This is a genomic window from Streptomyces sp. NBC_00873 (assembly GCF_045207415.1).
GTDB lineage: Bacteria > Actinomycetota > Actinomycetes > Streptomycetales > Streptomycetaceae > Streptomyces.
This window is the reverse complement of record NZ_CP108803.1, coordinates 8,017,379-8,074,321: the sequence shown is the minus strand read 5'-3', so window position 1 is coordinate 8,074,321 and position 56,943 is coordinate 8,017,379. Positions and strand designations below refer to the sequence as shown.

Genomic DNA, 56,943 nt, shown 5'->3' with positions numbered 1-56,943 from the left:
GACCGCGGCGGCCCAGACCGGCCACCAGGCGAGCCGGGACACGGCGGCGATCCCGATGCAGCCCACGGCGACGAACAGCCCTTCGGCGGCGGCGAGCGCCAGCCACGGCACCGGACCGACCTCCTCGCCCGTCCAGTGCAGCAGCGGCAGCATGAAGCCGAGCCCGGCGAGCAGGCCGAGGCCGAATCCGGCGCGCAGCCGACGGCCGTGCAGAACCCAGCCGAGCAGTGCGAAACCGGGCAGAACCAGCCACCACAGCGGTCGGGGCGGGAAGCTCAGATACAGCAGCACACCCGACAGCACGGCCGCGGCCGGCCGTGCGAGCCGCGGCAGGAACCGTCTCCCCCGCGGCTGAGTGGCGGAGGACTGCGGGTCGTCGACTGGGCTGATGGTGGCGCTCACCCGGCGGAGTCTACGGTGGTGACGCGAGCGCGGAGCAGACCTGGGGCGGTACCGGAATGCATTCGGAATACTTGCTGCCGGATCGTTCCCGCGCATTTCCTCCACAAACCCGCACCACTCCCGTTACCGTGTGCGCCAGTCCCCCGCCGACCGGCCGGATCCGGCCGTCGTGGACGGGACGGTCACAGTTCGGGGGGTCGGACACGATGACTGCACGGGCGGGCCGGTACGGGGCTCGGGAGGGCGGCAACGCGTCCGATGCCGCCGGAGCCGTGATCCTCGCCGCCTGCGCGATCTGGTCCTTGATCAGCGCGGCCGGACGGGAGACCAGGCCGGAGGGTGTGCTGCTGGCGCTGCTGGCCGTCGCCGCAGGGTTCACCTGCGGCCGGATCTGCGGCACGCTGCTGCCGGTGGCCACCGCGGCGGTCGCCGCCGTCGCCGCCCTCGTCCTGGCGCTCGCCTCGCGCGGTGGTGTGCCGGGCGCCACCGCCGCTGCCGATGTCGCGCCCGGTCACACCGGGGCGGCGGCCGCGCTGCTGGTGCTGGGCGCGGGCGCCGCCTGCTGCGCGGCCGCAGCGGCCCGCCGGGCACCGGTGCGTCTCACGCTGCGGCTGCTCGCACTCGGCATCGCCTGCGCCGCGCCGGCCCTGCACTCGGTGGCCGGATTCGTCACGGCGTTCGGGGTGCTGCTCAGTTCGTTGGCCGCGGTCAGGATGCGCCGCAGACTGCTCGGTCTGACCGGGCTGGCGCTGGTCACGGCACTGGTCGTCGGTGCGTCATGGGCGGTGGCCGAGGATGCGCTGCCCGACGGGCTGATGGTCTCCCTGGAGGGGCAGCTCACCCGGAACCGGGTGCTGCTCTGGCAGGACGCGGTGGATCTCGCCGAGGAGCATCCGCTGCTGGGTATCGGACCCGACCGGTTCGCCGAGCTCAGCCCCACCGCCCAGCAGACCGTGCGGTCGGACGGGAAGCCCCACTCGGCGCCGCTGCAGCAGGCCGCCGAGCAGGGGATCGTGGGGGTGGCGCTGCTGGGGGCGGCGTTCGGCTGGCTGCTGTACGTGCTGTGGCGCTCCCCCCGCACCACGGCGGTCGTCCTGACGGCGGGCGCCGCGCTCACCGCATTGGCGGCGTTGGCGAGTGTCGGGAACGCGCTGAGCTTCACGCCGGTGACGGCGGGCGTGGGGCTGCTCGCGGGGCTGGCCTCGGCCCGGCAGCCGATCGGGGACGGCACGCCGGGCACATCCCGTACGGAGAGTGACGAGGATGCGGGCCGTGCCGCGCACGGGGCGGGAACCGCGGCCGGACGCCGTCCGCAGGCCGGTCGCACTCCCCTCTGACGGGTGCGGCAATGCTGACCTCTCAGGCCCCGGCAGGCGCGTCGGCCGCGGACAGGCGGAGCCGTTCGCGGATGAACCGTACGCCCTCTTCCGCATCGTCCACCGTCACGGTGAACGTCCTGCCGTCGCCGAGCTCGAGCACCAGGCCCTCTCCCCTGCGGACCACCACGGCCGTCCCCTGCTCGGGGCGCCACCGGTAGCCCCAGCCGCCCCATTGGCGGGGGGTGACCCGGGGGGCGAACTCCGCGCCGACCACTTGGGTGAGCAGGATCCGTCGGCGCGGCAGACCCATGTGGCCACAGCGAACTTCCAGGGCGTCTCCGTCGACCCGGACGGCCACGTTCACAAAGGCGAGCGTCCCGAACAGCATGAGCAGTCCGGCCGCCACGCAGCCGATCACCGACATCAGCAGAGGGGCGATGCCGGAGGTCCAGTTGGAGCTCACGGCGAGCTCGATACCCAGTGCCAGGCACGCCGCACCAGCTGCGGCGAGCACCCACTGCGCCTTGTTCGTGGCCCGGCCGGTCCAGACGGCGGGAGCCACCTCGGCGCCGGTCTCGCTCGGTTTCCGGGGGTGGTCCCTCATGCCAGCAGCGTACTCAGAATCCGGGCAGCCGGGATGGTTCCGAACGGCCCTCGCCGAGTCGACGACGGCTCAGCGGACGGGGCTGACGGCTGCCAGCAGCCGCCCCTCGGCGTAGGTCAGGGCGGCTTCCGGCAGCTCGGCGTCACGGCCGCTCAGGAGCACGGTGAGGGAGGTGGCCGGTTCCGCCGACGGGGCGGGTGCGACGCCAATCCGGCGCAGCGCCTGGGCGGCGACGGCCCCGGCGGAGCCGTGCAGTGCCACGGGCGGCAGGCCGGGCTGCTGTACGGCGGCACGGATCCGTTCGGCGACCAGTTCGTAATGGGTGCAGCCGAGAACGACGGCCCGTACGCCCGGTGGAGTGAGCGCGGCGGCTGCGGCGACGGCACGGTCGATCGCGGCTTCGTCCGCGTTCTGCACGGCGTCGGCGAGACCGGGGCAGGGAACCTCGGTGACGTCGACGGAGCCGGCGAATTCGCGAATGAGTCCGCGCTGGTAGGGACTGCCCGTCGTGGCGGGGGTCGCCCAGACGGCAACGGGTCCGCCGCCGGCCGCGGCCGGCTTGATCGCGGGGACGGTGCCGATGACGGGCAGCGTGGGTTCCAGCGCGGCACGGAGCGCCGGCAGGGCGTGTACGGAGGCGGTGTTGCAGGCGACGATCAGTGCGTCGGGCCGGTGGACGGCGGCCGCGCGGGCCACGGCCAGCGCGTGCGCGGTCAGGTCCTGCGGCGTCCGCGGACCCCACGGCATGCCGTCGGGGTCGGAGGAGAGCACCAGATCGGCGTCGGGCCTCAGCCGACGTACCGCGGCGGCCGCCGGGAGCAGGCCGATTCCTGAGTCCATGAGCGCGATCTTCACCCGGTCACCATAGTCGACCGCCCTTGCGGTCTCGTCGGAGTGGGGCAGACTGCGGCGAATGAGCGCCGTTGCCTGGATCGCCGTGGGTTCGCTGGCCGCATGGGTGTGGCTGCTGCTGGGACAGGGGTTCTTCTGGCGGACCGACCAGCGGCTGCCTCGGCGTGCGGGGCCGGACCGCTGGCCGTCGGTCGCGATCGTCGTGCCCGCGCGTGACGAAGCCGACATGCTGCCGGTGAGCCTGCCGTCGCTGCAGGCGCAGGACTATCCGGGGGCAGCGGAGATCTTCCTGGTCGACGACTGCAGCAAGGACGGCACCGGTGATCTCGCCCGTGCGCTGTCCGTGCGGTACGGCGGGCTGCCGGTGACGGTGGTCTCTCCCGGGGAGCCGGAGTCCGGCTGGACGGGCAAGCTCTGGGCTGTACGGCACGGGATCGCGCTCGCGCGGGCCCGGGAGCCGGCGCCGGAATTCCTGCTGCTCACGGACGCGGACATCGCGCATGAGCCGGACAGTCTGCGGGAACTGGTCGCCGCCGCCTGTTCCGGCGGGTTCGATCTGGTCTCGCAGATGGCCCGGCTGCGGGTGGCAAGCGTCTGGGAGCGCCTTGTCGTGCCGGCGTTCGTGTACTTCTTCGCGCAGCTCTATCCGTTCCGGTGGGTGAACCGGGCGAAGGCACGGACCGCGGCCGCGGCGGGCGGCTGTGTTCTGCTGCGGACCGGGGCCGCCGAGCGGGCACGGGTTCCGGAGTCCATCCGGCAGGCGGTCATCGACGACGTGTCGCTGGCACGTGCGGTGAAGCGCAGCGGCGGGCGGATCTGGCTGGGTCTCGCGGAGCGGGTGGACAGTGTGCGGCCGTATCCCCGGCTGGCGGATCTGTGGCGGATGGTCTCGCGCAGCGCGTACACACAGTTGCGGCACAGCCCGGTTCTGCTCATCGGTACCGTGCTGGGTCTCGCGCTCGTCTATCTCGCCCCGCCGGTCACACTGGCGGCAGGACTGCTGGGCGGCGATCGGCCGGCGGCGTGGGCGGGTGGCGCGGCGTGGGCGGTGATGGCGGGGACGTACATGCCGATGCTCGGCTACTACCGGCAGTCGATGTGGCTCGCGCCGTTGCTGCCGTTCACCGCCGTGCTGTATCTGCTGATGACGGTGGATTCGGCGGTGCAGCACCACCGCGGCCGCGGCGCGGCCTGGAAGGGACGCACCTACGCCCGTCCCGGGGCCGCACCGGACCGATGAGCGGAGGGACCCCCGGTCCGTCCGCGGTGGCGGGCCCCGGACGGACCGGGGGTCATTTACGGCCGGGTGTCCAGTTCATCCCCCACCCATAGGCGTAGTCGATGGTGCGCTGCGGACTCACCCCGCGATCGGGTACGAGATAGCGGGCTTCGCGCTGCACGGTGAGGTCTCCCCCGTTGTTGGTGATGAGTGCGAGTGCGCAGACGGTGGAGGGAACGGTGCATTCGTCGAGCGAGAAGTCGATCGCGGCGCCGTGCTGCGGCTGCAGGGTGACGGTCGCGTGCAGATCGGCGAAACTCCGGGCGCCTTCATAGATGGTGACGAAGATCAGGACTCGGCGGAGCCGGTCCCTGTGGTCGAGGTCGATGGTCAGGTTCTCGCCGGTGGAGACGGCGCCGGTGCGGTCGTCCCCGTCGAGATGGATATAAGGGGGCTGCCCGAGAGCGCCGAAGGCGTTTCCGAGTGCCTGCACAACTCCCTTCCTGCCGTCGGTCAGTTCGTAGAGGGCGCAGAGATCAAGATCGAGATCCGCGTGGTTGGCGACGGCCCTGCCGAGTTTGCTGCCCCAGCTCTTGAACTGTTTGCGCACTTCCCAGTTGAGATTGACGCGCATGGCTCCCGACGTGCCGCCCTGTTTGGCGAGGGAGACGGACGGCGCGTCCTTGGTGAGCGTCACCTTGGAGAGCCGGACGGGCTGGGGGGACGGCGATACGGGCGGCGCGGCAGGGGGCGCCGGGGGTGCCATCGGAGCGGCAGCCGGGGGCTGGGCGTGCGGGGGGAGCCGGGGCGGGGGTGGCAGGTCAACCCGCGTTGCCGCTCGGGGTTGTTGGGATTGAAAAAGCTGGTGCGATTGCTGAGGCTGTTGGGGTTGCTGGGGCTCGTCGACGGAAATACCGAAGTCCGTGGCGAGACCTTCGAGGCCGCTGCTGTACCCCTGCCCCACGGCGCGGAATTTCCAGGCGCCCTGCCGACGGTAGAGCTCACCGAGAATGAACGCGGTCTCCACCGTCGCGTCGGCACTGTCGAAGCGCGCGATCTCCGAGCCGTTCGCCATGTCCGTGATCCGTACGTACAGGGCTGACACCTGCCCGAAGCTGCCACCGTCCGCGGAGGCGGCCAGGACGATGCGCTCGATGACGGGCTCCACCCGCGCCAGATCCACCGCAAGGCTGTCCGTGAGACCGCCGGCGGCGTTCCGTTTGCCCTCATGACGTACCGCGCCGGAGCCATGCACCGGCTGGTTGTAAAAGACGAAGTCCGCGTCGCTGCGCACCTTTCCCGACACGAGAAGGAGCGCCGATGCATCCACGTCCGGCGTCCCCGGGGCGGTACGCCACCCCAATTCGACCCGCACGGCCTGGGCCGCCACTGGAACATTGGTTCCTTTTTGCATGGTCATGCTCGCCCCCATCACGAGTCCGGCTACCCGAAGACTTTTCCGTGCCAACCTAATCCGCACCCTGCCACGGGGCCCACAGTCGCGCCGGGCCCCGTCCGGCGATCCGCCGGTAACCCACCCCCGTGAGCTGGCCCTACACACCATTTCAACGCGTCTCGGCGCCCTTTTTCCCAAGTTCGCTCGCATTGGGGATCGCGGTTCACTCACATCTCGTAAACCAACCTCGAGGGGGCCGCAACGCCTGGGGCCGTTGCACGGGACCGTTGCGTGAACGTTGCGCGCCAACCCGCACTGACCTGCTCAAACGCAGCGGAGGGGGTTCTGAAAGAGGGCTGGATCGGCCCCTTCGGCCGATGAAGAGCAGACGGAAGGGGTTCTGCCGGGCGCGCTGCCGCAGCTAGCTTGTGGCTCCGCCAAGGGCGGCATCGAAGCCGGTCGCCGTGTTGCCCGGAGACCCGCCAACTGCCGTTGGAAACACGGACCTTGAGGAGCTCGCATGCCGCGTTATGGCCGGTTTGATCACGTGATGCCGAGGGTGGTCAGCGGCCGGGTGGTGTCGCGGGAGTGTCTGTGCAGTCCGGCGGCAGCTTGCGCCGGGAGGGAACCACGGCCCTGGGCGGGCTCGTGTCCTGATACGGGTGGAAGGAAAACCGGGCGAGGTTCGTGGGGGAATCATGCAGATCATCGAGGTGACCGGGTATGCTGTCCGATCTGCTGTGATCACCATGAGGCGGACAGGGACACCACTTGAATTCGTGATCTTCCCGATGCTGCATGTGGCTTCGCCGACGTTCTACTCCCAGGTCCGCATCAGACTCAGGGAATGCGACCTCATAGTCATCGAGGGAATCCGAGGGAAATCAGTCGGAGTGAGTGCCCTCACGCTTGCCTACCGGTTCACCCCACGCCGGCGGCGCAACGGCCTGCAGGAGCAGCGCGAAGAGCTGCTGCTTCCCGAGGCCGTGCAGGTTATCAACCCGGATGTGACCGCGGCGGAGGCGATCGCGGACCTGAAGACACTGCCGCGGTGGATGTACTTGCTGCTCATGGTCGCGGCTCCCGTGATGGGCCTGGTGTTCGCGCTGCGCGGGCCGCGCGCCTTCCTCGATGAAGACCTGGTAGTCGAGGATCTGCCGTCGACGCTGCGGGCGGAGATGATGGCCGACGATCCTGTGGAGCACGCGATGACCGGTCGGCGCGACCAGCGGTTGCTCGACGCGCTCGGCAAGATCCACGCGGAGCGCGGGGACGAGCCGATCCGGGTGGCCATCGTCTACGGAGCCGGCCATGTCCCGGCGATCGTGTCGGGGCTGAGGGATCGTTACGGGTACCGGCCACGTGAAGCGGAATGGCTTACCGTCCTTATCCCGGCGTAGATCGCCGGGCGAAACCGGTTCTGCGCGGCCCGGCAGACGGCGGCGTTACGGCTGGTTTGATCACGTGATGCCGAGGGTGGTCAGCGGCCGGGTGGTGTCGCGGGAGTGTCTGCGCAGTCCGGCGGCGATGTTGTCGCAGCCGGTCAGGCGGAGGGCGCCGATGGCCAGGTTGCGCAGGATCGCCATGGCACGGGGTGCGGTCGCGGTCCGGACGCGGGAGGCGTCCTCGGCGAAGGTTGCGGAAACTTCGTCGACTCACGGGACTTCTGGAACGCGGAGGCCCGACGGCATACGTGCGGTCATAGTGCAGCGGCACCGGGTGAGAATGGCCAGATGCGTGGGGTGGATGAGGTACTTGAGCAGGCTGGTGCGGAAGAGGTCGTGGTGCGGGAGTGGCTGCGGGGGCTGACGTGCAATCCGGCTTTGCCTGGGGCGGTGCTTGAGCGGCTGCTGGGGTTCGAGGAGCTGCCGGCGCACCGGCTGTGGCTCACCTGGCGCCAGCTCGATGAGGAGGCGACTGCCATCGCGGTGGCGTCGTCGCGGACTCAGCACCGGCTGGACGTCGCGGAGAAACCGCCTGCGGATGTCGACGGGCTGGCGCGGCTTGCGTACGACGTGGAGCCTCGGGTCCGGTTCGTGTATGCGGCCCTGCTCTCCCAGTTCGGGCGACCGAGCCCCCCAGAGGCGTTGGTGGCACTGGCCGGGGATACGAAACCGAAGGTCCGGCGGATGATCACCAGAGCTCCGGGGATACCCGCTGCCGTCCAGCATCGGCTTGTTGAGGACGAGGACCCTGGTGTTCGGGCCGGGGTGCTAACTCGGGAGCTGTGGGAACGGCTCCCGGAGCCTGTGGGGCTCGAAAAGTCGTCGTTGCAGGTCACGCGGCGTATCGATACTCGTTGATGATGCCCCCGAGGACCCTGGTGCGGAGCAGGCTTCGGCCGTCGATGTCGTGCACGATTGCGGGCTGCTCGGTCGCGCTGGGCGATAGCTGCTGCCGAGATCGGTGCCGCCGGTGTCCGTTGTAGTGGTCCTGATAATCAGTCAGGACCTTCCTGGCGTGGCTCTCGCCCAGGATCAGGACGTGGTCGAGGGCCCGGACGCTTGCTTCTGGCCAGAGTTGACTACTCGGCACGACGATTTGAGAGCCGCCCGAGTCTTTGTCGTCGGTTCGTCCGCCATCCACGGTTTGCTCGCGGAATGTCCGCATAACGGCGACTGGTGAGTAGCCGCGTACGCCCCTCGCCCTGCGCCAGTGTGTGACCAAGCCGATGTTTGAGACGCCTCGCCTTTGCAAGATCACTACCATCACGGCCTGCGCAATCCGAAGCCCTCCCTACGGCCGGAACCGTACTACTGCCCTCCGCTTGGCGCGCATACCGTCCTTTGGACTGTGCGCTATACACATACGATCGAATTCCCAAGAGAAAGGCATCACTTCGTGTCTCCTGACACACAGTTCTCCGGGCCGAAACGGGGCAGACGGATGTCCCGTAGGGCGGCGGCGGCAGCAGCGCTGCTGCTGGTCGCGGAGGCCGCTTTCGTCGCCGGCGGTACGGCCGTCGCGGCAACCCCCGAGCCGAAGTCGGCCCCGGCGAAGGCCCAGCAGCGGGCTGTAAAGGCGCATCGGGAGCGAAGAACTTAGACTTCTTCAATGACCTGAGCTGGAAGGGCGGCGGTGAGCACGATCCGACAGACGGGCACATGGCCACCGGCACCGCCGACCACAAGTGGAATGGCAGCGTCAATAGCGCCGGGGGTGCACGCGACATCGATCTGTCGAAGAAGCCCCCGGTGTGGTTCGTGGGCCACTTCGTCACCGAGTCGGGGCCGCCGGACGGCAAGGGCGACAAGGACCAGGACAGCGGACCGTGGCGATCCCCCGCCATCGATGTGCGGTGCGACAAGGTCGCGGCGAACGGTGCGGATGCCGGCTGCGTACTGCCGCAGTACTTCCCCGAGTACAAGTTCAACACCGCCAAGTACCCGTCGGCTGCGGCGCATGCCTGGCTGATCCAGAACAAGTCGAAGGCCAAGGGGAGCGGTAAGACCCGCTCTGATGCGCTGCAGTACCTTCCGAAGAAGGAGCGCAACGAGTCGTTGCATGAGCGAATAGACAACCGGGACAAGGTGATGTGTCCCAAGTCGCGCTCCAAGCGGACCGACGGCTGGGTCCCGAACAAGCCGTTCCTCAAGCACCCGTGGACGGCTCTGCACCCGGAGATCGCCGAAGGGCCCTCCGAGTCGGTGTCCTGTGACGAGTTCCCGTTCTCCTCCACCTACCAGTCCCCAGGAGTTCCGGCGGCGAACGACGGACAGAACCCAGCCGGTGCAAACGGCGGCGGCGAGTGTATCCAGACCGTTGCGGCCAAGACCGACGACGGCAGCGAACACCTTCTGGACGATACTCGATACGACGCACCGACGTTCAACGAGAACTGCGGTCGGTCGTCCATGTCGCTGAAGGTCAACTCCGGTTCGATGAGCCTGAACAACTTCTACGAAGCGTTCCTGAAGAAGTTCCGGATCATCGACGAGGACAGGTACACCCTCGACCCGGGCGATGCCTGGTTCAAGGGCTGCGACACCACCAAGGCTGACCTCGTCTGCACGATGGCCAAGCCCTAAGCACTACGCGCTGGTCGGCACCGGGCCCTGGCCCGGTGCCGACCAGCTGCATTCAGTGAAGCGGCGCCCAGTCTTCGGCGGCATCCGTCAGCCACGAGCTCTGCGGGTCATCCCAGATCAGGCAGCGATAGACGATGCCTGGCACGCCGGACGAGCCCGTCAAATCAGCGGGCCCCGCCGTCAGGGTGCGGTGAACGGCCTCCAGGTAGGCGGCGATCGACGGATACCGCGGATCGTCGATCCCCTCAGGGAGCTCCCAGGAGCCAACACCGTCAGGGCCTGCGTAGTGGCCGGACTCAGGCCCGGCTTCGTCCCGTGTGAGCCAGGGAACAACCGGTGCGCCCCACCCGCTGCTGCCGCCGAGAAGCACCGCGGACATGGCCTGCTCCGGAGTGAACATGATTCCGCCGGGCAGGAAGGCCCCCGAGCCGACCTCCCCCTCCTCGTCGCCTTCGATCTCCTGGTGCTCCACCCCACCGCAAAGCCGCCACAGCGCCTTCAACTCGGCAGGCAGCCCGTACCCGAGGCGTTGCCTTAGCTGATCATCCGCCGCGGCGATGTCCTCCTCCGGCGCCGGCGGTAGCAGGGAGGCATATGACGTAGGAGCATGTTCCGCCAACCAATGGGTGAGAGCCTCCCATGCCTCAGCAAGGGCTTCGTCCTCATGTCTTCGTATCGGCATTCGCCCACCGTAGCAACGGCTGAAACCCTGAGGCTCAGCACTCCCGACTGCCCTCCCGGGGAGAGGAGTTGCGCTCCGAGAGGGCATTCGATCTAGGCAAATTGCCCTTTCTGTCCTAGTGACCTGAGTCGGAGACTCGCTGGCAGTAGGTGGCGACCTTGGCGAGGATCTCGTCGGCGGTCTTGGTCCAGATGAAGGGCCGCGGGTGGTCGTTCCAGTCTGCGACCCAGGCTCGGATGTCGCGTTCAGAGCGGGATCAGCTACGCCAAGACGCCAGCGCTTAGGGCGTGGGCGAACCCGAGGTGCTGCCTCAGCGCCGCGTCCGCGTTCGCCATCTCTGTCTCCGGCGCGGGGGGCAGCAGTGAGGCGTACGAGGTGGGGGCATGCTGCTCCAGCCACGCCACGATGCGGCCCCACGCCGCCTCGACCTGGGCCGCCTGGCCTTCTACATTCAGTTGATCGCTCATCCCGCCAACCTGACCGGCGGGCAGAAAGGGGATCTCTGTGAGAAGCATCCTGCTCGCCATCAGCGCCGCCACCATCAGCTTGTAGACGGGGACGCCTTGGGGTCCTCGGCCTCGCCGCAGACGGTGTAGTTGGCGGCGTCGACGAGGGCCTGCATGTGAGGCGGCAGCGGCTCGCTGGCGTCCCATGAGCGCGCGGACTTCCGGGACAGTGATACCCAAGTCCTCGGCTCGGGACCAGGTGGGGGCGGGCAGGTCCACGGCCATGGCCTGGGCGCGCATGACGCCGCTGATGTCCGGCATGAGGAAGTAGCCGATGCGGTGGTAGTCCGGTTCGCCGTCGCACGGCTGGGCGATGTACAGGTCGAATGCCCTGAGGAGGGCTCCAAGAGGTCGGGGGCCCGGCGCACTGCGGCACCGCGCCGGGCCGGCCGGGTGGGGTCAGGGGTGCGTGGCGTCGTGCGCGTACTGCCGCGGACCTGGGAAACAGCGAGAGTCGAGAAGCTCGGCAACCGCTCGCTGTTCCCGGGCTCTGGCAAGTCAGCCCGCCGGGGTCACGCTCGCCTCGTACGTCAAGATCTCGGTGCCGTTGCCCTCCTCGCCGTTGTCGGGGGCAGCCCACATCGTGATCTTGTCACCGTCGGCTGCCAGCTTGAGGGGGTTGCGGGTGACTACGTGGCCGGCGGTCGACCACTGCTGGAAGGGCACCTCGTGCAGAACCTCGTGGCTGCGCAGGTCGATCAGGGCCATGCCACCGAGTTCGTAGACGGCGCCGGCTCCGCCCGCGGCCGGCGTCTGGGGCAGGTTCGTGACACCGCCGCAGAGCATCTTGCGGTCCGGGACGTACTGGCAGTCCTGGTAGTCGACGAAGTACTGGGGGTTGCCCCAGCCGGCGATCTGCCGCCCCTGCCCGTTCCACTCGTAGAAGCGGCGCGAGCCCCAGTTGTTGCCGATGAGGTGACCGGTGACCTCGTCGCGGACAATGCCGCCGATGTGGTCCTTCACCTCGAACTCCTTGTGGACATCGAGGGTCTTGAGATCGATGCGGTAGATGATGGAGCTGCTGTTGGGACGGTACTGGGCCACGGGCACCCACACCGAGCTCCCGTCGGAGTCGATGCCACCGGGGTGGTACATGTCCCCCTCGCCCAGGATGATGTCCCGCTGCAGGTGTCCCTCGCGGTCCATCACGAACACGTGGCCGATCCCGCGACCGGGAGTGCGGTCGTACCCACCCTGCGGGGTGGGGTACTTCTGCGTGGGCTCGATGATCTGGACCGCGGACAGGAAGATGTGGCCTCCTGCCTGAACCATCCCCTCGGTGTGGTATGTCGGGAAGTCGATCTTCAGCTTGCCGGTGAGCTGCCAGTTGGTGTTGCGATCGACCGCGTCGAAGGCACGTACCAGGGCGCTGTCCTGCGCACCCGCAGCCGCGACTGCGCGCGTCGCGGGCGAGGTGGTGTTGTGGGCCGCGTTGGCCGCGACTGCCACGCCCCCGGCTGCGAGCAATGCGGACAGCGCTGCGGTGGCAGTAATACGGCCCGTCATCGTGTTCTTCATGTCCACCCTTGATGTTTTGTGTGCCCCCGAGAACGCAGTGACCATATGGGGCCCAAGTGAACCCGCAAGATAAGTGCGGATAACGGGTGCCGAAATGACGGGCCGCCTGACGCGCGCCACCGAGGATTGTCAAGGTGGAGCGGTGCGGAGGTGTCCGCAGGCCCTGACGGCGATCTTGCGTGGGGCTCGCCGCGTCGCTCGCTGAGTGACACGGCGACGAACTGCCGGTACGCCGCGGACGCGGTCTTGGCCGCGCCGACCGCCAACTGGTCCGCCCCGGAGGTGGGGACGACGGGCGGCGCGTCAACGAACCGGCCGCCCGCCTGGAGCTCGCGCGGACAACAGTGGGCCTGTGATCGTGGGCGAGTTGAGCCGCAAGGGAGTCCTGGGCGTGCGGCGGCTTGGTGCCGACGTAGGGGCGAGGAGATTCGCATGCGTCGGCGTTTTCAGCGGTCGGTGGTGACGCGGTCTTCGAGTCGGTGGCGAGGTTCGGGTTGGGCTGCGGTCTGGCGTCGAAGCCGTCGATACGGTCGACGACGAAGTCCTCAACCGCGGTGCGAACCGCTTCTCTGATCTTCAGCATCCGCGGCAGGTACTCCGGCCGAATCGCGGCCGCGTCCTGAACGTCGCCGTAGACGAAGTACTCGTCTGGGAGCACCATGCACGGCAGAGCCGCTCTCCTGACCGCCGCCCTTCTCGCCGGCGCACTCACCGCCTGCGCGGACGACAGCAACAGCCAGGGCCGTGCCGAACGCTGGCCGGGCTGCTGATGTCCACCGAGGGGAGGGGTACCGCACCACGCGGACCGACCGCGTCGTCCTGACCCCCGAAGACGAGCAGCGACTCACCGACTGGATACCACCTGGAGCGAGCGCCCCGGCCCCGTCCCGCTGGAGACGGTGATGATCTCACGGCTGCACCCGCCGCTCAACGTCGACGGCACCGAGCACGGCACCACCCGCGACCGCGTCAAGCAAGCACGGGCCCTCTACTACGCCAGCGCCGGGCCGCGCCCGGACAAGTAGCCCGCCCACCGGCGGGAAACAGCCTGGGCGCCCCGCTGCTGGCCTACTCGGGTCCGGGCGGTCCCGCGAAATCGAAGCCTTGCGACCACTGCATCACCGGCCTGTTCTGGCGCAGCGGCACTCACCGCCGCCGGTTGACCGAGGCGGTCGTGGCACGGCTGGGCGTGCGGGTGAACTACGGACGAATTCTGACTTTTCCTCTGGTCAAGAGTCGGTCAGGAACGCGGCTGCGGCCCTGCGGCCTGCCTAGGATCATCTGCGCCGCCTCGTTCGTACGACTCCCAGGAGGCCCGGCGTGCCCGAAGCCGCAGTCGGCGCCGAATCCGGTCCCATACTGCCCCCGCCCTCGCCCGGTCCCGCCCGGCGGCGCACCGCGCTGCTCGCAGCCGGCGCCCTGGCCGCCGCGGCAGCGGTGACAGCGGGGGTGCTGGCCGCCGGTGACTCCGGCGGGGGCCGACCTCAGGCGAGTACGGCCGACGGCCTGCGGCACACCACCGTCGAGGTCACGCCCGCCGGCTGCGGCCGCGGCTGGACCCGCCCCGAACCCGGCCGCCAGATCTTCGACCTCCGCAACACCTCCAGTACACCGGCCGAGGTGTACTTGACCGATCCGAAGACGGGCGCGGTCTACGGCGAGGTCGAAGGACTCGCCCCGGGCACCGTCCGCCCGCTCCGGGTGAGCCTCGGCAACGGCACGTACGCCTTCAAGTGCCTGCCCGACGACGCGGACGCCGTCACCGGCCCCACCGTCCGGATCACCGGCGGGACCGTGCACAGCGGCCCGGCCGCCGTGCCGGTGACCGAGCAGGACCTCATCCCTCCCACGCTCGCCTACCAGAAGTGGATCCAGGCCCGCACCGTCGAACTGGTCAAGAAGACCGACGTACTGCGTGACGCCGTCGACCGCGGCGACCTCGCAGCCGCCCGCGCCGCCTGGCTGCCCGCACACCTGGTGTACGAGCGGATGGGCGCCGCCTACGGCACCTTCGGCGACGCCGACAAGGTGATCAACGGCACCAACGCCGGGCTGTCCAGCGGCGTGCACGATGCAGACTTTGCCGGTTTCCACCGGGTCGAGTACGGACTGTGGCACGGCGAGTCGGCGAGCAGTCTGCGTGGCCCGGCCGACCGGCTCGCCAAGGCCGTACACGCGCTGCGCGACAGCTGGCCCACCCAGCGGATGGATCCGGCCGACGTCGGCCTGCGGGCGCACGAAATCCTGGAGAACACCGTGCAGTTCGAGCTGACCGGCCGTACCGACTACGGCAGCGGCACCAACCTGGCCACCGCCCGCGCCAACCTCGACGGCACCCGGGTGCTGCTCGGGTATCTGCGTCCGCTGCTGAAAACCCGCCAGACGGACCTTGCCGACCTCGGCTCGTGGCTGGACCGCACACAGCACACCCTCGACCGTTTCGACCAGGACGGCCGCTGGACGCCACCGGATCAACTGCCCCGCGCCCAGCGGGAGAAGGTCGACGCCGACCTGGGCGATCTGGTCGAGCGGCTCGCCGACGTGGCCGCCCTCACGGACGTACGGAGGACGGCGTGAAGCGCGTGAACGAGGTCGGGCGCCGGGGCTTCCTGGCGAGCGTCGCGGCCGTGGCCAGCGCGGGACTCGTGGCCGCCGACCACGGTGCCGCCTCCGCTGCACCGTCCCGCGAGGACGCGCGCGTGCGCTTCCAGGGCCGCCACCAGGCCGGCATCACCACTGCGGCGCAGCGCGCCACGGCGTTCGTGTCCTTCGACACCACCGCCGAGAACCGCAGCGAACTCGCCGACCTGCTGCGCACGCTCACCGACCGGGCCCGCTTCCTCACCGACGGCGGCAGCCCGGACGAGCTGGGCATCACCGCCCCGCCCACCGACTCCGGCACCCTCGGCCCCACCGTCCCCGCCGACGCGCTGACCGTCACGGTCGGCGTCGGCGCCTCCCTCTTCGACGACCGCTACGGCCTCGCCAGCCGCAGCCCCCGCCGGCTCACCACCATGCCGTCCTTCCCCGACGACGACCTCGACGCCGCCTGGTGCCACGGCGACGTGAGCGTGCAGTTCTGCGCCGACAGCCCGGACACCGTGCTGCACGCTCTGCGGGATGTCACCCGGCACACCCGCGGCGGCATGCAGGTGCGCTGGCGGATGGACGGCTTCATCAGCCCGCCCCGCCCCTCCGGCGCCCCGCGCAACCACATGGGCTTCAAGGACGGCATCGCCAACCCGGACGTCCGCGACACCCGAGCGATGGACCGTCTGGTGTGGGTGGGCAAGGGCGGTGGCGAGCCCGACTGGGCGACCGGCGGCAGCTACCAGGTCGTACGCCTCATCCGGATGCTGGTGGAGTTCTGGGACCGGGTCTCCATCACCGAGCAGGAACGGATACTCGGCCGCGCCCGCGACACCGGCGCACCCCTGGACGGACGCCACGAGACCGACGCCCCCAACTACCCTCAGGACCCCAAGGGCGACGTCATCCCACTGGACAGCCACATCCGCCTCGCCAACCCGCGCACCATCGCCACCGACGAGCAACGCATCCTGCGCCGCGGCTACAACTACGACCGGGGCATGGACAGCAACGGCAACCTCGACATGGGCCTGCTGTTCTGCAGCTACCAGCAGGACGTGGCACGGCAGTTCGAGGCCGTGCAGAAACGGCTGGCGGGCGAACCGCTGGTCGACTACATCACCCCGTTCGGCGGCGGCTACTTCTTCGCCCTGCCCGGCGTAGGGGAGACATCCGACTGGCTGGGACGCGGCCTGCTGACCTGATCCCGCCCGCCGACGCCGGTCAAGAGCAGGCCAAAAGACCATGAGAATCTCCTGACCGAACATTCGCTCGCCCGTCATTGCCGATGCCCCGCCCCGCCGACACCATGGCCAAAAATCGAGCCGTAGATGCCATGACCACCGATGTCGTGGCAGCGGAACTCAGTGCTCCCGGAAGGCATAACAGCATGATCGGCACAGAAAAAACCCCAGGCGCGCTGCGCCGGTTGACCCACGTGGGCGCCCTGCTCGGCGCCGCCGCCCTAGCAACGGCGAGCGCCGCCGTCCCCGCAGTGGCGTCCTCCGCGCACGACAGCACCGGCACCGCGACGCCGATCAAGCACGTGGTGGTGATCTACGACGAGAACGTCTCGTTCGACCACTACTTCGCCACCTACCCCCAAGCCTCCAACACCGACGGCACCACTTTCAAGGCCGCCAAGGACACCCCGAAGGCCGACAACCTGCTCAACGCCGGGCTGCTGACGAAGAACCCGAACCTGTACGCGCCCAAGCGGCTGGCCAGTTCGCAGGCCATGACCTGCGACCAGAACCACTCCTACGGCCCCGAGCAGTACGCGGCGAACGGTGGCAAGGCCGACAAATACGTCGAGAACACCGAAGTCAACAAGTGCAGCGGGCTCTTCGGCGAGCCCGGCCTGGTGATGGACTACTACGACGGCAACACCGTCACCGGCCTGTGGAACTACGCCCAGCAGTACGCGCTCAACGACACGTCGTACAGCTCGGTCTTCGGCCCCTCCACGCCCGGCGCGCTCAACCTCATATCCGGCCAGACCCACGGCGTCATCTCCGTCGACCCGGCCTCCGGCACCGAGAACCCGAAGCAGACGACGACCCCGGACCCGTCCACCGTGCTCTCCCCCGACGCCAAGGGCGTGGGCACGGTGATCAACGACCCGGACCCGGCCTACGACGACTGCTCGGACAAGGACCACACCAGCACCAGCGCGCTCGCGGCCATGCAGGGCAAGAACATCGGTGACCTGCTCAACGCCAAGGACGTGAGCTGGGGCTGGTTCCAGGGCGGCTTCCGCCCCAGCACCGCCTGGACGGGCAAGAGCGGCGACTACGCCAAATGCGGCGGCACCACCCACACCAACGTCGGCGGCGCGGCGGTGGAGGACTACAGCCCGCACCACTCGCCGTTCGAGTACTACAAGTCGACGTCCAACCCGCACCACCTGGCCCCGAAGAGCATCAGCGAGATCGGCCACAACGGGCAGGCCAACCACAACTACGACCTCACCGACTTCGACGCCGCCCTCAAGACCGGGAACCTCCCGGCCGTGAGCTTCCTGAAGGCCGCCGAGTACCAGGACGGCCACGCCGCGTACTCCGACCCGATCGACGAGCAGCACTTCCTGGTCAAGGAGATCAACGCGCTGCAGCAGTCACCGCAGTGGAAGTCCACCGCGGTCGTGGTCGCCTACGACGACTCCGACGGCTGGTACGACCACGCCACCTCGAAGGTGCTGAACGGCTCCACGGACTCCACCCTCGGCTCCAACGGCAAGGCCCTCGACAGCGCCGCCTGCCAGTCCGGCCCGGCCGCCGCGGGCGGCTACGCGGACCGCTGCGGCCCCGGCACCCGGCAGCCGCTGCTGGTCATCTCCCCCTACAGCAAGGTCAACAAGGTCGACCACACCGCCACCGAGCAGGCATCCATCACCCAGTTCATCGAGAACAACTGGCACACCGGCCGCATCGGCGACGCTTCCTTCGACCAGCGCTCCGGCACGCTGACCAACATGTTCGACTTCCAGCACCCCAACAACAAGCAGGTACTGCTGAATTCGGACGGCTCGGTCAAGTCGGTCAAGAAGATCCCGCATTACGCCCGCACGGCCACGTCCGCGTCCGACCTGGCCGCGTACACCCAGGACCTCGCCGCGCAGAACGTCGCCTACACCGGTTCCAGCTCCACGAGCCTGCCGATCGCCATCGCCGTCGGCATCCTCACCGCCGGCGCGGCAACCACCGCGTTCGCCCTGCACCGACGCAGGACGCGCACGGCAGCATGAGCGCGGCCGGGTAGCGCCCGGCTGATTCCCGGCAATCGCTCACCCTGATGGCAGCGCCCTGGCACGAGGAGGTTCGTCAGGTTGGGTTGGCGCTGTGGTGGCGTGCACGGCCGGCGGAGCAGAACATCGACCGTGCACGCCGCCCGCGTTTCAAACGCTCCCGCCGCGCTCCGCTCAGAGCACAGGATCCTGCGCCTGAACGCCTGCGAGCTTGCTGCCGGATCCGGTGAACGCGAAGGACTGGCCCTTGGCGATGATGTTGTCGGGCGTGCACGGTGTGGTGTTGGGCCAGGTGACGGTCCGGTCCGCCCGCATCACCGCCGGAACCGGCGGATCGGTGGATCAGTCAGTGGTGCGCGCCACGACCTCGGAGATCACCGGGGCCGGGCTCCCGGTCTTCCACAGCAAGCGCACCGTGTCGGCCTTGATGCCGTGCGCGGGCAGGCGCGTGTACGGCCCTGACAGCGCCCCGATGGTCCGTCACACATCGCCGTCCTGAACCTGTACCAGGACCTGGGCGCGACCGTCGCCGGGCTGGAGGACCAGCACCGAGTCCAGTGACTTCGCCGACGGCAGCTTCACGACGAGTGCATCTCCGTCGGCCGGCGGACCGTCGGCGCGGTAGGCGGTGGCCAGGTCCCCGTCCACCGCGGGCCAGCGACGAGCCCTGCGCGGGAGCCGGCGAGGTCCTGGCCCTTCTGGAGTCCGTGTGTGGATCGGCGGTGCCCCTGCCGAAGTCGCGGGCCACACTGGATAGATGCGTGAAGCTGCGTGAAAATGCTAGGTTAGGAGCATCTTCGCGCATGACACTCCAAGACTTGGGCAGGCAGGAGGAACCCATGACCCATGTATCCGAAGAGATCGCGAGCCAGCCAGAGTGCTGGCGCCGCGCGCTGGAGCTGAGCCCCAAGGACCTGCCCGAACCGGGCGAGCGCGTAGCCGTCATCGGCTGCGGGACCTCGCTCTACATCGCGCAGGCCTACGCGTCGCTGCGCGAGTCGGCCGGCCTCGGCGAGACCGACGCCTTCGCGGCCTCCGACTTCCCCACCTCACGTCGCTACGACCGGGTCCTCGCGATCAGCCGTTCCGGCACCACGACCGAGGTGCTGGCCGCGCTCGAACAGATACAACAGATACAAGGGACACCCACGGTCGCCGTCACTGGCGATCTCGCGACGCCGATCACCACAGCTGCCGGCAGCGTCGTCGACCTCGCCTTCGCAAACGAGAAGTCGGTCGTGCAGACCCGCTTTGCGACAACGTGCCTGGCGCTGCTGCGCGGACACCTCGGCCTCGCCCCGGCGGACCTGCCCGAGCAGGCGAAGCAGGCGCTCCTCGCACCGCTGCCCGAAGGCGCCACCACGGCACAGCAGTTCACCTTCCTCGGCACCGGCTGGACCACCGGCATCGCCAACGAGGCAGCGCTCAAGCTGCGGGAGGCCTCCGGGTCCTGGACCGAGTCGTACCCTGCCATGGAGTACCGGCACGGCCCGATCAGTGTCACTGCACCCGGCAGCGTGGTGTGGTTCTTCGGCGAGCCTCCCACCGGCCTCCTCGACCAGGTCCGCGCCACCGGCGCCGTCGCCTCGCTCTCCCCGCTGGACCCGCTCGCCGACCTGATCCGCGCGCAGCGGCTCGCGGTGGAGCTGGCCGAGAGCCGGGGGCTCGACCCCGACCAGCCGCGTAACCTCACCCGCTCGATCATCCTGACCCGGCCATGAGCGAGCACATCGCGAGACTGGTCGACCGATTCGTGATCGCACTCGATGTCGGTGGCACCCAGATCAAGGGCGGCGTGTGCGCAGGGGACGGCACCGTCCTGCACTCCAAACGATGGCTCACCAGGGCCGAACTCGGGCCGAACTCGTTGATCAACACGATCCTCCACTGCGCCGACGAACTAGCGGCCCTCGCCAAGCGCTCGGGCCGGCCCGCGGAAGCGGCATGCACCGTGGTTCCTGGAATCATTGACGAAACATCAGGTACCGCGGTCTACTCCGCCAGCCTCGGCTGGCAGAAGGTGCCGGTGCGGCAGTGGCTCGCCAAGCACCTGGGCCTTCGGGTCGCCTTCGGACACGACGTCCGGGCCGGCGGCCTCGCCGAGGCGCGCCTGGGTGCTGGGCGCGGCTGCGGCAGTTTCCTCTTCGTCCCGCTCGGCACCGGGATCGCCGCCGCCATCATGGCCGACGACCGGGCCCTGCCCGGCGCCCACGGGTCCGCCGGAGAACTCGGCCACCTGGTGGTGCGCCCCGGAGGCGACCCCTGCTCCTGCGGCAACCATGGCTGCCTGGAGACCCTCGCCTCCGCCTCCGCCATCGCCCGCCGTTACACCCAGGCGACGGGAGAACGAGAAGTCATCGCCGAGGAGATCCACCGCCGCGCAGAGGCCGGCGACGCGGACGCCGCGAGGATCTGGGGCGACGGCATCGAGGCACTCGCCGACGGGCTGGCCGCCACCGTCACCCTCCTCGACCCCGAGCGCATCGTCCTCGGCGGCGGCCTGGCCAAGGCCGGCGAGGCGCTTTTCGCCCCGCTCCGCACCGCGCTGGCCCGGCGGCTCACCTTCCAGCGGGCGCCGCAGCTGCTAGCCGCCGAACTCGGCCACGAAGCCGGCTGCCTCGGCGCCGCCCTGCTCGCCCAGGAGCTCCTGCACAGCCGGAGCCATCGGCGAGGCGGTGCCGAATGATCCTCACCGTCACCCTCAACGCCGCCGTCGACGTCACGTACCACCTCGACCGAGTCCACCGGCACGGCAGCAACCGCGTGCACGAGGTCGCCCAGCGCGCCGGCGGCAAGGGCATCAACGTCGCCCGGGTACTCACCGCGCTCGGCCACGCCACCGTGGTCACCGGCCTGGCCGGCGGCGCGACCGGCGAGGCCGTCCGGACCGACCTGGCGGCATCCGGGCTGCACGACGAACTGATGGCCATCGAGGGGCAGACCCGCCGCACCGTCGCCGTCGTCGAGGACCAGGACGGCGACGCCACGATGTACCTGGAACCCGGACCCACCGTTACCCTCGCGGAGTGGTCGCGCTTCCTGGCCCGTTACGAGCAACTGCTCTCCGACGCGGCGGCCGTGGTTCTCTGCGGCAGTCTGCCTGTCGGCCTGCCACAGAACGCCTACCGGCTCCTCGTCAGTCTCGCGGCCTCACGTCGGGTACCCGCGATTCTCGATGCCGACGGCGACGCTCTGCGTGCCGGACTCTCCGCAGGGCCGGCTCTGGTCAAACCCAACGCCCACGAACTCGCCACCGCCACGGGCACGGCCGACCCGCGAGCAGGAGCCCAGGCACTGCGCGCCGCCGGGGCCCACGCCGCGGTCGTCTCACTCGGTCCGGGAGGGCTGCTCGCCACCACCCCCGAGGGGAGTTGGCAAGCCCGCCCGCCCGGGAAGGTTCGTGGCAATCCGACCGGCGCGGGCGACTCCGCCGTCGCCGCTCTCGCCGTCGGCCTCGTGGAAGCTACCCCTTGGCCCGAACGCCTCACTCACGCGGTCGCCCTGTCCGCGGCCACCGTGCTCGCCCCGCTGGCGGGAAGCTTCGACCCCGCCGACTACCGCCGCCTGCTGCCCCTCGTCCGGGTGCAGCCGCTCAACCCCACGTCCCCTCAAGGAGAGTCATGACCCTCGTAGGCACGGGCGACATAGTCTCCCCCGCGGTCCTCGCCGGTTGCGGCGTCGGCGCCTTCAACGTCATCCAACTCGAGCACGCCGAGGCCATCGTCGCGGGCGCCGAACGCGCCGGGGCACCGGTGATCCTCCAGATCAGCGAGAACGCCGTCCGCTACCACGGCGCGCTGGCTCCGGTCGGCGCGGCCACCCTGGCGGTCGCCCGGGCCGCGAATGTGCCGGTCGCCGTCCACCTCGACCACGCGACCTCGCCCGAGCTGGTCCGCGAAAGCGTGGAACTCGGCTTCACTTCGGTCATGTTCGACGCCTCCGCGCTCGACTACGCGGACAACGTACGCGCCACCGCCGAAGTCGTCGCCCACTGCCACGCGGAGGGCGTCTGGGTCGAGGCCGAACTCGGCGAGGTGGGCGGCAAGGACGGCGTCCACGCACCCGGTGCCCGCACCGACCCGGCCGAGGCTGCCGCCTTCACCGAGAGCACCGGCGTGGACTCGCTCGCGGTGGCCGTTGGCACCTCGCACGCCATGCTGACCCGCGACGCCGTCCTCGACTTCGAGCTGATAGCCGCCCTCAGCAAGGCCGTTCCGGTGCCGCTGGTGCTGCACGGATCCTCCGGCGTGGCCGACGAGCACCTGACCGCGGCCGTTGAGCACGGTATGACCAAAATCAACATCGCGACCTACCTCAACCATGCGTTCACCGCCGCGGTACGCGAACGGCTCGCCGCCGACGTCGAGTTGGTCGACACCCGGCGCTACCTCGGCGCCGGCCGAACCGCCGTGGCCGACGAGGTGGCCCGCCTGCTCGGCGTGCTACGCGCCCGCCGTCCCTGATGTCGGGGCCCGGTCCCGGTGCCCGGCCTTCGTGTGAACCATCACGAGTCGGCTGCCCGTCACGGCGCCGACTCGATTTTCCGCATGCGATTCCCCATCACCGTTCTCCGGTTGGCAGCCGGCCCGTACGAAAACCCAGGTGAACGGGAATCGGATGCCGGACGTATTCTCACCGAGCTCGCCCACGCATTCCAGAAGCCGCTGAGCAACCTTTCTGCCATTCCCGTGAACGGTGCCCGCAGAATCGGCTGTGGGCTGGGAAAACAAGCGCCGGTACCTGCAGGGAGGTCACTTCGGGCTGCCCTGGAATAGCTCGAATCGAAATTTTTTCAGCCCGCATCCGTTACCTCGAATTCACTCACCGCGCGTTCCCTGCGTAATGTCGGCGCACCTAGGCTGCCACTCGGTCGAAATTGACCTCAGCCAACCGCAGGGGAATTCCTTCATTGGGTCCGGCTGATTCCACTTGACGGAAAAGGAGCTTCCAGGTGACGGGTACAAGCCGTCGGAACTTTCTCGGTATGGCTGGCGCATCGCTGGCCGGTGCCGTGGCGACTCAACTGCTTCCAGGCGCGATCGGCAAGGCGCTGGCGATCGAACCCACCCGCAGGACAGGGACGGTCGAGGACGTCGAGCACGTGGTGATCCTGATGCAGGAGAACCGCTCGTTCGATCACTATTTCGGCACGATGCGGGGTGTGCGCGGGTACGCGGACCCTCGGCCACACATCCTGCCGAACGGCCGGCCGGTGTGGTATCAGCCGCCGGCCCGTGTACACGCCGGAAACTACAACGCCCGGGGCCTGCCGGCCGATGCGGAGTACGTGTTGCCGTTCCCGGTGGATGCGCTGCGTACCAGCGAGCACATCGTCGGGACCAATCATGGTTGGGGCAGCGGGGAACTGCTGTGGAACCAGGGCCGGTACGACGGGTGGGTGAACGAGAAGCAGGACGTGTTCACCATGGCTCACCTGAAGCGGTCGGAGTTGCCTTATCACTTCGCCCTGGCGGAGGCGTTCACAGTGTGCGACGCGTACCACTGCTCGATGCCTGCCGACACCGCCCCTAACCGCATCATGCTGTGGAGCGGCACGATCGACCCGCAAAACCGGCTGGGCCGCAAGCCGAATGGCCCCGGTATCGGGGAGCGTGGTGGCGTCAACGGCTATACGTGGACCACCTACCCGGAGCGGTTGCAGGCCGAGGGAGTCAGCTGGAAGCTGTATCAGGGCGGCACCGGGATTCCTGGCCAGCCGACGGACAACTTCACCGACAACTCACTGGAGTTCTTCTCCCGTTACCAGGTCCGGGAGGGTGCATCGGGACCGCTGGTGGAGCAGGGCGTGTCCACCCATACGCTGAAGGAATTCCGCAGCGATGTGGTGAGCGGGAAACTGCCGCAGGTGACATGGGTCGTACCGCCGTACCAGTACAGCGAACATTCCTCCGCCTCCCCCGCCGACGGGGCGTACTACATCGACCACGTCCTGGAAGCACTCGTGGCCAACCCCGAGGTGTGGAGCAAGACCGTCCTGATCATCAACTACGACGAGAACGACGGTCTGTTCGACCACGTCGTTCCCCCCATGCTGCCTGTGACCAACAAGGTCGGCACCGACGGGCTCGTATCGCAGAGCCTGGCAGCCAGCCTGGCCGACGAAATCCTGGACTTTGACGTCTGGCGCGCGGGCGAATCGCCGTCGGGCGACAGTGCTCGCGGGAAGCAACCCGCCGGGTTGGGTTCCCGAGTGCCGATGATCGTTGTGTCGCCGTTTTCGAAGGGCGGCTGGGTCTGTTCCGAGACGTTCGACCACACCTCGGTGCTGCGGTTTCTCGAGACCCGATTCGGTGTCGCCGAGCCGAACATCAGCGCCTGGCGGCGCTCGGTGTGCGGTGACCTCACCTCCGCGTTCGACTTCGCCCGGCCCGACAGCGAGCCCGTCACCCCTGCGGTACCGAAGGCGATGCAGAGTCAGCACCAGCCGTTCTCCGTCAGGCTGCCGCAGGCGATGCCTGAGCAGGAGCCCGGTGTCCGCCCAGCACGGCCGCTGCCGTACCGGTTCGCCGTCGGACTCAGCGACAAGCGGGATGCGCGGTCGCTCTCGCTGCAGTTCGTCAACAGCGGAGAGGTGGGCACGTACTTCTACGTATACACACACAACGACTCGCCGCGCCGCTACACCGTGGCTGCTCACGACACCATCAGCGACGTCTGGGACAGCGCCCTGGCAACCGATGCGCAGGGCCACTACGACCTGCGCGTGACCGGGGCCAACGGATACCTCGGCCACTTCACCGGCACCACCGCGAACACCGCGGAACCGCGGGTATCGGTACGCCTCGACGACACCGGAAGTCCCCAGCTGGTCCTCGACGTCAGCAACCCTGGTACCGCCCCCCGGACGCTCCACATCCGTAACGACTACAGTCACGCCGCCCAGCGCGCCGTCAATCTCAAGCCGGGCGAAACCACCAAGGTCACGTGGGAAACCGAGTCTGCGCACGGCTGGTATGACATCTCGGTGACCGACAAGGCCGACCCGAGCTACCTCCGCCGGTTCGCCGGCCACCAGGAGACCGGACGTCCCAGCTTCAGTGATCCCGGGCCGATACGTGCCATGCCGTCGGTCGCCCTCCAGGTGCCCGAATTGGTCAAGGGCGGCCAGTCCTTCACCGCAACCACGACGGTCAGCGTGCCTGCCGACGAGCTCCCGGCCACCAATGTGACCGCCGCGCTCGCGGCGCCCGACGGCTGGACCGTCACCCCGCACACCGCAGCGGCCGACCCCGTCCGGGTCCTGGGCGGAACATCGGCCACCTTCACCTGGGACGTCACCGCGCCGGCCGCCGTCGGCAAGGTGAACCCGCTCACCACCACCGTGCGGTTCGATCAGGGCGGCGAGTCGCAGATCGTCAGCGACGAGCGGATCGTCGAGGGGCTCATCCGCCTCGTCCCGCAGTCGAAGATGTCGGTGGCCTACGTGGACAGCCAGGAGACCGTCGGCGAGAAGGCCCCGGCCACCAACGTCCTCGACGGCAACCCGGGCACCATCTGGCACACCCAGTGGTCCCCCACCTCCGCACCGATGCCGCACGAGATCCAGCTCAACCTCGGCGGCGATTACACCGTGAACTGTCTGAACTACCTGCCACGCCAGGACAATTCCAACGGCCGCATCGCCAAGTACGAGGTGTACACCAGCAAGGACGGCACCAACTGGGGCAACCCGGTCGCCACCGGAACCTGGACCGACACCAACGCGGAGAAGCAGGCCAGCTTCACCCCGGTCAGCGCGCACTACATCCGGCTGCGCGCGCTCAGCGAAGTACACGGCAACCCGTTTACCACGGCCGCCGAGATCAACGTCCGCCTGGCCGACTGACGACCGCCCCATCCCGGCAGGGCGCGCAGGCATCACGCCCGCCCTGCCGGGCCTTCACTCCAACGAACAACTCGGTCGCCTGTATCCGGATGTCCTCGCGAAGCCCTCCGTCCTGGCGAGTGCCACGCGGGTGTCGGCCTTTGCAGCCCATCCGCCACTTCTCGTTAGCCATGAGGCCCTCCAACGGAAAAGCCCCCACTGGTTACGGTAGCTTTAACGATGTTTTAGCAGGTCAGGCGGACAGAAGCAGCGTAAAACGGATGACCCTAGGATTGGGACTCCCCAACCAGCACATCGTGGGCTTAACTTAGGTGTCATGACCTCCCCCCGCTCCACCTACGGCGGCGGCTACTACGCCGCACCGTCGTACCCCGACACTCCGATCTACGACTCCCTGGTCGCGGAGCGGGGTACACCTCAGATTGCCCCGATCCGAGTGCCGGCCTCGTACGACACCGGAAACAGCTACCTGCCGGCGCTCCCGTCGGCGCTGCCGGCGCTTCCCGCGGCGCCTTCCCAGCCGAACCCGTCGTACGGCTACCCGCAGCAGATGGCCGCACCGCAGCAGAACTACGCGCCGATGCAGCCGGCTCATCTGGAGCACGCTCCCGCGCCGTACATCCCGCAGCAGCCGACCGGCATGCGGGGCGGCTACCAGACGCCTCAGCCCCAGCAGCAGCGCCCGGCGCCGGGCACGGGGTACGAGTCGATGCGTCCGGCGTCGCCGCGGCCCGTACCCGCGCCCTCTCCGTACGAGGACCCGCACAACCGCCCGTACCAGGGCCGGGGGTACTGAGGCCGGCCGGCCTGAGCCGCCGCAGAACCAGCTGCACACGGCCGCGGTCCGTCCCGGGGCCCGATCCGAAGGACGGGCCCCGGGGGGACTGGCAGGATGGGGGCATGCGTCCTCCCGCACTGCGCGCCGTACACATCCATCCGGTCAAGTCGCTGGTCGGATGCGCGCCCGGCGAGGCCGCCGTCGAGCCATGGGGACTCGACGGCGACCGCCGGTGGATGCTGGTCGATACCACGGGCCGGGCCGTCACACAGCGGCAGCAGCCGCGCATGGCGCTGGTCTCCGCCGTGCCGCTGCCCGGGGGCGGCATCGGTCTGTCGGCGCCGGGGAGCGCGCCGCTGGCCGTCGAGGTGCCCGAGCCCGGACGCACGGTCCCCGTGGCGCTGCACCGGTCCACCATCGAGGTGGTGGAGGCTGCGGCCGCCGCCCACACCTGGTTCAGCGACCGCCTGGCCACGGAGGTCCGGCTCGTCCATCTCGACGCGCCCGGGACCCGCCGTCTCATCAATCCCGCGTACGCGCGCCCCGGTGAGACCGTCGGATTCGCCGACGGCTACCCGCTGCTCCTGACCTCCAGCGCCTCGCTGGACGCCTTGAACTCACTCATCGCGCAGGGCGACCACGCAGACGAGGGGCCGCTGCCGATGAACCGTTTCCGGCCGAATGTCGTCGTGGACGGCACGGCGCCGTGGGCGGAGGACGGATGGGACAGGATCGCCATCGGCGATGTCCCGTTCCGCGTGGTCAAACCCTGTGACCGCTGTGTCATCACCACCACCGACCAGGTCACGGCGGAGCGCGGCAAGGAGCCGCTGCATACCCTCGCGCGCCACCGCCGTGCCCGGCAGGACCTGCTGTTCGGCCAGTATCTGATTCCGGACGGGACCGGAGTGATCCGGATCGGGGACCCGGTTCGGATTCTCGGCTGACGGCCCGGCCGGGAGGGGAACTCGCGGGACCGGACCGCGCGTTGGACGGGGTGAGGTAGCTCTCTCTTCGTCTGCTCGGCGCGCGGGCTGTGCCGTATCGGGATATGACGGATGCGGAAGGGGGTGCAGGACTGTGCGAGCGGTATCGGGAGTATGGCGTTGGCGACACAATCCCCTGCGCCGCGCCACTGACCGGCGCGAGGCGTGGGTGGCTCTGGTGGCGCTGCTGTTGATGGCGGTGGCGGCGCCTGCGCTCGGGGGGCTGTGCGGGTCGCTCATGGACGACGTCCTGCAGGAGTCGGTACGGATCCAGCAGGCGCAGCGGCATGCCACGACGGCGGTTGTGGTGCGCCCGGCGTCGGCGGCGCCGCGTCTGGTCTCCGACCCCGAGGTCTCCTCGGAGCGCACGACGCAGACGTCGGTGGTGGCGCGCTGGAAGGCCCCGGACGGCACAGCCCGCAGCGGAAGGGTCGCGACCTCTTCGAAGGTCACCGATCCCGGCTCCCGGGTGCGGATCTGGACCGACCTGGACGGCCGCCCGGCGGCGGGCCCGATGGATGTGCCGACGGCCCACACCCATGCGGCACTGGCCGGATTCGGGGTGATGCTGCTGGGCATCGCACTGATTGAGGGCGGGCGGCGCCTGATCGTATGGCACATGGTGCAACGGCGGTATGCGCGGCTCGACCGGGCGTGGGCCGAGGCCGGTCCGGACTGGGGCAGGACGGGCACCGGCAGCTGATGAGCTGGGATCCCGTCAACTCCCGCCCTCCGCGCGCGCTACGGTGGACCGGTCCGCTCACCTCTTCGGCGGACGGATCCGTGACGACCCCTGCCGCAAGGCCGGCCGCACGGGCATCGGACACGCACGAGGTGGGGGCACAACAGCGCCATGGCACAGGGCACGGTCCAGGTGACGCACACCGGCACATCGCGGTGGCGGCGCCGCACTGGCGAATACGCCTCCCTCACCGCAGCCCTTGACGCCGCGGCGGACGGTGATGTCCTCACCGTCGCGCCGGGCACCTACCGGGAGAATCTCGTCCTGCACCGCGCGGTGACCCTGCGCGGTCCGGAGGGCTCCGTCGGCTCCGTCCGGATCGCGCCGGTCGACGGCGTACCGCTGACGGTGCGTGCCTCCGCCGTCGTCCAGGATCTGCATGTGGAGGGCCAGGACTCGGCGGCCCCCGCACTGCTCATCGAGGACGGCGCCCCCGAGCTGGCGGATCTGCGGATCGTGACGCGGTCGGCCGCCGGGATAGAGGTGCGCGGTACGGCCCGGCCGAACGTGCGCCGCTGCACGGTCGACAATCCGGCCGGGGTCGGCATTGCCGTGCTCGACGGTGCGGGCGGGGTGTTCGAGGAGTGCGAGATCGTGTCGGCCGGGCAGTCCGGGGTCTCGGTGCGCGACGGTGCGCATCCGCGGCTGGAACGCTGCCGGGTCCATCACTCCTCGGGTGCCGGACTGAGCATCACCGGTGAGGGCAGCGCGCTGGAGGCCGTCGGCTGCGAGGTGTACGAGATCAAGGGCAGCGGTATACAGGTCACCGCCCGCGCCTCCGCGCACCTCACCGACTGCACGGTGCACCGCACTTCGGCGGACGGGGTCACGCTCGACACGGACGCGGTGCTGACTCTCGCCGACTGCGACATCCATGACATCCCGGAGAACGCGGTGGATCTGCGCTCCCGTTCGGTCCTCACCCTGACGCGTTCCACGGTCCGCCGCTTCGGGCGCAACGGCCTGTCGGTGTGGGACCCGGGCACCCGGGTCGACGCCAACCAGTGCGAGATCCACGACAGTACGGGCGACTACCCGGCGGTCTGGGTGAGCGACGGCGCGACCGTGATACTGGACTCGTGCCGGGTCCATGACGTGCCGGACGCGATCTTCGTCCTCGACCGGGGCTCGCGCGCCGATGTCGTCGACAGCGATCTCACCCAGGTCCGCAACACGGCGGTGTCGGTGAGCGACGGGGCGACCGCACAGCTCGACGACTGCCGGATCCGGGAGGCGTCCACCGGCGCCTGGTTCCGCGACCACGGCAGCGGCGGCACGCTGAACAACTGCACCATCGACACGGCACAGACCGGGGTCATCGTCACCAAGGGCGCCGACCCGACCATCGAGCGCTGCACGGTCACCTCGCCCGCCGAGGCCGGTTTCTACGTCTCCGCCGAGGGACGCGGCACCTTCGACAGCTGCCGGGTCACCGGCAGTGACGGATATGGCTTCCACGTGATGGACGGCTGCCGTTCGACGCTGACCCGGTGCCGTACCGAGCGGTGCGCGCGCGGCGGCTACGAGTTCGCCGAGGGCGGCTCGCACGGCGACGGGCAGGGGACGGGCCCAGTCGTCGAGGACTGCACCAGCGACGAGAGCGCACTGCGCACCGCCACTCCCCCGCCGCCCACGGTGCTGACGGCCGCCCAGTCGGCCCCCGGGCTGCTCGATGCGGTGCCCACGCAGCGCCCGGCCGTGCCCGCCGCCGTCGAGGCACCCGCCGAGCCGGTACGTACCTCGGGCGCCGTTCTCGGTGAACTGGACGCGCTGGTCGGCCTGGACAGCGTCAAGCGCGAGGTACGTGCACTCACCGACATGATCGAGGTGGGCCGCCGCCGCCTGGAGGCGGGGCTGAAGGCCGCGTCGGTGCGACGCCATCTCGTCTTCACCGGCTCCCCCGGCACCGGCAAGACGACCGTAGCCCGACTGTACGGCGAGATCCTGGCCTCGCTCGGGGTGCTGGAGCGGGGGCATCTCGTCGAGGTGTCCCGGGTCGATCTGGTCGGCGAGCACATCGGCTCGACCGCCATCCGTACCCAGGAGGCGTTCGAGCGGGCGCGCGGCGGGGTGCTGTTCGTCGACGAGGCGTACGCGCTGTCGCCGGAGGACTCCGGCCGGGACTTCGGCCGCGAGGCGATCGACACGCTCGTGAAACTGATGGAGGACCACCGGGACGCGGTGGTCGTGATCGTCGCCGGTTACACCCACGAGATGGAGCGGTTCCTCACCGTCAACCCAGGCGTGGCGTCCCGTTTCTCACGGACCATCACCTTCAGCGACTACGAGCCCGCCGAACTGCTGCGGATCGTCGAGCAGCAGGCCGAGGAGCACGAGTACAGCCTCGCCGAGGGCACCGGAGAGGCGCTGCTGAAGTACTTCACCGAGCTGCCCAAGGGTCCGGCGTTCGGCAATGGCCGGACCGCCCGCCAGACCTTCGAGTCGATGGTCGAGCGGCATGCCGGCCGGGTCGCCCAGCTCGCCGAGCCGAGCACGGACGACCTCACCCTGCTCTACCCGGAGGACCTGCCGGAACTCCCCTGAGTCTCCTCGGAGCCCGCGTCGGCCTGGCGGGGCAGCGCCGGCCCGAGCCGGACGAGCAGCGCCGCCCGTTCCTCGGCGAAGACCGGGTCGGCCTGGTAGTCCGAGTGGCCCAGCACCGGTTCGGGCAGCGGGTGCTCCGGCGTACGCCCGTAGACCAGCGGGTCCCGCAGAGGCCCCCGGTCCACTTCGGGGCCGGCCCCCACGTCGAGCCGGACCTGACCGCCGATCGGGTCGGTGGCCCGCCACAGGTTGCGCCAGCAGTGCACGGACCGGTGCAGTCCATGCAGCGGTCCGGGACCGAAGTAGGCCGGGAACCAGCGCCCGTACAACCGCTCGATCGGCGAACCGTAGGTGAGGAGCGCGACCCGTTTGCGGGCCCCGGCCGACAGCTGCCAGACGGCGGACGCCGCGAGAACGCTGCCCTGGGAGTGCCCGGAGATGACGAGCCTGCCGCGGGTGCGGCCTGTCCAGCCGGACATCCGGGATGCCAGATCGGGGACGGCGCGCTCGGCGTAACAGGGGGGCGCGAAGGGGTGGGCGGCGCGCGGCCAGAACGTACCGACGTCCCAGAGGATGCCGATGGTGCGCCGGGTGGAGGCGTCCCGGTAGGCGCGTCGACCGCAGGTCACAAAGACGATGAAACCGAAGCCGATCAGCCAGGAGCCGGTCGACTGGGCGGCTTCCGCGACCGACTCGATGAACGGACCGGCACCGTCCAGCGCCAGCCCCGGCACCTCCCCGCTCACCCATGCCCCGGCGACCGCTCCCGCGCCGAGCAGCAGGGTGGCGCCGGAGACCAGCCCGAGGAGCCAGGGCGCGGAGTCGGTGAGCGCGGCCAGGGCCCGGGTCCTGGCGATCTGCCGGGTACGGGCGGCGTCCGGCCGCTTCTCCCTGTACTCCTTGTCGACCTCGGGTTCCATGGCGCGGGCGGCGAGCCAGGTGCGTACGCCCAGCACGACGACGGGAATCAGCAGCAGGACCAGGAGCACCGGGATGACCGAGGCCTGCCAGCTCAGCAGGACCGGGGGCCCGTCGATGAGGGAGCTCCGGCCCATGCCGGGAGTGCCCGGTCCGTCGAGCCAGTCGGCGACGCGCTGGGCGACCCCGCCGGACATGACGCCGCCGAGGGCGCAGGCGAGCATCGCGACCGCGGGGCCGCCGAGTCCGTACATGACCGTACGCGGCTCGGGCGTCCGGCGGTACAGGCCGAGCGCGACCGCCGCGAGGGCGACCACGAGCATGCCCTGGCCGACGGTGAGGACGTGGAAGGTGACGTCTCCGGGAAGCGTGCCGGCGGAGACCCAGCCGGGACGGGACCAGGCCGCGTGCACCGCGGTGACGACGAGCAGGGCGAGGGCGGTGCCGGGCAGCCAGGTGATGACGGCGCCGTCGAGCCGGTTGTCGAGCCGCCGCTCGCTGCGACCGCGGCTGCAGACCACCCAGAGCACGACGAGCGTGCCCAGCACGAGCATCGCCTCGATCAGCTGCCCCAGGAACTCGGGTACGGGGCCGGTGACGGCGCGGTCGTGACGGGCCGCGGCACCCGCGACGGAGTCCGCCACGGTCAGGAACCCGGCGGCGGTGTGCGCGGCCCGCAAGCGGGCGACGAGCCGCCGGCCGTACCAGAAGCCGGGGCGGCCGAGGGCGGGGCGGCCGACGGGGGTTTCGGCGGCGGGGGTTTCGGTGGTGGAGGCGGCCTCGGTCCCGTTGTCGAGGACGTCGTCGTCCGGTTCCGCGCCGGTGAGCGGGCGCTGCGACTCGTAGGCGCTCCAGGTCCGGTTGGACAGGAACCAGAGCAGCCCCACCAGTACGGTGGGCACCAGAGCCGCCAGCGCGAGCCGCCGCCCCGGCTGCGCCCACCAGCCGTCCTGCGCCGTCGACAGGAAGCCGAGCCAGGACCGTTGGTTCGAGCACTCCGGTACACCCGCGCACTGCCAGGCCACCAGATCCAGCGCGACCTCGCACGCCGCAGCCGTCAGCAGGACGGTCAGGCTGAGGGCGACGAGGCGCACGAGTACGCCGTACAGCCGGACCGCGCGGGTGCGGCCCTTGGCCGTGGGCCGCATCCAGTGGGCCAGGTTGACGACCATGAACGGGAGCAGCAGCAGCCACAGCGCGCGCGAGCCGTTGCCGGAGGTGAGATTGGACCAGCAGTACGCCTCCTCGATGGGCCGGTCCCGGTACCGCTCCGGGTGCTCTTCGGCGTCGACGTCCCCCGAGCGCCGGAAAATGGCAGCCGTCGCATCACCGGTGACCCGGGCGATGCGCGGATCCCGGAGCATCGACTGGGGGGTGGCTCCGCCGACGCCATGGACCAGGAGTTCCAGCGCGGCCCCCGTGCTGTGCGGGGCCTCGGTGACAGGGGGCACGTGGATGACTCGCTCTCTTGCTGTCGCGGCGTTCCGGCCCGCGTACTGATGCGTCGTCACCAGAATCCCGGAACCCGGGCCAGGCCGGTACCCGGATCACCGAATCTCCCCAGTGGAGCGCTTGACGGAGCTGCGTGGCAGGATGAGCCTGTCCGAAGACTGCTGAACCGACGGACTGCTGTACGGAAACCAGAGGGAAGGACCGGACCCGGCGTTGAGCGAGAATCAGAATCTCCTCGCGGAGCAGCGGCGTGCACTGATTCTCGACGAGGTGCGCAGGCGCGGCGGGGTCAGGGTCAATGAGCTGACCCGCAAGCTGAGCGTCTCCGACATGACCGTGCGCCGCGACCTGGACGCGCTGGCCCGTCAGGGAGTCATCGAGAAGGTGCACGGCGGCGCTGTGCCGGTCGTCGAGGCGAGTACGCACGAGCCCGGTTTCGAGGCCAAGTCGACGCTGGAGCTGACCGCCAAGGAGGACATCGCGCGGGCCGCCGCCGCGATGGCCGTTCCCGGCAGCGCGATCGCGCTCTCCGGTGGTACGACGACGTATGCGCTGGCCCAGCACCTGCTGGACGTACCGGAGTTGACGGTGGTGACGAACTCGGTGCGGGTCGCCGATGTGTTCCATGCCGCGCAGCGGCTGACGGGCGGCCCGCGGGCCGGGGCCGCCACGGTGGTGCTCACCGGTGGGGTGCGGACTCCGTCGGACTCGCTGGTCGGCCCGGTCGCCGATCAGGCGATCGGTTCGCTCCACTTCGATGTGCTGTTCCTCGGGGTGCACGGGATCTCGGTCGAGGCCGGGCTCTCCACACCGAATCTGGCGGAGGCCGAGACCAATCGGCGCTTCGTGCACTCGGCGCGGCGGGTGGTGGTGGTCGCCGATCACACCAAGTGGGGCACGGTGGGCCTGAGTTCGTTCGCGACGCTGGAGCAGGTGGACACCTTCATCACGGATTCCGGTCTGTCCGCGGGTGCCCGCGAGGAGATCGAGGAGCACATGCCGGGCCTGGTGGTGGCGGGCGAGACGGCGGCCGGCGACCTCTCCGAGCGCTGAGGGAACGGGGATCCCGGGGGCAAGCCGGAGGTTCCGCTCAGCTCGCGCCGTGGCCGGGACGTCCTAGGATCCTGCTGTGGCCGTATTCCGCATCGAACGCTTCACGTCTCTCCCCGCCGCCGAGTCCTGGCGTCGGGTGACCGACTGGGAACGGCACTGCGCGCACGTCCCGCTGACCCGGATCACCGTCCCGACCGGACTGCCCACCGGGATCGGGACCGTCTTCGTGGCCCGCACGGGTGTGGGTCCGCTGGCGTTCGACGATCCGATGGAAGTGGTGCGCTGGATGCCGCCGGTGACCGGGCGAGCCGGGCTCTGCCGGCTGGAGAAGCGCGGTTCGGTGGTACTGGGCCGGGCGTCGATCGATGTGTATCCGACGGCGTCCGGGTCCCACGTGGTGTGGGTGGAGGAACTCCGTATCCGGCTGCTGCCGCAGTGGGGCGATCCGCTGATCGTGGGAACGGGCCGCCGGCTGTTCGGCCGAGTGCTGGACGGCCTCCTCGACGGCCCGGTGCGCCCGTAACTCCCGCGGTGCGCGGCGGCCGCCTCGGCCATGCAGCCGACGCCGCAGCCGGGCAGCCGTGCATCCGGACCTGCGCCCTGTGTGACCGTCACACGATCGATTCGTTTGTCGGTACGACGGTTATCGCCAACGGCTCGGAAGGCACCGATCCCATGCCGATCCACCCATCCCGGCAGCGCTCCACCCGCAGCAGCGAACGTCCCGGCGTCCAGCAGGCCGAAGCCGCGCTCGTGGAACACTACCCACGTCTCGTCCGGCTCGCCTACCTCGTTCTGCCGCCGTCGCTCGGCCGGCACCGACGGGTCCTCGCCGCCCATGCGGCCGTCCAGCGCGCCCTGCCCGGCCGGCGCACCGCCACCGCGGGACCTCCCGAACCGCTCCGGACCCGGGTCCCGGCACAGGGGCGGAGCGTACCGTCCCCGAGGCATCCCGCCGCGGCGCACGGCGCTTCCTCCGCATACGCCTGGGTGCGGCTGCGGGTGCTGCGTACCGCGCTGGCGTACGAGCGGCGGCCCCGCTGGTGGCCCGCGCGGATCCCGGCACCGGCCTCGCTGCGCCCCGCGCTCCCCTTCGTCCGGGGGCTACGGCTCTTCCCGCGTGCCGGTGGCGCGGAGGAACTGGCCCTGAACCGGACACTGTCCACGGTGTCCGCTGCCGTGCGGGCGGCGTTCACGCTGCGGCTACTGGAGGAACTGACCGACCTCGAGGCGACGGTGCTGCTCGCCCGGGCGGGGGCGAGCGATGCGGCGGGCGCGGTACGTGCGGCCGGACGGCTGGGGTCCGCCGACCGGCCGCGGACCGAATCGCTGCTGCGCTCCGCCGAGTTCGACCCGTGCACGCTCCAGACCCGCCCCAGCGATCTGTTGCGGCGCAGGCACAGGCTGCGGGCGGTGGCCTCCGCCGCCGCGCTGTGCGTGATGGCGGGCGGTCTGGTCGCCCTGGCCGCGGAGGACGGTCCGGACGGCCCGCAGGACGGTCCCGCGCGGGCCGGAGCCGCCGCCGTCGATCCGGCAGCGCTGCTGCGTACGGCTGCCACGGAATGGGCGGACACCTCGCGCGTCGACTTCACCGCGTGGCCGGCCCGCGGGGACCGTACCCAGGACCGGGATCTGCTCGGCCGGGCGCTGCGTACCTGGGGGCACACGCCGCGCACCGTCCACGTCTCCACGTCGCCCGGGACGCTCTCCGTACCGCCCGCCCAGCCGCCCCGGCTGCTGTACGCGGGCGAGGTGGACGGTGCGGCCGTGGTGCTGTTCCACGACGGCGGCGTTCGCGTGGTGCGTTACGCGGAGCCGCTGACCAGAGCCGGGGCGGCCGCGCTCGACTTCGCCCGGACCGATGACGCGGACGTGACGACGGGGGCGGCCGTCGTGGTCAGCCGCAGGGGGGACGGGGCCCGGTTCCTGCTCGCCCCGTGGGTCTCGGGGACCACCACGCGCGATCTGCTGGCGCCGAGAGCTCCGGCGCGGTCGCTGAAGGTGGGCCGCGACGGTGTCACCGCACCCGTATCGCGCCCCTCGCCGAACGGCAGTTGTGGCTCCTGGCCAGTGATGCAGCTGCGCTCTTCGGAGCGCATCGCCGAGAACCACTCATTCCTCCTCACCGATCTGGGCGATCTCGCTCCGGTCCATCTCACGTACACACCGCTGCCCGGCAAGGGCGCGCCGCCACGCGGGCCGCGCGAGGCGACGGGTGGTCCGGCCCTGCTGAGCTGGGCACGTACGGTGTGCTCGCTGCGGGCGCTGCGGGGCAGCGGGGTCCGTGCGGTCAACAACTGGGCCTTTGCCCGGCAGCCTCTCCCGGAGGGCGGGACACTGGCGGACTGGGTGTGCACCCGGGCCGACACCTGGCAGGGTCCCGGGCGGGTTCTGGTCCAGTTCCTGCAGCCCGCCGCGTCGCTCACCGCCCCTGGTGCGGTGGTGGCCGACCGGCCCGATACGGCGCTGTGCGGCCGGTTCGGGCAGCACGTCCTGGCGGGCACGCACTGGAGGGCACCGTCCGGCCGGTGGTACGTGCTGGCGGCGGGCAGCCGGGCCGTGAACCGGATCGAGGTGACGGGCGGCGTGCGCGGGTCGGCGGGCGGTACGACGCTGGCGGTACGGGCACCGCAGGACGCGCAGCTGGAGCTGAAGGCCCGGCTGCGGGAGGGCGGGACGCTGTCGGCGGTGCGCTGAGAGGGGCGGAACGAGGAAGGAGCGGGGGGCCGGGCGAGGCCGTTCGGCGCCTTCCGCCAGGCCGGTGCGGCGGTCCGGTGGGGCATGACCGTGGTGCCGGCCGGGCTTCAGCAGGGCCAGTTGCCGGTGGCCAGGAAGCGTCGGATCGTCGCGGTGTACGGGGCGATGTCCAGGCCCTGTTCGGCGAGCCAGTTGTCGGAGTAGTACTTGTCGAGATAGCGGTCTCCGGGGTCGCAGAGCAGTGTGACGATGCTGCCGGTGCGGCCCTGGTCCACCATTTCGGCGACGAGTTTGAACGCGCTCCACAGCCCGGTGCCGGTGGAGCCGCCCGCCTTGCGGCCGATGGCCTGTTCCAGGGCGCGGACAGCGGCGACGCTGGCCGCGTCCGGCACCTTCATCATCCGGTCGATGGCGCCGGGTACGAAGCTCGGTTCCATCCGGGGCCGGCCGATCCCCTCGATGCGTGAACCGCAGTCGCTGGTGGCGAGGGCGTTGTGGTCGGTCCAGCCGTCGAAGAAACAGGAGTTCTCCGGGTCGGGCACACAGATCCGGGTGTCGTACTGCATGTAGTGCACATAGCGGGCGATGGTCGCCGAGGTGCCGCCCGTCCCCGCGGTGGCGACGATCCAGGTGGGCTCCGGATAGCGCTCCAGCCGCAGCTGCTGGTAGATCGACTCGGCGATATTGTTGTTGCCGCGCCAGTCGGTGGCCCGCTCGGCGTAGGTGAACTGGTCCATGTAGTGGCCCCCGGAGTCGGCGGCGAGCCTGGCGGACTCCTCGTACAGCTGCTGGGCGTCGTCGACGAAGTGGCACTGACCGCCGTGGAATTCGATCAGCCGGCACTTCTCGGAGCTGGTGGTGCGGGGCATCACCGCGATGAACGGCACCCCGATCAGCTTCGCGAAATACGCCTCCGAGACGGCCGTCGAACCGCTGGACGCCTCGATCACCGGCCTCCCCGGCCGGATCCAGCCGTTGCAGAGCCCATAGAGGAAGAGCGAACGGGCCAGCCGGTGCTTCAGGCTGCCCGTGGGGTGCGTCGACTCGTCCTTGAGGTAGAGATCGATCCCCCAGGCCTCGGGCAGCGGGAAGCGCAGCAGATGCGTGTCGGCGGAGCGGTTGGCGTCGGCCTGGACCTTGCGGACGGCCTCCTTCAGCCAGGCCCTGTAGTCATGGTCGGTGCGGTCGATGTCGACGGTCGCCGTGACCTCGCCGTCGGGCCTGCGCTCACTGGTGTTCATCAGCACGCTCCTGCTCGTCGTGACCGGACTTGCGGGCCACCGGCCCCCCGGACTCCGCCTCCCACGATAGGCCCCCTACCTGCACAAACTTTGACTTTGGGGATCCATAGCACTGGCTTGGCGCCGAGGAGCCGGACGACTGCGGGACACCATGGCGCATTCACGACATGCCGCCTCGCTGCGACCTGGTGCGCCCGTGACCGTGCGGGCAGGCTGACCGTCAGAAGCGTGACGAAGGGGGTGAACCAGCCAGGAAGGAAACTGAGTTCAGCGCGACGGGGGTACGTATCGAGCGGTGGGCCCGATCGCTCACCAGGGCCGGTCAAGTGATCGTCAAGGACGGCCGGGTGGCACTGCTGACCAGCTCACGGGCGGGAGATCGACAGCGCCCCGGCGGGGGCGGTTCGTGCGCGCAGACCATGGTTCGCCGGAGTCGACTCGACGATGGCGCGGGTCAACGGGACGCGGTACCGGCTGACCATGGGGCAGCAGACCGCGGGCCGGCCCGTGCGGGGCCGTCGCGACGTTTCCTGGAGGCACTGCGCAGCGCGGGCGGCAGGCCGGGCCGAGGAGCGGGGCCGGCCGGGCGGTGCTGACGGTGCGCCACGACCGGGTCACCGCGAGTTGCGGAGCCCTGACCCCTGAGCGACATTGGAATCGCGTCACTCATGGTTTACCGGCGGTGACACTGTGATCCAGCCCGCCGGACCAGGAACGACAGACGGCCACCCGCCGGCTCCGTTCCGTCGTCTTCTTCCGGACCTAATTTCGGGGAGTCGCAGCCGTGATCAGCGAGCCAAGCAGGCACTGCACGGTGGAGCTCCAGGCCCTGCCGTCGCGGATCGGTCAGGTCCGCAGAATCATCTCGGCGCAATTGCGCTACTGGCATCTCGACCCTCTGATCGACCAGGCAGCGCTCGGCGTCACGGAGCTTCTGACCAATGTCCACCGGCATGCGCAGCCGGACAAGACGTGCACCGTCGACATAGAGCTGCTGCTCGAACGTCTGACGGTCTCCGTCCACGACCACGACCCGCGGCTGCCGACCGTGCGCGCGGCCGACGCCTCCAGCACTTCGGGGCGCGGACTCGCGATGATCGCCGCGGTCAGCGAGAGCTGGGGGTTCCGGCCGTGGGGCCGGGCCGGGAAGGTCGTCTGGTTCACGCTGCCGGCTCCTTCTCCGACGGTGTCTCTGCCGCCGAACTCGCTGTACGGGGCGACGACCGACGGCCCGTTCGGCGCCGTGACCACCACGTCTCCCCTGGAGGCCGTGGCGCACACCGACGCCCGGTCCGCCGTGGTCGGTTAGGGCCTGATCCAAAAGACACGCTCTGGACGCGGTGAGGAGCGGGGCGCCCGCGGGCGCCCCGCTCCTCACTGTCTGTGTTCAGTCGGCGGCGATGGCGCGGAGCACGTCCAGGCGCGCCGCACGCCGAGCCGGTCGCCAGCCGGCCGGCGCCCCGGCGGTGATCCCCACCAGGGCGACCACCAGCAGCCGTGCGGGCGGCAGCGCGAAAGCGAACGAGGTGTCGCCCGCATTTTCGGACGCCTTCACGAGCACCCAGCCGAGGAAGCCGCCGAGCAGCAGACCGCCTGCTGTGCCGAACGCGGCGACCAGGACGGATTCCCAGCGGACCATGGTCCGCAGCTGACTCCTGGTCTGTCCGACGGCCCGCAACAGGCCCAGTTCCCTGGTGCGTTCATGGATGGACAGGGTGAGGGTGTTGGCGATGCCGAGCAGGGCGATCAGTACGGCGAGTGCCAGCAGCGCGTAGACCAGCGTGAGCATCATGTCGATGGGGCCGGCCGAGGACTGCGCGTACTCGCCGCGCGTCTGTACGTCCGGACTGCCGTACGCCGCAGCGGCCTTCCGGACTGCCGCCTTTCCGTCGGCGGTCGACACCCCGTCCTTGAACGACACGGCGATGAGCGTGTCGGAGTCCTGTGCGCGGTGCGGCGCCCAGGCCTGCCGGGTGATGACGTAGGTGCCCGCCAGTTCCGACCGGTCGTAGACCGCGCGGACCGTGAAGGTCTGCTGCTTGCCGTCGGTGAAGGTGAGCCGGGCGGTGGAGCCGGTGTGCAGACCGCGCTCGGCTGCCTCCGCGTCGGAGACGGCGATGCCGTTCGGGCCCAGTGCGTTCATGGATCCGCGGACAGGGCCGAGGTCGAAGACCCTGGCGAGCGCGGCAGGGTCGGTGACGGTCAGGGCGCGTCCCGCGCCGTTGACCTCCGCAACGCCCTTGCCGAGGCCGACCGCGGTGGACACTTCGGGCAGCCTGCCGACGGCGGGCGCGAGTGCGGGGCTGAGACCGCTGCCACCGGCGCCGAACGCGGGTGCGCTGATGGCGACATCACCGGCGAAGGAGCGGTCCACGGTCTGGTTCATGGTGGCCTTCAGCGAGGCGCCGAAGACGGTGAAGAGCGAGATGACCGCGACGCCGATCATCAGCGCGGTCGCGGTGGCGGCGGTCCGCTTGGGGCTGCGCAGCGCGTTGCGCCTGGCCAGTGCGCCGGTGACACCGCGCAGCCGGTCGAGCGGAGCGCCGAGGATCCGTACGGCGTATGTGGAGGCGGCCGGGCCGAGCACCACGAAGGCGGCGAGCGCCAGGACCGCACCGGCGGCCGACGGCCAGACGGACGGATGGGCAAGGACGCCGGTCAGGATGGCACCGACCGCCGCGAGCAGCAACATGACACCGGTGACGGCTCGGGTCCGGGAGGCCGCCGAGTCGTCGACGGCGGTCTCGCGCAAGGCCGCGAGCGGTGCGGTGCGTCCCGCGCGGACGGCGGGCAGGAGGGCCGAGCCGAGACAGACGAGTACGCCGACGGCGAGCGGAAGCAGCAGCGAGATCCCGCTGATCACCAGCGCGCCGTCGGGGAACGGGAAGCCGACGGCGGGGAAGAGCGCCTGCAGTCCGGCGGCGATCCCGATGCCCCCGGCCAGTCCGGCGGCGGAGGCGAGCACGCCGACCGCGGTTGCCTCGACGAGGGTCGAGCCGAGGATCTGACGGCGTGACGCGCCGAGGGCGCGCAGCAGGGCGTTCTCCCGGGTGCGCTGCGCGACGACGATCGCGAACGTGTTGTGGATGGAGAAGGTGGCGACCAGCAGGACGATCCCGGAGAACACCAGCAGCAGCGTGGTGAACAGGCTGAGGAACGCACCGGAGATCATGCTCTGGTTCTCGGCGGCGGAGGCCTGTCCGGTGATGGCCTGCGTGTCGGCGGGCAGCACGGGAGTCAGCGCGTTCACGAGTTCCTGCTGGCTGGTGCCGGGGCCGGCGCGCACCTGGATGCTCGACGCCTCGCCGGGCTTCGGGGTCAGGTACTTCTCGGCGTCGGCCTGCGTCATCCCGGTGAAGGTGACCTGGCCCATGCCGTCCTCACCGCCGAAGGTGGCCAGGCCGACGACGGTGACGCGCACGGGGTCGGGGGTGCGCAGTACGGTCGTGTCGCCGATCTTCAGCCCTCCCCTGTCCGCGGTGCCGCGGTTGATGACGACCTCGCCGGACCGGGACGGGGCGCGCCCCTCGGCGAGCTTGTAAGGGTTGAGCTTCGGGTCCTGGATCCAGTTGCCGGCGACGGTGGGCGGGCCCTGGCCGCCGATGGGCTTGCCGTCGGCGCCGATCAGCTGCCCGGCGCCCTGGATGTCGGGAGCCGCGGCGGCGACCCCCGGCGTCTGCTCGATCGTCTTCACGAGGGTGGTGCTCACCGGCTGCCGGGTGCCCTGCCCTTCACCGGGCACGGTCACCACATTCGTACTGCGGACGACCGCGTCCGTACCGCCGGCGGCGTTCGCGAACATCGTGCCGAAGCCGGCGCGCAGGGTGTCGCCCATGACGAGTGTGCCCGCGAGGAAGGCGACGCCGAGCAGAACGGCGGTGAACGTGCCTGCGAAACGACGCTTGTGGGCGCGGAGCGAGGAGACGCTGAGGCGCACGGAGGCGCGGGCGCCGGTCATGGCGTCACCGCCGTTGCGCCCGGCGACGGGTCGAAGGCCTTGAGCCGGTCGAGCACGCGCTCCGCGGTGGGGTCCGGCATGCGGTCGACGAGGCGCCCGTCGGCGAGAAAGACGACCTCGTCCGCGTGGGCGGCGGCAACCGGGTCATGGGTGACCATGACGACCGTACGGGAGGTCCGGCGAACGGTGCGGCCGAGGAGCCGCAGCACCTCCTGTCCGGCCCGGGAGTCGAGATTGCCCGTCGGTTCGTCGGCGAAGACCACGTCGGGGTTGCCCGCGAAGGCGCGGGCCACGGCGACCCGCTGCTGCTGGCCGCCGGAGAGTTCGCCGGGCCGGTGGTGCAGCCGGTCCCGCAATCCCACGGTGTCGATGAGCGCGTCGATCCACTCCCGGTCGCCTCGCTCCCCCGCGAGGTCGATGGGGAGGGTGATGTTCTCGGCGACGGTGAGGGTCGGGATGAGGTTGAAGGCCTGGAAGACGAAGCCGATGCGCTGTCGGCGCAGCAGGGTGAGCCTGCGGTCGTCGAGCGCGCTGAGGTCCGTGTCGCCGATGAGGGCGGAACCGGAGGTGAGCGTGTCGAGTCCGGCGGCGCAGTGCATCAGGGTGGATTTTCCGGAGCCGGAGGGCCCCATGATCGCCGTGAAGCGGCCGGCCGGGAAGTCGACGCTCACCCCGTCCAGGGCCCTGACCTCGGTGTCGCCCGTGCCGTAGACCTTCACGGCGTCGACGACGCGGGCGGCGGTGGCGGCGCCGGTGCGGATGGTCGTTGTCATGCCGCACCTCGCCGGCCGGTGGGGCCGAACTGCTCGTCCAGGACGGAGAGCCGGCGCCAGTACTCGTCCTCGTCGATCTCGCCCGCGGCGAAGCGGCGGCCGAGCAGAGTGATGGGCGACTGTTCTCCGAGGGTGGCGGGGCCGCTGTGCGCGGCGCGGGGGCCCCAGGGGCCGCGTCGGCCGCCTCGCCACCCGGTACGGCGCAGCACGGTGACCACGGTGACGGCGACGGCCGCCCAGACCAGCGGAAAGAGGAAAATCCACGGCCCGGGTCCATCGGAGTAAGCCAGGGTGTTCATCTCGGTCAGCTCCCTCGGTTCAGAGTTCTCGGTCGGCGTTCTCCCGACGCTTCCGAGCCTGGCCCCGGGAAGGGGTCCGAGTCGTCGTACGGCCAGCGGCAGTGCACGTACCCCCGCGGGAGTACGTGGCGGTCCGGCGGCTGCTCCCGTTGGCCGGCCAACATCCCCGGCTGTACCTACTAGTACGTACAGTGAATTTCATCAAGCACTGGACCGGCCTGTCGTACGCCGAGGGCCCCGCGTCCGCCGCGCTCCCCCGCACTGCGACCCGGCACCGCGAACGGATGCCGGCCTCGGTCGCCTTCCGGCCGCCGCTTCCCGGCTTCGTCACTTCGCGGACCCGCCGTACAAGATGATCTGTAGAGTTGCCCGCCGTGCCGTACACAGCGAAGACCTCGAAGTCAGGCGTCGCGGAGCCGTCAACCCACCTGGCACCCCTGCGCATTGCGGCCTTCCGGCGCTTTCTGCTCGCCAACCTGATCTCGGCCACCGGCTCCGCGATGGCTCCGCTCGCGCTCGCTTACGCCGTGATCGGGCAGGGCGGCGGAGCCGGGTCGCTCGGCGTGGTCCTCGCCACGAACACAGTCCCCACGATCGCTTTCCTCCTCGCGGGTGGTGTCCTCGCGGACCGGCTGTCCCGCAGCCGGATCCTGTTCCTCGGTAACCTGCTGGCAGCGGCTGCACAGGGCGTACTGGCGGCAATGGTGGTCACTCACCATGCGACCACGGCCTCGATTGCCGCATGCGGCTTCGTCTCCGGGGTCGCCGTCGCCTTCACCGGACCCGCCGCTCAGGGCGTGGTGAGCCAGGTCGTACCGGCGCCGTCCCTGCAACAGGCCAACGCGCTGGTCAGGCTCCCGAGCAATGCGGTCAAGGTGCTCGGACCGGCGATCGGAGGGCTGATCGTCGCGCTCGGCGGCCCCGCGTGGGCGCTGGCCTGGGATGCCCTCACATTCCTCGTCGCAGCTCTGCTGCTGCTCGGCATGCGGCTGGATGCCCTGCCCGCGACGGGGAGCGTCAGCGCCGACCTGCGGGCCGGCTGGTCCGGCTTCTGGTCGCGCACCTGGCTGTGGACGTACACGGTCGCAGGAACGGCGGTGGTCGCGGCGTGGCTGGCGGGATTCCAGCTTCTCGGGCCGGTCGTCGCCGCTGATGACTACTCGGGGGCACGCGCCTGGGGGCTGGTGCAGGGGGCCTTCGCACTCGGACTGCTTGCCGGGACAGTGGTCTGTCTGCGCTGGAAGCCCCATCGCGCGCTGGCGGTGGCTGTCGTCATGTGTTCCGGTCTCTCGCTGCCTCTGGCCGCGATGGGGTTCGGTCTGCCGCTGCCCTGCCTGCTGCTCGGCGCCCTGTTCGCCGGGGTGGGGCTGGATGTCGCCGTCGTCTCCTGGAACACCGCCCTCCAACAGCATGTCCCCCAGGGCGAGCTGGGCCGGCTGAGCTCGTTCAACAGTGTCGGGGAACGCCTCGCCATTCCCCTCGGCTACCTCGTCACCGCTCTCGCCGCGCATGTCTGGGCCGACAGGTCGGTGCTTCTGGTCTGCGCCGCTGTCATCGTGGCCGCCACCGTCCTCAACCTCTGCGTTCGGGACGTGTACCGAGTCAACCGCCTCTGATCCCGGCGCATATGCGCTGGTGCCAACGAACACCTGCGGGTGAGGATGCCACCATGGACAACACGCATCTCACACACATCACAGCTCCGGAGGGGGTCACCCCGGGAGTCGGGTACACCCACGTGGTCACCGGCTCCGGCCGTCTGGTCGCCGTCTCCGGGCAGGTGGCGCTCGACGCGAACGGCCACGTCGTGGGAGCGGGTGATGCCGCCGCGCAGGCACGGCAGGTGTTCGAGAACCTGAGTCGTTGCCTGGCGGCCGCCGGTGCGTCATTCGACGACATCGTCAAGCTCACCTACTACGTGACCGACATCGCCCATCTGCCCGCCGTCCGCACGGTACGCGACGCGTACATCGACGCCGAACGCCCGCCCGCAAGCTCCGCCGTCCAGGTGGCTGCGCTGTTCCGCCCCGAACTGCTGCTGGAGATCGAGGCGTTCGCTCTCGTCCCGGAGGCCACGCGGTAGCGGCGCCGGACCTCACCCGCCGGCTCAGGCGAGTGCGGCCAGCGGATCGTCGAGGACGGGCTGCCAAGCCAGTTCCGCCGCGCCCACGAGGCTGTTGTGGTCGAGGGTGCAGGGCAGGATCGGCACGCTGCCGCTGCGCCCCCAGAGGCTGCGGTCGGCGACCACCGCGCGCAGTCGCTCCGGGTCTGCGTCAAGGAGTGCACGGTGCAGCCCGCCGAGGATGATGCGGTCCGGGTTGAGGATGTTGACCAGGCCGGCAAGGCCGAGGCCGAGCCGGTCGATGAGTTCCTCGGCCGCGTTCCGTACCGCCGCGTCCTCGAACTCCGTACGCAGCAGGTCGCTCGCCTGCTTGAGCAGGGATTCCTCGGGGCCCGGTTCCCGGCGGGCGGTGGTCAGGAAGGCGAGCGGGTCGGTTTCGACGTCGAGGCAGCCGCGCCCGCCGCAGTGGCAGGGACGCCCTTCCGGGTTCACGGTGAGATGGCCGACCTCCAGGGCCAGACCCGAACTGCCGACGTGCAGGCGGCCGTCGAGGACAAGGGCACCGCCGACGCCACGGTGACCCGTGGCCACGCAGAGCAGGTGCTGGGCCCCGCGGCCGGCGCCGTGCCGGTGTTCGGCGAGCGCGGCGAGGTTGACATCGTTGCCGGTGAACGCGGGGCCTGGGATGCCTGCTTCCCGTACACACGTGGCGAAGATCTCGCGGACCGGGGCGCCTGCCGGCCAGGCGATGTGCAGCGGGTTGAGCGCGGTGCCCTCCGGTTCGGCCACGGCGGAGGGGACGGCGAGTCCCGCTCCGACGCAGCGCAGTCCGCTGTCGCGCAGCAACCGGGCACATGCGTCGACGACTTCGCCCACGACCTGCGCCGGGTCCGATGTGACCGTGACACAGCCGGGGGCCGTGGCGACGAGCCGCCCGCCGAGCCCGACCAGCGCGGCGCGGAACCCGTCGGCATGCACCTGCGCGGCGATGGCGACCGGACCGGACTCCCGGACGGCCAGCCGGTGCGAGGGGCGGCCCTGTGAGCCGGCTGCGGAACCGGGGCTGGAGTCGACGCGGATGAGGCCGAGCGCCTCCAGCTCCCCGGCGACCGCGCCGGCGGTCGCGCGGGTGACGCCGAGCTCGGAGGTGAGCACGGCGCGGGTGGGCGCGCGTCCGGTGTGGACCAGCTCCAGCGCGGGTCCGAGCGCGCTCCGGCCCCTCTCCAACTTCGTCCGGGTGGTGGTCGCCTTGCCGTTCATGGGGCCGAGTCTCCCACGATCCGGAGCCGCTGCCGTCGCTCTGGTGGCTGACTTCGGCCGGCTTCCGGTCACGGAGGCCGCCCTGCGCCGCCGGGCCGGATGCCGCTGCCCGCTCCGGCGGGAGACCGTCTTGCGTCTGTTGTCCGTGGGCCCCTATGCTGACTTTGTGCCGCAACTAAACAAACTGCGGACGGCCCTACCGGGGGGACCATGCGGAGACACCGCCCCACCCTCGACGGCCCGCCTCCGTACCGCACTGACCGTGTTCTTCGCCCTCGACGGTTTCCTCTTCGCCGGCTGGGTGGTCCGCATCCCGGCCATCAAGCACCAGACCGGCGCCTCCGCCTCCACCCTCGGCCTCGCACTGCTCGGCGTCTCCGCCGGGGCGGTCATCACCATGATGCTCGCCGGCGGGCTCTGCCGACGGTTCGGCAGCCATCCCGTGACCGTGGTCTGCGGAGTGCTCCTCTCACTCGCCATCGCCCTGCCCGCGCAGACGCATTCGGCGCTCGCGCTCGGTTCGGTGCTGCTGGTCTTCGGTGCGGCGTACGGTGCGATGAACGTGGCGATGAACAGCGCCGCGGTCGATCTCGTCACCGGTCTGCGGCGCCCCGTGATGCCCAGCTTCCACGCCGCGTTCAGCCTCGGCGGCATGCTCGGCGCCGGCCTCGGCGGACTGGTCGCCGGCGGGCTCTCCCCCGCCACCCATCTCTCCGTCCTCACCGGGGTCGGACTGCTCGTCACCGCCGCCGCCGGACCGACCCTGCTGCGGCACCGGGCGCCCCGAACCGTATCCGTGGCCGACCGCACCGAGGAGCCGCGCCGGATGACCGGGCGCGCCCGCAAGGCGGTGCTGCTGTTCGGCGTGATCGCGCTCTGCACCGCGTACGGGGAAGGCGCACTGGCCGACTGGAGCGCGCTCCACCTGGAACAGGACCTGCATGCCCGCCCGGGCATCGCCGCCGCCGGATACTCCCTGTTCGCCCTGGCCATGACCGCGGGCCGGCTCACCGGCACCGCGCTGCTGGAACGACTCGGGCAGACCCGCACGCTCGTCACGGGCGGCGCCACCGGTGCGGCCGGCATGCTCCTCGGCTCGCTCGCCCCGACCGCCTGGCTCGCCCTGCTCGGCTTCGCCGTCGCCGGTCTCGGGCTGGCCAACATCTTCCCCGTCGCCGTCGGCCGGGCCGGCGAGCTGGCCGGTCCGAGCGGAGTGGCCGCCGCGTCGACGATCGGCTACGGCGGGATGCTGCTGGGGCCGCCCGCGATCGGGTTCCTGGCCGACTGGTTCTCGCTGCCCGTCGCTCTGACGACGGTGGCGGTGCTGGCGGGCGCGGCATCCGTGCTGGGCCGTGCGGCTCGCCATGCGGTGACCCGCGCCTGATCGACGTGCGCACGTCACACGTACTGATGCCCGATTGAGCAGGTGTACTCAGGCAGGTCCCGCTCCCCGGTCGCAGGCGTCCTTGCCCGCAGCCCACCGCCCCTGCGACACTTCGGACATGGGGCGACGAAGTCAGGAAGACCGGGACGCGATGACCGTCGAGATCGTCTTCGCCCTGGTCAGCGGCGCTGTTCTGGCCGCGGTCGCGTTCACCGCCGTCGCCGCGCCCACCGTCTGCCTCGATCTGTCGCGCGCGGCGGAGCGAGCGGTGCTCCTGAGCGGGGCCGTCGTCTCGGCCGTCGTCTTCGTCGCCCGCCTCGTCGATGTGTTGTGGGGATTCCCCCGCCGGGGGCGCGGTCGCCCGATGGGCGCGCTCCGCCCGCGGGCTCCGTCTCAGCCGAGCCAGCCGGGACGTACAAGGCCCGACTCATAGGCGAGTACGACCAGTTGGGCCCGGTCGCGCGCGCCCAGCTTCACCATGGCGCGGCTGACATGGGTCTTGGCGGTGAGCGGGCTGACGACCAGCCGGCGGGCGATCTCCTCGTTGGACAGACCGATGCCGACCAGTGCCATCACTTCCCTTTCCCGTTCGGTCAGTTCACCCAGGTCGGCTGCGGCCGCGGGCTCCTTGGAACGGGCCGCGAACTCGGCGATCAGGCGGCGCGTCACCCCCGGCGAGAGCAGGGCGTCACCGGCCACCACGGCCCGTACCGCCCGCAGAAGCTCCTCCGGTTCGGTGTCCTTGACCAGAAAACCGGAGGCGCCGGACCGGATCGCCTCGAAGACGTACTCGTCGAGCTCGAAGGTGGTGAGCATGACCACCTTGACATCGTTCAGCTCGGGGTCGCCGGTGATGCTGCGAGTCGCGACGAGACCGTCGAGATGCGGCATGCGGATGTCCATCAGCACGGTATCCGGGCGCAGTTCGCGCACCAGACGCACGGCTTCCACCCCGTCGGCGGCCTCCCCCGCCACCTCGATGTCCGGCTGGGCGTCCAGCAGGGCGCGGAATCCTGCGCGGACCAGCAGCTGGTCGTCGGCGAGCAGTACGCGGATCACGGTCTCTCCTCCGTCGTGTCCTGCACAGTGTCCATGGTCGACGCGGAGTCCACGCTCGACGCCGGGTCCCTGTCCGAAGCCGAGTGCAGGGGAAGCTCGGCCCGCACTCGGAAACCGCCGTCGGCCCGGGGTCCCGCCTCGATCGTGCCGCCCAGTGCGGCTGCCCGCTCCCGCATGCCGGCCAGCCCGTTGCCGCTGCCGCCCGCCTCGCTGCCGGTGACGGGGCCGTCGTCGTCGATACGGAGCCGTACGCGGCCGGTCCCGTAACCGATCCGGACCCGTGCGGTGCGCGAGCCCGAATGCCGGACCACGTTCGTCAGCGCCTCCTGCACTATCCGGAAGGCGGCCAGATCCGTTCCGGGCGGGACGGCGCCGCCTACGCCTTCGGTCTCCACCGTGACGGTCAGTCCGGCGCTCGCCGCCTGGTCGACCAGCTCGGGCAGCCGGTCGAGCCCGGGGGCCGGGGCCCTGGGGGCGTCTCCCGGGGTACGGAGCGTGTCGAGGACCTGACGGACCTCGCCGAGCGCCTCCTTGCTGGCCGCCTTGATCGTGGTGAGGGCGGTCCGGGCCTGCTCCGGGTCGGAGTCGAGCAGCGCGAGTCCGACGCCTGCCTGCACATTGATGACGGAGATGCTGTGGGCGAGCACGTCATGGAGCTCCCGGGCCATCCGGAGCCGCTCCTCGTCGGCCCGTCGCTTCTCGGCGGCCTCCCGTTGGGCACGCTGGGCAGCCCACTGCTCGCGGCGTACGCGTACGAACTCCGCTGCCGCGACGATCGCCACCACCCAGGCGGCGACGCCCAGTTCCTGCCCCCAGGGCGCAGCCGAGTCGCCGCTCGGCGGCAGCCAGCGGTAGAGCCAGTGCGCCATCAGCAGGTGGCCCAGCCACACCATTCCCACGGCCGCCCAGGCCGCCCGCCGGTACCCCGCGACAACCGCGCTGAAGCAGCCGACGGCGACCGCCAGGAAAACCGGGCCGTACGGATACCCGGCGCCCAGATAGACCATGGCCGCGGCCGCACTGACGAAGACCGCCAGGACGGGGCGGCGGTGGCGCAGCAGCAGTACGGCGACGGCGACGAAGAGCAGCACCCGGGCGAAGAGGTCCAACGGGGCGCGCTCACCGAGCTGACCGCGGGCCGCGACGGAAGAGCCGATCATGACAATTGCGCAGAGGAGGATGGTGGATGGCCAGGGCAGCCGGGCGGCGGACCGCTCGCGCGTCCCCGTCAGCCAGCGCGGCGGCCCGTCGTGTCCCCAGAGGCCCCAAGGCCCCCGGGGGCCCTCTGGGGCAGCGTGCGCCCAGGGCCGCCGCTGCGGCGGTCCGCCCTGCTCCCAGGGGGGAGCGCCGCTTCCGTGTGAGCGCTGCTCTTCCATACCGGCAACGCTAGACCGCGGGCATCGACGGCGGCGTCACCCGGGCGTGGTGATCACACGTACTCCCCGTGGAGTACCCCGGCCGGCGCAGGCGAGATATCCGGCCGGGCTGACGGGCGGACATACCGGCGGGCAGGCTCAGAGGCTGTCGGCCCGGTCGTCGAGCAGTCCGACGTTACGGGCCAGGTCGGCTACCGCCTGCCGGAAGAAGGCCTCCCGAGCTTCGACGATCCGGTTGAACTGGCCGAAGATCTCGAAGGAGATCAGCCCGATGAGCTGCGACCACGCGGCCACGAGAGCGGCGACGACCGCCGGAGGGAGACCGGGTGCCAAATCGGCGGCCATCCGCTCGGCCTCGGGCCGCAGTTCGGCGGTGAGAGGCGGCACGGCGAGGCCGTTCGTGCGGTGGGCGTCTTCGACGATCCCGATGAAAACGAGGCCGACGCGGGAGGCGGGGCCGATGGTCGCCTGGGGTGCCGTGTACCCGGGCACGGGCGAGCCGTAGATCAGGGCGTACTCATGGGGGTGGGCCAGGGCCCACTCGCGTACGGCGCAGGCGACCGCGATCCAGCGGGCGAGAGGGGCGGCGGGTACGGGTGGGACGTCACACGAGGCCCGGTGAGCAGTCTCGGCGGCCTCGCCCACGGCGTCGTACGCATCGACGATCAGGGCCGTGAGCAGCTCGTCACGGCTGGGGAAGTAGCGGTACAGCGCGGACGAGACCATGCCCAGCTCACGTGCGACGGCGCGCAGCGAGAGTTTCGCGGCGCCTTCGGCTGCGAGTTGCTTTCTCGCCTCGTCCTTGATGGCTGCGGTGACCTCGATACGGGCCCGTTCCCTGGCTCCTCGGATAGTGCTCATGGGGCTCAGTCTGCCACGAATTGGAGCACCGACCAATAAAGAGAGCAGTGCTCTTGCTTTCGAGCGCCAACCTCGTGCACACTGATCTCAAGCGAGAGCAGTGCTCACACTTTCCACAAGGGGAATCTCATGTCCGTGCATGTTCAGAAGCCCGGCTGGTTCACGGTCAACGTCTTCAACCGCACCGTCGCCTGGATCACCCGGCGCGGCATCAGCATCTGGGGATCGAGAGTCCTGGCCGTCCGCGGCCGCAAGAGCGGCGAGTGGCGCCGCACCCCGGTCAACCTCCTGACCGTGGACGGGCAGCAGTATCTCGTCGCGCCGCGTGGCCATGTCCAGTGGACGCACAACATGCGGGCTGCCTGCGGCGGTGAGCTCCACCTCGGCAAGAAGACCGACGTCTTCACCGCCGTCGAGATCGCCGACGACGAGAAGCCGGAACTACTGCGCGCCTACCTCAAGCGCTGGAAGGCGGAGGTAGGGGTGTTCTTCGGTGGCGTCGGCCCGGATTCGTCCGTCGAGGAGCTGCGCCGCATCGCCCCCGACCACCCCGTCTTCCGGATCACGATCACACCCTGACCCGGACCGGCACAACACTGCCTGTGTCCTTGCCGGGCAAGGGGTGACGGCCCCAACAGATCACCCGTCGCAGGCGTCGCGGCCGGGCCTGTGCCGGCCACCGGGGTTCGACGGGTTCGCCTCCGGCGGGCGCAGCACTGTCTGTCGATGCATCAACCGACGCATGCGACGGCGAGGCCCTGGCCACCCGCTACGACGGGACCGCCACCGCCCATCGGCCCGAACTCCGGCCCACCGGCGTCTTGGTCCGGTCGGCACGGTGAGCGCCGGGAAACGGCCTAACGGTCCATCGCCGACAGGGCCCGCTGCGCCAGCGGGTGGGTACGGACCAGCTCGGCCAGCGAGGTCGTCCCGCGGGTGATCCCGGCGAACGCCTTCCAGGCCGGGCGGAATCCGGTCAGCACTGCATGCAGAATTCCCGGGCGGCGCTCGAACAGCTTCAGCATGCGCCGACCGACACCCATCTCGACACCCAGCCCGGCCTTGATGGCGAAGGCGTAGTTGAGCGCCTGGCGGCGGGCGTCCACCGCGTCGTGCGATTCCGCGATCCGGACCGCCCACTCACCGGCGAGCCGCCCGGAGCGCAGTGCGAACGAGATGCCTTCGCGGGTCCACGGCTCCAGCAGCCCCGCCGCGTCGCCGCAGACGAGCACCCGCCCGCGCGACAGCGGCGAGTCGTCGCTGCGGCAGCGGGTGAGATGACCGGAGGAGATCTTCGGCTCGAACCCGGCGAGACCGAGCCGGGCGATGAAGTCCTCCAGATACCGCTTGGTCCCTGCGCCGTCACCACGCGCCGAGATCACGCCGACGGTCAGGGTGTCGCCCTTCGGGAACACCCACCCGTAACTGCCGGGCATCGGACCCCAGTCGATCAGCACCCGCCCGGCCCAGTCCTCCGCGACGGTGGCCGGGACCGGGATCTCCGACTCCAGGCCCAGGTCCACCTGGTCGAGCTTGACCCCGACATGGGCTCCTATGCGTCCCGCGCTGCCGTCGGCGCCGACGACCGCGCGGGCCAGGACGGTCTCGCCGTCGGCGAGCACCACGGCGACCGTGCGCCGGTCCGGGACCGAGGCGCCGTGCTGCTCGACCCGGGTCACCGGCGCTCCCGTGCGGAGTTCGGCGCCCGCCTTCTGCGCCTGCTCGACCAGACCCGCGTCGAACTCGGGCCGGTTGATGAGCCCGAAGAGCATCCGCTTGGAGCGGCGGGTCCGCGCCAGCCTGCCGTTGAGCGAGAACGTCACCGCGTGGATCCTGTCCTGCAAGGGCAGTTCGAATCCGGGCGGCAGCGCATCACGGGAGTACCCGATGATGCCGCCGCCACAGGTCTTGTAGCGGGGCAGTTCCGCCTTCTCCAGCAGCAACACCCGCCGCCCGGCGACCGCCGCCGCATATGCCGCGGAGGCTCCGGCCGGTCCGGCGCCGACTACGACGACATCCCACACGGACGACTCTTCAAGCTCACGTCCGGCGTCTGCGTTCTCGCTGCTCACGATGTGCTTCTGCTCCCGATCCCGACCAGTGGCCCAAACTGCTCACGGCATCCTACGGCGCCTTGCGACCCGTCCCCGCTGTGGGAGGATCGACCGTGCGTTCGTCCTGCATGCAGCGCCGCACACACGGCGTTCATGCAGACGGATTCGTACACATAACGTCGCACCCACGAGGAGCGTGCCCATGACCGCCCATCCGATTTCCGAGACCATTGCCTCGCTGATGCCCCGTGCCAAGGCGGAGCTGACCGAGCTGGTGGCCTTCCAGTCGGTGGCGGATCCCGCGCAGTTCCCGAAGAGCGAGTGCGAGGCGGCCGCAGCCTGGGTCGCCGACGCACTGCGCACCGAGGACTTCCAGGACGTCGCCCTGCTCGACACCCCTGACGGCACCCAGTCGGTCTACGGCTTCCTGCCCGGCCCGGCCGGCGCCCCGACCGTACTGCTCTACGCGCACTACGACGTGCAGCCGCCGCTCGACGAGTCGGCCTGGATCTCCCCGCCGTTCGAGCTGACGGAGCGCGAGGGCCGCTGGTTCGGCCGCGGCGCGGCCGACTGCAAGGGCGGCTTCATCATGCATCTCCTCGCCCTGCGCGCTCTCAAGGCGAACGGCGGCGTCCCGGTCTCCGTCAAGGTGATTGCCGAGGGTTCCGAGGAGCAGGGCACCGGCGGTCTGGAGCGGTACGCCGAGGCGCACCCCGAGCTGCTGGCCGCCGACACCGTCGTCATCGGCGACACCGGCAACTTCCGGGTCGGTCTGCCGACGGTCACCGCGACACTGCGCGGCATGACGATGCTGCGGGTCACCCTCGACACCCTCGAAGGGAACCTGCACTCCGGGCAGTTCGGCGGCGCCGCCCCCGACGCGCTGGCCGCAATGATCCAGCTGTTGGCGTCGCTGCGCGCCGAGGACGGCACCACGACCGTCGACGGGCTCACCACGGACGCCGAGTGGGACGGCCTGCAGTACCCGGAGTCCGATTTCCGCAAGGACGCGAAGGTCCTCGACGGAGTGGAGCTGATCGGCACGGGTACCGTCGCCGACCGCATCTGGGCACGGCCCGCCGTCACCGTCATCGGAATCGACTGCCCGCCGGTGGTCGGCGCGACGCCGTCGCTGCAGGCGAGCGCGCGGGCGCAGATCAGCCTGCGGGTGCCGCCGGGCCAGGACGCGGCCGAGGCGACGAAGCTGCTGACCGCCCATCTGAAGGCGCACGCCCCGTGGGGGGCGAGGGTCTCGGTGGAGCAGGTCGGCCAGGGCCAGGCGTTCCGCGCGGACACCTCCAGCCCGGCGTACACGTCGATGGCGCAGGCCATGGAAGCCGCGTACCCCGGCGAGAAGATGCAGACGTCCGGGATGGGCGGCTCGATCCCGCTCTGCAACACCCTCGCGGCGCTCTACCCGGAGGCGGAGATCCTGCTGATCGGCCTGAGCGAGCCGGAGGCGCAGATCCACGCCGTGAACGAGAGCGTGTCGCCCGAGGAGCTGGAGCGGCTGTCGGTCGCCGAGGCGCTGTTCCTGCAGAACTACGCGGAGTCCAAGCACTCCTGACCTCGCATCACCTGTTCCGGGGCGGACGCACCTCTCGTACGCGGGGGCGGCCGCCCCCGAATACGGCTGTCCGCACCCGGTCCGCAGGATTCCCCCGGGCGGGGTCCGCGCCGGATCGGGCGCGGTCGTCCACCGGCCCGTCCCCGGGCGTGCCCGCATCCTCCGGCGCGGCGCAACCTCCGGCACAAACCCGGACCGGGCCGAGGCACTGGCCTCGTTCCGGCGGCTGGCGGCGCTGGCCCGGTCCACGGTCTGCTTCGGACACGGTGATCCCCGCACTGTCGACGCCGCCGTGCTGCGGGCGTCAGCCGACCGGGACTCCGGCCTCCAGGTTGAGTACGGTTGACCGCTCGCGGGCCCGCAGCGCCCAGCGGAGCCGCTCGTACCGGTGCGGCGGCAGCATCGATGCGGCCTCCGCCTCGGTGACGAACCGCCAGCCGCGCAGTTCGGAACCGGGCAGCAGCAGCCGTTCGGCGTCCTGGCAGTGCAGCAGCCCGCCGTCGAAGAGCAGCCTCAGCCCTCCGTACCCGGGCGGGTTCGGCGGCTCCCAGTCGACGACGAGCAGGCTCGGGATCCGGTCGAGCTGAATCCCTATCTCCTCGGCCACTTCCCGTATCCCGGCCTGTGCCGGTGCCTCGCCGGGCTCCACCACCCCGCCGGGAAACTCCCAGCCGGGCTTGTACGTGGGGTCGACGAGCAGGACCCGGTCGTGTTCGTCGAAGAGCAGCACCCCGGCGGCGAGGGTCTCCGCGGTCGGCGCGGGCGTCTGCACGATCTCGCACACACCGGCGGCCCCGGTGCGTACCGCGTCGGCGATGCGCTCGGCCGTCTCGTACGGGGTCAGCGCGCTGGTGTCGACGGTGTGCGCGTCCGCGGTGATCCAGCCGAGCGCGGTCCGGTAGGGCTCGATGTGTTCGTACGCCCACTGACGTACCCGATCGTCGGCTTCCGGTTCGTCCGGTGCTTCCTGACGGTCGGCGATCCGCTGCCGCAGGATCGTTTCCTCAGGTGAGAGCAGGACATGCCGCACGGGAATGCGCCTGGAGGCGAGCCCTCCGAATATCTCGTCCCGGTACTCCTGTCGCAACAGCGTCATCGGCACCACGAGCACCCCGGGCACCTCGGCGAGCAGAGCGGCAGCCGTGTCCACCACCAACCGCCGCCAGATCGGCAGGTCCTGGTAGTCGGTCACCTCGGCAAGCCTCTTCTGGGGCAGCAGGTACCGCAGTCCCCCGCCGATCAGCTCGGGGTCGTAGAAGGTGCTGTTCGGGATCAGATCGATCAGTTCGCGCGCGGCGCTCGTCTTGCCCGCGCCGAACGCACCGTTGATCCAGATGATCACGGTTCCCCCTCTTCCGTAGCCCTCTGTGGCTTGCCCGCAACACCCTGCCGCGGAAACCCTGCTGTGGCGATGTTGTTGCGCGAAAGCAAGTGCCGGACACCCGTCGGCAGGCATCCGACCGTACGAGTCACGCGCCTGTACGGCCGTAACGGCGACGGCGGGGCGTCGTTGGAGCCGACGAGGCAAGGGGGTGCACGGTGCAACGCACAGTACTGGAGCGGTTTCCCGCGGGAGGTCCGCGAGGCAGCTGGCCCGCGGAGGAGTTCGCGGCTGCGCGCCGGGGCGAGGGTGTGGCGGCCGAGGTCGTGATGGACCTGGAGGAGGATGCG

51 protein-coding genes and 3 pseudogenes (2 of these 54 only partly in view) are annotated in these 56,943 nt (G+C 70.5%); 32 read left to right on the top strand and 22 right to left on the bottom strand.

The annotated features are described in order from the left end of the window. Window positions 1-402 carry the 5' portion of an apolipoprotein N-acyltransferase gene (gene lnt / locus OH809_RS37285; RefSeq protein WP_406416858.1) on the bottom strand. 1,194 nt of this gene lie to the left of the window's left edge, so the window shows 402 of its 1,596 coding nt (coding positions 1-402); it begins with the start codon at window positions 400-402; the stop codon falls past the left edge of the window. A 206-nt stretch (window positions 403-608) separates the two neighbouring features. On the opposite strand from lnt, the gene OH809_RS37280 reads away from it, so the two are divergent. Then, window positions 609-1,739 carry an O-antigen ligase family protein gene (locus OH809_RS37280; RefSeq protein WP_406416860.1) on the top strand — a complete coding sequence of 377 codons (1,131 nt, stop codon included), beginning with the start codon at window positions 609-611 and terminating at the stop codon, window positions 1,737-1,739. Between the two features lie 22 nt (window positions 1,740-1,761). On the opposite strand, the gene OH809_RS37275 is transcribed toward OH809_RS37280, so the two are convergent. Further along, window positions 1,762-2,325 (bottom strand): hypothetical protein, encoded by a 564-nt coding sequence (locus OH809_RS37275; RefSeq protein ID WP_406416862.1) that lies wholly within the window; start codon window positions 2,323-2,325, stop codon window positions 1,762-1,764. A gap of 69 nt (window positions 2,326-2,394) precedes the next feature. Further along, the gene (locus OH809_RS37270) at window positions 2,395-3,180 is read right to left on the bottom strand and encodes a glutamate racemase (RefSeq protein ID WP_406416864.1); all 786 of its coding nucleotides are present in this window, start codon (window positions 3,178-3,180) and stop codon (window positions 2,395-2,397) included. A 58-nt stretch (window positions 3,181-3,238) separates the two neighbouring features. Between OH809_RS37270 and OH809_RS37265 the strand changes: the two genes are divergently transcribed. Beyond that, a complete protein-coding gene (locus OH809_RS37265; RefSeq protein ID WP_406416866.1) occupies window positions 3,239-4,417 on the top strand; it encodes a glycosyltransferase in 1,179 nt (392 codons plus the stop codon). Between the two features lie 52 nt (window positions 4,418-4,469). On the opposite strand, the gene OH809_RS37260 is transcribed toward OH809_RS37265, so the two are convergent. Further along, window positions 4,470-5,828 (bottom strand): TerD family protein, encoded by a 1,359-nt coding sequence (locus OH809_RS37260; protein ID WP_406416867.1) that lies wholly within the window; start codon window positions 5,826-5,828, stop codon window positions 4,470-4,472. 662 nt (window positions 5,829-6,490) lie between these two features. Here OH809_RS37260 and OH809_RS37255 point away from each other — a divergent pair. After that, entirely contained in the window at window positions 6,491-7,192 is a 702-nt protein-coding gene (locus OH809_RS37255; RefSeq protein ID WP_406516103.1) for a hypothetical protein, read from the top strand. A gap of 60 nt (window positions 7,193-7,252) precedes the next feature. Here the strand turns inward: OH809_RS37255 and OH809_RS37250 are convergent, their stop codons facing one another. After that, complete coding sequence (locus tag OH809_RS37250; protein ID WP_406416870.1) at window positions 7,253-7,378, bottom strand: hypothetical protein; 126 nt, start codon at window positions 7,376-7,378, stop codon at window positions 7,253-7,255. A gap of 147 nt (window positions 7,379-7,525) precedes the next feature. Here OH809_RS37250 and OH809_RS37245 point away from each other — a divergent pair, with 147 nt between their 5' ends. The 3 genes from OH809_RS37245 to OH809_RS37235 all read left to right on the top strand — a co-directional run bounded on the left by OH809_RS37245 (window position 7,526) and on the right by OH809_RS37235 (window position 9,820). Next, window positions 7,526-8,095 carry a HEAT repeat domain-containing protein gene (locus OH809_RS37245; protein WP_406416872.1) on the top strand — a complete coding sequence of 190 codons (570 nt, stop codon included), beginning with the start codon at window positions 7,526-7,528 and terminating at the stop codon, window positions 8,093-8,095. Window positions 8,096-8,678: 583 nt separating this feature from the next. Next, the gene (locus tag OH809_RS37240; protein WP_406416876.1) at window positions 8,679-8,837 is read left to right on the top strand and encodes a hypothetical protein; all 159 of its coding nucleotides are present in this window, start codon (window positions 8,679-8,681) and stop codon (window positions 8,835-8,837) included. A gap of 59 nt (window positions 8,838-8,896) precedes the next feature. Continuing rightward, window positions 8,897-9,820 carry a hypothetical protein gene (locus tag OH809_RS37235; protein ID WP_406416878.1) on the top strand — a complete coding sequence of 308 codons (924 nt, stop codon included), beginning with the start codon at window positions 8,897-8,899 and terminating at the stop codon, window positions 9,818-9,820. A gap of 52 nt (window positions 9,821-9,872) precedes the next feature. On the opposite strand, the gene OH809_RS37230 is transcribed toward OH809_RS37235, so the two are convergent. From OH809_RS37230 to OH809_RS37215, 4 genes and pseudogenes are all read right to left on the bottom strand, one after another. Further along, window positions 9,873-10,322, bottom strand: a complete 450-nt coding sequence (locus OH809_RS37230; RefSeq protein ID WP_406416879.1) for a hypothetical protein — start codon at window positions 10,320-10,322, stop codon at window positions 9,873-9,875. Between the two features lie 295 nt (window positions 10,323-10,617). Continuing rightward, window positions 10,618-10,743, bottom strand: a pseudogene (locus tag OH809_RS37225) (IS630 family transposase); the annotation flags it as partial. Between the two features lie 19 nt (window positions 10,744-10,762). Next, on the bottom strand, window positions 10,763-10,969 hold the full coding sequence (locus tag OH809_RS37220) for a hypothetical protein (RefSeq protein ID WP_406416881.1): 207 nt from the start codon (window positions 10,967-10,969) through the stop codon (window positions 10,763-10,765). A gap of 537 nt (window positions 10,970-11,506) precedes the next feature. Continuing rightward, window positions 11,507-12,526 (bottom strand): DUF6454 family protein, encoded by a 1,020-nt coding sequence (locus OH809_RS37215; RefSeq protein WP_406416882.1) that lies wholly within the window; start codon window positions 12,524-12,526, stop codon window positions 11,507-11,509. Window positions 12,527-13,428: 902 nt separating this feature from the next. Here OH809_RS37215 and OH809_RS37210 point away from each other — a divergent pair. The 4 genes from OH809_RS37210 (at window position 13,429) to OH809_RS37195 (ending at window position 18,362) form a co-directional block, all read left to right on the top strand. Further along, the gene (locus tag OH809_RS37210; protein ID WP_406416884.1) at window positions 13,429-13,551 is read left to right on the top strand and encodes a hypothetical protein; all 123 of its coding nucleotides are present in this window, start codon (window positions 13,429-13,431) and stop codon (window positions 13,549-13,551) included. Between the two features lie 295 nt (window positions 13,552-13,846). Continuing rightward, complete coding sequence (locus tag OH809_RS37205) at window positions 13,847-15,103, top strand: EfeM/EfeO family lipoprotein (protein WP_406516102.1); 1,257 nt, start codon at window positions 13,847-13,849, stop codon at window positions 15,101-15,103. After that, window positions 15,100-16,320, top strand: a complete 1,221-nt coding sequence (gene efeB / locus OH809_RS37200) for an iron uptake transporter deferrochelatase/peroxidase subunit (protein ID WP_406516101.1) — start codon at window positions 15,100-15,102, stop codon at window positions 16,318-16,320. Before OH809_RS37205 ends, efeB begins: the two co-directional genes overlap by 4 nt. A gap of 185 nt (window positions 16,321-16,505) precedes the next feature. Next, window positions 16,506-18,362 (top strand): phospholipase C, encoded by a 1,857-nt coding sequence (locus OH809_RS37195; protein ID WP_406516100.1) that lies wholly within the window; start codon window positions 16,506-16,508, stop codon window positions 18,360-18,362. A gap of 174 nt (window positions 18,363-18,536) precedes the next feature. Here the strand turns inward: OH809_RS37195 and OH809_RS37190 are convergent, their stop codons facing one another. Both OH809_RS37190 and OH809_RS37185 read right to left on the bottom strand, forming a co-directional pair. Beyond that, entirely contained in the window at window positions 18,537-18,680 is a 144-nt protein-coding gene (locus OH809_RS37190) for a hypothetical protein (RefSeq protein WP_406416895.1), read from the bottom strand. Between the two features lie 162 nt (window positions 18,681-18,842). Beyond that, window positions 18,843-19,010, bottom strand: coding sequence for a hypothetical protein (locus OH809_RS37185; protein WP_406416897.1), 168 nt, complete (start codon window positions 19,008-19,010; stop codon window positions 18,843-18,845). Window positions 19,011-19,201: 191 nt separating this feature from the next. On the opposite strand from OH809_RS37185, the gene OH809_RS37180 reads away from it, so the two are divergent. The 9 genes from OH809_RS37180 to OH809_RS37140 all read left to right on the top strand — a co-directional run bounded on the left by OH809_RS37180 (window position 19,202) and on the right by OH809_RS37140 (window position 31,258). Next, the gene (locus tag OH809_RS37180) at window positions 19,202-20,083 is read left to right on the top strand and encodes an SIS domain-containing protein (protein ID WP_406416899.1); all 882 of its coding nucleotides are present in this window, start codon (window positions 19,202-19,204) and stop codon (window positions 20,081-20,083) included. Then, entirely contained in the window at window positions 20,080-21,048 is a 969-nt protein-coding gene (locus tag OH809_RS37175; protein ID WP_406416901.1) for an ROK family protein, read from the top strand. The genes OH809_RS37180 and OH809_RS37175 overlap by 4 nt, the downstream gene beginning before the upstream one ends. Then, entirely contained in the window at window positions 21,045-21,986 is a 942-nt protein-coding gene (locus OH809_RS37170) for a 1-phosphofructokinase family hexose kinase (protein WP_406416903.1), read from the top strand. Before OH809_RS37175 ends, OH809_RS37170 begins: the two co-directional genes overlap by 4 nt. Next, a complete protein-coding gene (locus tag OH809_RS37165; RefSeq protein ID WP_406416905.1) occupies window positions 21,983-22,825 on the top strand; it encodes a ketose-bisphosphate aldolase in 843 nt (280 codons plus the stop codon). Before OH809_RS37170 ends, OH809_RS37165 begins: the two co-directional genes overlap by 4 nt. 488 nt (window positions 22,826-23,313) lie before the next feature. Continuing rightward, entirely contained in the window at window positions 23,314-26,208 is a 2,895-nt protein-coding gene (locus OH809_RS37160) for a phosphocholine-specific phospholipase C (RefSeq protein WP_406416907.1), read from the top strand. Between the two features lie 316 nt (window positions 26,209-26,524). Beyond that, the gene (locus tag OH809_RS37155; RefSeq protein ID WP_406416908.1) at window positions 26,525-27,004 is read left to right on the top strand and encodes a DUF6643 family protein; all 480 of its coding nucleotides are present in this window, start codon (window positions 26,525-26,527) and stop codon (window positions 27,002-27,004) included. 104 nt (window positions 27,005-27,108) lie between these two features. Then, entirely contained in the window at window positions 27,109-27,933 is an 825-nt protein-coding gene (locus tag OH809_RS37150) for an MOSC domain-containing protein (RefSeq protein WP_406416909.1), read from the top strand. A 133-nt stretch (window positions 27,934-28,066) separates the two neighbouring features. Continuing rightward, window positions 28,067-28,675 (top strand): hypothetical protein, encoded by a 609-nt coding sequence (locus OH809_RS37145; RefSeq protein ID WP_406416911.1) that lies wholly within the window; start codon window positions 28,067-28,069, stop codon window positions 28,673-28,675. 150 nt (window positions 28,676-28,825) lie between these two features. Further along, window positions 28,826-31,258, top strand: coding sequence for a right-handed parallel beta-helix repeat-containing protein (locus tag OH809_RS37140; protein WP_406416912.1), 2,433 nt, complete (start codon window positions 28,826-28,828; stop codon window positions 31,256-31,258). Here the strand turns inward: OH809_RS37140 and OH809_RS37135 are convergent. Continuing rightward, entirely contained in the window at window positions 31,228-33,627 is a 2,400-nt protein-coding gene (locus tag OH809_RS37135; protein ID WP_406424759.1) for a hypothetical protein, read from the bottom strand. The two genes, OH809_RS37140 and OH809_RS37135, sit on opposite strands and share 31 nt — an antisense overlap. A gap of 214 nt (window positions 33,628-33,841) precedes the next feature. Here OH809_RS37135 and OH809_RS37130 point away from each other — a divergent pair, with 214 nt between their 5' ends. From OH809_RS37130 to OH809_RS37120, 3 genes are all read left to right on the top strand, one after another. Continuing rightward, complete coding sequence (locus OH809_RS37130) at window positions 33,842-34,681, top strand: DeoR/GlpR family DNA-binding transcription regulator (protein ID WP_406416914.1); 840 nt, start codon at window positions 33,842-33,844, stop codon at window positions 34,679-34,681. Between the two features lie 76 nt (window positions 34,682-34,757). Beyond that, the gene (locus OH809_RS37125; RefSeq protein ID WP_406416916.1) at window positions 34,758-35,204 is read left to right on the top strand and encodes an SRPBCC family protein; all 447 of its coding nucleotides are present in this window, start codon (window positions 34,758-34,760) and stop codon (window positions 35,202-35,204) included. Between the two features lie 152 nt (window positions 35,205-35,356). Then, window positions 35,357-37,378 (top strand): hypothetical protein, encoded by a 2,022-nt coding sequence (locus tag OH809_RS37120; protein WP_406516099.1) that lies wholly within the window; start codon window positions 35,357-35,359, stop codon window positions 37,376-37,378. 107 nt (window positions 37,379-37,485) lie between these two features. Here the strand turns inward: OH809_RS37120 and OH809_RS37115 are convergent, their stop codons facing one another. Then, window positions 37,486-38,619, bottom strand: a complete 1,134-nt coding sequence (locus tag OH809_RS37115; protein ID WP_406516098.1) for a PLP-dependent cysteine synthase family protein — start codon at window positions 38,617-38,619, stop codon at window positions 37,486-37,488. Window positions 38,620-38,906: 287 nt separating this feature from the next. Here OH809_RS37115 and OH809_RS37110 point away from each other — a divergent pair. Further along, window positions 38,907-39,215: pseudogene (locus OH809_RS37110) on the top strand (hypothetical protein). 188 nt (window positions 39,216-39,403) lie between these two features. Beyond that, entirely contained in the window at window positions 39,404-39,928 is a 525-nt protein-coding gene (locus OH809_RS37105) for an ATP-binding protein (RefSeq protein WP_406516097.1), read from the top strand. Window positions 39,929-40,006: 78 nt separating this feature from the next. On the opposite strand, the gene OH809_RS37100 is transcribed toward OH809_RS37105, so the two are convergent. The 3 genes from OH809_RS37100 to OH809_RS37090 are packed head-to-tail and all read right to left on the bottom strand — an operon-like array spanning window position 40,007 to window position 43,649. Further along, a complete protein-coding gene (locus OH809_RS37100) occupies window positions 40,007-42,577 on the bottom strand; it encodes an ABC transporter permease (protein ID WP_406516096.1) in 2,571 nt (856 codons plus the stop codon). Then, window positions 42,574-43,350, bottom strand: a complete 777-nt coding sequence (locus tag OH809_RS37095) for an ABC transporter ATP-binding protein (protein ID WP_406516095.1) — start codon at window positions 43,348-43,350, stop codon at window positions 42,574-42,576. Before OH809_RS37095 ends, OH809_RS37100 begins: the two co-directional genes overlap by 4 nt. Beyond that, window positions 43,347-43,649: an SHOCT domain-containing protein gene (locus OH809_RS37090; protein ID WP_406416926.1), complete on the bottom strand. Its 303-nt coding sequence runs from the start codon at window positions 43,647-43,649 to the stop codon at window positions 43,347-43,349. Before OH809_RS37090 ends, OH809_RS37095 begins: the two co-directional genes overlap by 4 nt. 428 nt (window positions 43,650-44,077) lie before the next feature. Between OH809_RS37090 and OH809_RS37085 the strand changes: the two genes are divergently transcribed. Continuing rightward, the gene (locus OH809_RS37085) at window positions 44,078-45,265 is read left to right on the top strand and encodes an MFS transporter (RefSeq protein ID WP_406424761.1); all 1,188 of its coding nucleotides are present in this window, start codon (window positions 44,078-44,080) and stop codon (window positions 45,263-45,265) included. Window positions 45,266-45,318: 53 nt separating this feature from the next. Next, the gene (locus OH809_RS37080; protein ID WP_406416927.1) at window positions 45,319-45,732 is read left to right on the top strand and encodes a RidA family protein; all 414 of its coding nucleotides are present in this window, start codon (window positions 45,319-45,321) and stop codon (window positions 45,730-45,732) included. A gap of 24 nt (window positions 45,733-45,756) precedes the next feature. Here OH809_RS37080 and OH809_RS37075 read toward each other — a convergent pair whose 3' ends face one another. Beyond that, on the bottom strand, window positions 45,757-46,971 hold the full coding sequence (locus OH809_RS37075; protein ID WP_406416929.1) for an ROK family protein: 1,215 nt from the start codon (window positions 46,969-46,971) through the stop codon (window positions 45,757-45,759). A gap of 166 nt (window positions 46,972-47,137) precedes the next feature. Here OH809_RS37075 and OH809_RS37070 point away from each other — a divergent pair, with 166 nt between their 5' ends. Both OH809_RS37070 and OH809_RS37065 read left to right on the top strand, forming a co-directional pair. Then, a complete protein-coding gene (locus tag OH809_RS37070; RefSeq protein WP_406416930.1) occupies window positions 47,138-48,355 on the top strand; it encodes an MFS transporter in 1,218 nt (405 codons plus the stop codon). A 118-nt stretch (window positions 48,356-48,473) separates the two neighbouring features. Continuing rightward, entirely contained in the window at window positions 48,474-48,788 is a 315-nt protein-coding gene (locus OH809_RS37065; RefSeq protein WP_406516094.1) for a DUF6332 family protein, read from the top strand. On the opposite strand, the gene OH809_RS37060 is transcribed toward OH809_RS37065, so the two are convergent. The 3 genes from OH809_RS37060 to OH809_RS37050 form a co-directional block, all read right to left on the bottom strand. After that, complete coding sequence (locus tag OH809_RS37060; RefSeq protein WP_406516093.1) at window positions 48,749-49,414, bottom strand: response regulator; 666 nt, start codon at window positions 49,412-49,414, stop codon at window positions 48,749-48,751. The genes OH809_RS37065 and OH809_RS37060 overlap by 40 nt on opposite strands. Then, window positions 49,411-50,790 (bottom strand): sensor histidine kinase, encoded by a 1,380-nt coding sequence (locus OH809_RS37055; RefSeq protein ID WP_406516092.1) that lies wholly within the window; start codon window positions 50,788-50,790, stop codon window positions 49,411-49,413. The genes OH809_RS37060 and OH809_RS37055 overlap by 4 nt, the downstream gene beginning before the upstream one ends. Window positions 50,791-50,928: 138 nt before the next feature. After that, window positions 50,929-51,651 (bottom strand): TetR/AcrR family transcriptional regulator, encoded by a 723-nt coding sequence (locus OH809_RS37050; protein ID WP_406516091.1) that lies wholly within the window; start codon window positions 51,649-51,651, stop codon window positions 50,929-50,931. Between the two features lie 129 nt (window positions 51,652-51,780). Between OH809_RS37050 and OH809_RS37045 the strand changes: the two genes are divergently transcribed. Next, window positions 51,781-52,230 (top strand): nitroreductase family deazaflavin-dependent oxidoreductase, encoded by a 450-nt coding sequence (locus OH809_RS37045; protein WP_406416939.1) that lies wholly within the window; start codon window positions 51,781-51,783, stop codon window positions 52,228-52,230. Window positions 52,231-52,508: 278 nt separating this feature from the next. Here OH809_RS37045 and OH809_RS37040 read toward each other — a convergent pair whose 3' ends face one another. Then, window positions 52,509-53,723, bottom strand: a complete 1,215-nt coding sequence (locus tag OH809_RS37040) for a geranylgeranyl reductase family protein (RefSeq protein WP_406416940.1) — start codon at window positions 53,721-53,723, stop codon at window positions 52,509-52,511. Window positions 53,724-53,907: 184 nt separating this feature from the next. Between OH809_RS37040 and OH809_RS37035 the strand changes: the two genes are divergently transcribed. Together OH809_RS37035 and OH809_RS37030 are read left to right on the top strand one after the other, a co-directional pair. Next, window positions 53,908-55,272 (top strand): dipeptidase, encoded by a 1,365-nt coding sequence (locus OH809_RS37035; RefSeq protein ID WP_406516090.1) that lies wholly within the window; start codon window positions 53,908-53,910, stop codon window positions 55,270-55,272. A 187-nt stretch (window positions 55,273-55,459) separates the two neighbouring features. Then, window positions 55,460-55,618, top strand: a pseudogene (locus tag OH809_RS37030) (MBL fold metallo-hydrolase); the annotation flags it as partial. Here OH809_RS37030 and OH809_RS37025 read toward each other — a convergent pair. After that, on the bottom strand, window positions 55,577-56,614 hold the full coding sequence (locus tag OH809_RS37025; RefSeq protein WP_406416944.1) for an NUDIX domain-containing protein: 1,038 nt from the start codon (window positions 56,612-56,614) through the stop codon (window positions 55,577-55,579). The pseudogene OH809_RS37030 and the gene OH809_RS37025 overlap by 42 nt on opposite strands. 197 nt (window positions 56,615-56,811) lie before the next feature. Here OH809_RS37025 and OH809_RS37020 point away from each other — a divergent pair, with 197 nt between their 5' ends. Then, window positions 56,812-56,943, top strand: partial view of a hypothetical protein gene (locus OH809_RS37020; protein ID WP_406416945.1) — the 5' portion only. 45 nt of this gene lie beyond the right edge of the window; 132 of the gene's 177 nt are visible here — the first part of the coding sequence; it begins with the start codon at window positions 56,812-56,814; its stop codon lies off the right edge, out of view.

Bases quoted from the DNA above. Each gene is read 5' to 3' on its own strand.
- OH809_RS37280 (WP_406416860.1), top strand. From the start codon at position 609: ATGACTGCACGGGCGGGCCGGTACGGGGCTCGGGAGGGCGGCAACGCG.
- OH809_RS37275 (WP_406416862.1), bottom strand. From the start codon at position 2,325: ATGAGGGACCACCCCCGGAAACCGAGCGAGACCGGCGCCGAGGTGGCT.
- OH809_RS37265 (WP_406416866.1), top strand. From the start codon at position 3,239: ATGAGCGCCGTTGCCTGGATCGCCGTGGGTTCGCTGGCCGCATGGGTG.
- OH809_RS37260 (WP_406416867.1), bottom strand. From the start codon at position 5,828: ATGGGGGCGAGCATGACCATGCAAAAAGGAACCAATGTTCCAGTGGCG.
- OH809_RS37255 (WP_406516103.1), top strand. From the start codon at position 6,491: ATGCAGATCATCGAGGTGACCGGGTATGCTGTCCGATCTGCTGTGATC.
- OH809_RS37250 (WP_406416870.1), bottom strand. From the start codon at position 7,378: ATGGCGATCCTGCGCAACCTGGCCATCGGCGCCCTCCGCCTGACCGGC.
- OH809_RS37245 (WP_406416872.1), top strand. From the start codon at position 7,526: ATGCGTGGGGTGGATGAGGTACTTGAGCAGGCTGGTGCGGAAGAGGTC.
- OH809_RS37240 (WP_406416876.1), top strand. From the start codon at position 8,679: ATGTCCCGTAGGGCGGCGGCGGCAGCAGCGCTGCTGCTGGTCGCGGAG.
- OH809_RS37235 (WP_406416878.1), top strand. From the start codon at position 8,897: ATGGCCACCGGCACCGCCGACCACAAGTGGAATGGCAGCGTCAATAGC.
- OH809_RS37220 (WP_406416881.1), bottom strand. From the start codon at position 10,969: ATGAGCGATCAACTGAATGTAGAAGGCCAGGCGGCCCAGGTCGAGGCG.
- OH809_RS37215 (WP_406416882.1), bottom strand. From the start codon at position 12,526: ATGAAGAACACGATGACGGGCCGTATTACTGCCACCGCAGCGCTGTCC.
- OH809_RS37210 (WP_406416884.1), top strand. From the start codon at position 13,429: ATGATCTCACGGCTGCACCCGCCGCTCAACGTCGACGGCACCGAGCAC.
- OH809_RS37195 (WP_406516100.1), top strand. From the start codon at position 16,506: ATGATCGGCACAGAAAAAACCCCAGGCGCGCTGCGCCGGTTGACCCAC.
- OH809_RS37180 (WP_406416899.1), top strand. From the start codon at position 19,202: ATGACCCATGTATCCGAAGAGATCGCGAGCCAGCCAGAGTGCTGGCGC.
- OH809_RS37175 (WP_406416901.1), top strand. From the start codon at position 20,080: ATGAGCGAGCACATCGCGAGACTGGTCGACCGATTCGTGATCGCACTC.
- OH809_RS37170 (WP_406416903.1), top strand. From the start codon at position 21,045: ATGATCCTCACCGTCACCCTCAACGCCGCCGTCGACGTCACGTACCAC.
- OH809_RS37165 (WP_406416905.1), top strand. From the start codon at position 21,983: ATGACCCTCGTAGGCACGGGCGACATAGTCTCCCCCGCGGTCCTCGCC.
- OH809_RS37155 (WP_406416908.1), top strand. From the start codon at position 26,525: ATGACCTCCCCCCGCTCCACCTACGGCGGCGGCTACTACGCCGCACCG.
- OH809_RS37150 (WP_406416909.1), top strand. From the start codon at position 27,109: ATGCGTCCTCCCGCACTGCGCGCCGTACACATCCATCCGGTCAAGTCG.
- OH809_RS37140 (WP_406416912.1), top strand. From the start codon at position 28,826: ATGGCACAGGGCACGGTCCAGGTGACGCACACCGGCACATCGCGGTGG.
- OH809_RS37120 (WP_406516099.1), top strand. From the start codon at position 35,357: ATGCCGATCCACCCATCCCGGCAGCGCTCCACCCGCAGCAGCGAACGT.
- OH809_RS37115 (WP_406516098.1), bottom strand. From the start codon at position 38,619: ATGAACACCAGTGAGCGCAGGCCCGACGGCGAGGTCACGGCGACCGTC.
- OH809_RS37100 (WP_406516096.1), bottom strand. From the start codon at position 42,577: ATGACCGGCGCCCGCGCCTCCGTGCGCCTCAGCGTCTCCTCGCTCCGC.
- OH809_RS37095 (WP_406516095.1), bottom strand. From the start codon at position 43,350: ATGACAACGACCATCCGCACCGGCGCCGCCACCGCCGCCCGCGTCGTC.
- OH809_RS37090 (WP_406416926.1), bottom strand. From the start codon at position 43,649: ATGAACACCCTGGCTTACTCCGATGGACCCGGGCCGTGGATTTTCCTC.
- OH809_RS37080 (WP_406416927.1), top strand. From the start codon at position 45,319: ATGGACAACACGCATCTCACACACATCACAGCTCCGGAGGGGGTCACC.
- OH809_RS37075 (WP_406416929.1), bottom strand. From the start codon at position 46,971: ATGAACGGCAAGGCGACCACCACCCGGACGAAGTTGGAGAGGGGCCGG.
- OH809_RS37065 (WP_406516094.1), top strand. From the start codon at position 48,474: ATGGGGCGACGAAGTCAGGAAGACCGGGACGCGATGACCGTCGAGATC.
- OH809_RS37055 (WP_406516092.1), bottom strand. From the start codon at position 50,790: ATGGAAGAGCAGCGCTCACACGGAAGCGGCGCTCCCCCCTGGGAGCAG.
- OH809_RS37050 (WP_406516091.1), bottom strand. From the start codon at position 51,651: ATGAGCACTATCCGAGGAGCCAGGGAACGGGCCCGTATCGAGGTCACC.
- OH809_RS37045 (WP_406416939.1), top strand. From the start codon at position 51,781: ATGTCCGTGCATGTTCAGAAGCCCGGCTGGTTCACGGTCAACGTCTTC.
- OH809_RS37035 (WP_406516090.1), top strand. From the start codon at position 53,908: ATGACCGCCCATCCGATTTCCGAGACCATTGCCTCGCTGATGCCCCGT.